The organism is Allobosea sp. AAP35, assembly GCF_001295925.1.
Lineage (GTDB): Bacteria > Pseudomonadota > Alphaproteobacteria > Rhizobiales > Beijerinckiaceae > Allobosea.
In genome coordinates this window covers 1-55701 of the sequence record NZ_LJHQ01000073.1, presented here as the reverse complement: position 1 = coordinate 55701, position 55701 = coordinate 1, and the positions used below count along the sequence as shown (strand labels likewise).

General features: G+C 66.2%; 56 protein-coding genes and 1 tRNA gene (1 of these 57 only partly in view). 26 read left to right on the top strand and 31 right to left on the bottom strand.

Annotation, left to right across the window (positions count from 1 at the left end; translation table 11 throughout):
- A protein-coding gene (locus tag IP69_RS20505; protein ID WP_054144675.1) for an NUDIX domain-containing protein crosses the window boundary here: on the bottom strand, window positions 1–380 show its 5' portion. Its footprint begins 133 nt before the window's first position; the window shows 380 of its 513 coding nt (coding positions 1–380); it begins with the start codon at window positions 378–380; its stop codon lies off the left edge, out of view.
- Window positions 381–712: 332 nt separating this feature from the next.
- Here IP69_RS20505 and IP69_RS20500 point away from each other — a divergent pair, with 332 nt between their 5' ends.
- Window positions 713–1606 carry a metallophosphoesterase gene (locus IP69_RS20500; protein ID WP_054144674.1) on the top strand — a complete coding sequence of 298 codons (894 nt, stop codon included), beginning with the start codon at window positions 713–715 and terminating at the stop codon, window positions 1604–1606.
- 137 nt (window positions 1607–1743) lie between these two features.
- Here the strand turns inward: IP69_RS20500 and IP69_RS20495 are convergent, their stop codons facing one another.
- Both IP69_RS20495 and IP69_RS20490 read right to left on the bottom strand, forming a co-directional pair.
- Entirely contained in the window at window positions 1744–2490 is a 747-nt protein-coding gene (locus IP69_RS20495) for an SDR family oxidoreductase (protein WP_054144673.1), read from the bottom strand.
- 36 nt (window positions 2491–2526) lie between these two features.
- Entirely contained in the window at window positions 2527–4335 is a 1809-nt protein-coding gene (locus IP69_RS20490) for an ATP-binding cassette domain-containing protein (RefSeq protein WP_054144688.1), read from the bottom strand.
- Between the two features lie 136 nt (window positions 4336–4471).
- On the opposite strand from IP69_RS20490, the gene IP69_RS20485 reads away from it, so the two are divergent.
- Window positions 4472–4810 carry a hypothetical protein gene (locus IP69_RS20485; RefSeq protein WP_054144672.1) on the top strand — a complete coding sequence of 113 codons (339 nt, stop codon included), beginning with the start codon at window positions 4472–4474 and terminating at the stop codon, window positions 4808–4810.
- 10 nt (window positions 4811–4820) lie between these two features.
- Here IP69_RS20485 and IP69_RS20480 read toward each other — a convergent pair whose 3' ends face one another.
- The 4 genes from IP69_RS20480 to IP69_RS20465 all read right to left on the bottom strand — a co-directional run bounded on the left by IP69_RS20480 (window position 4821) and on the right by IP69_RS20465 (window position 8796).
- Complete coding sequence (locus IP69_RS20480; RefSeq protein ID WP_282568252.1) at window positions 4821–5867, bottom strand: acyltransferase; 1047 nt, start codon at window positions 5865–5867, stop codon at window positions 4821–4823.
- Between the two features lie 48 nt (window positions 5868–5915).
- Complete coding sequence (locus tag IP69_RS20475; RefSeq protein WP_054144670.1) at window positions 5916–6914, bottom strand: glucokinase; 999 nt, start codon at window positions 6912–6914, stop codon at window positions 5916–5918.
- The gene (gene otnI, locus IP69_RS20470; protein WP_054144669.1) at window positions 6914–7723 is read right to left on the bottom strand and encodes a 2-oxo-tetronate isomerase; all 810 of its coding nucleotides are present in this window, start codon (window positions 7721–7723) and stop codon (window positions 6914–6916) included. The genes IP69_RS20475 and otnI overlap by 1 nt, the downstream gene beginning before the upstream one ends.
- A 107-nt stretch (window positions 7724–7830) precedes the next feature.
- Window positions 7831–8796, bottom strand: a complete 966-nt coding sequence (locus tag IP69_RS20465; RefSeq protein ID WP_054144668.1) for a hypothetical protein — start codon at window positions 8794–8796, stop codon at window positions 7831–7833.
- A gap of 426 nt (window positions 8797–9222) precedes the next feature.
- Between IP69_RS20465 and IP69_RS22450 the strand changes: the two genes are divergently transcribed.
- Entirely contained in the window at window positions 9223–9411 is a 189-nt protein-coding gene (locus tag IP69_RS22450) for a type II toxin-antitoxin system RelE/ParE family toxin (protein WP_349236311.1), read from the top strand.
- A 5-nt stretch (window positions 9412–9416) separates the two neighbouring features.
- Here the strand turns inward: IP69_RS22450 and IP69_RS20455 are convergent, their stop codons facing one another.
- Both IP69_RS20455 and mdoH read right to left on the bottom strand, forming a co-directional pair.
- Complete coding sequence (locus IP69_RS20455; RefSeq protein ID WP_054144666.1) at window positions 9417–10178, bottom strand: FkbM family methyltransferase; 762 nt, start codon at window positions 10176–10178, stop codon at window positions 9417–9419.
- On the bottom strand, window positions 10175–12025 hold the full coding sequence (gene mdoH / locus IP69_RS20450) for a glucans biosynthesis glucosyltransferase MdoH (RefSeq protein WP_248306918.1): 1851 nt from the start codon (window positions 12023–12025) through the stop codon (window positions 10175–10177). Before mdoH ends, IP69_RS20455 begins: the two co-directional genes overlap by 4 nt.
- Window positions 12026–12076: 51 nt before the next feature.
- Between mdoH and IP69_RS20445 the strand changes: the two genes are divergently transcribed.
- The 4 genes from IP69_RS20445 (at window position 12077) to IP69_RS20430 (ending at window position 15469) form a co-directional block, all read left to right on the top strand.
- Window positions 12077–13099 (top strand): zinc-binding alcohol dehydrogenase, encoded by a 1023-nt coding sequence (locus IP69_RS20445; protein ID WP_248306917.1) that lies wholly within the window; start codon window positions 12077–12079, stop codon window positions 13097–13099.
- 68 nt (window positions 13100–13167) lie between these two features.
- Window positions 13168–13569 carry a 6-carboxytetrahydropterin synthase gene (locus IP69_RS20440; RefSeq protein WP_054144665.1) on the top strand — a complete coding sequence of 134 codons (402 nt, stop codon included), beginning with the start codon at window positions 13168–13170 and terminating at the stop codon, window positions 13567–13569.
- The gene (locus IP69_RS20435) at window positions 13566–14630 is read left to right on the top strand and encodes a glycosyltransferase family 4 protein (RefSeq protein ID WP_054144664.1); all 1065 of its coding nucleotides are present in this window, start codon (window positions 13566–13568) and stop codon (window positions 14628–14630) included. Before IP69_RS20440 ends, IP69_RS20435 begins: the two co-directional genes overlap by 4 nt.
- Window positions 14630–15469, top strand: a complete 840-nt coding sequence (locus tag IP69_RS20430) for a class I SAM-dependent methyltransferase (RefSeq protein WP_054144663.1) — start codon at window positions 14630–14632, stop codon at window positions 15467–15469. The genes IP69_RS20435 and IP69_RS20430 overlap by 1 nt, the downstream gene beginning before the upstream one ends.
- On the opposite strand, the gene IP69_RS20425 is transcribed toward IP69_RS20430, so the two are convergent.
- Window positions 15466–16044 carry a cytochrome b/b6 domain-containing protein gene (locus tag IP69_RS20425; RefSeq protein ID WP_054144685.1) on the bottom strand — a complete coding sequence of 193 codons (579 nt, stop codon included), beginning with the start codon at window positions 16042–16044 and terminating at the stop codon, window positions 15466–15468. The two genes, IP69_RS20430 and IP69_RS20425, sit on opposite strands and share 4 nt — an antisense overlap.
- A 283-nt stretch (window positions 16045–16327) precedes the next feature.
- Between IP69_RS20425 and ribA the strand changes: the two genes are divergently transcribed.
- Both ribA and IP69_RS20415 read left to right on the top strand, forming a co-directional pair.
- Entirely contained in the window at window positions 16328–17455 is a 1128-nt protein-coding gene (ribA, locus tag IP69_RS20420; RefSeq protein WP_054144662.1) for a GTP cyclohydrolase II RibA, read from the top strand.
- Between the two features lie 71 nt (window positions 17456–17526).
- Entirely contained in the window at window positions 17527–19896 is a 2370-nt protein-coding gene (locus tag IP69_RS20415; RefSeq protein WP_248306916.1) for a YfhO family protein, read from the top strand.
- Window positions 19897–19914: 18 nt separating this feature from the next.
- Here IP69_RS20415 and IP69_RS20410 read toward each other — a convergent pair whose 3' ends face one another.
- The 6 genes from IP69_RS20410 to IP69_RS20385 form a co-directional block, all read right to left on the bottom strand.
- Window positions 19915–20196 carry an XRE family transcriptional regulator gene (locus IP69_RS20410; RefSeq protein WP_054144661.1) on the bottom strand — a complete coding sequence of 94 codons (282 nt, stop codon included), beginning with the start codon at window positions 20194–20196 and terminating at the stop codon, window positions 19915–19917.
- A complete protein-coding gene (locus IP69_RS20405) occupies window positions 20193–20516 on the bottom strand; it encodes a type II toxin-antitoxin system RelE/ParE family toxin (RefSeq protein ID WP_054144660.1) in 324 nt (107 codons plus the stop codon). The genes IP69_RS20410 and IP69_RS20405 overlap by 4 nt, the downstream gene beginning before the upstream one ends.
- Window positions 20517–20598: 82 nt before the next feature.
- Window positions 20599–21459 (bottom strand): TIGR01459 family HAD-type hydrolase, encoded by an 861-nt coding sequence (locus IP69_RS20400; protein WP_054144659.1) that lies wholly within the window; start codon window positions 21457–21459, stop codon window positions 20599–20601.
- On the bottom strand, window positions 21459–22403 hold the full coding sequence (locus IP69_RS20395) for a sugar kinase (protein ID WP_054144658.1): 945 nt from the start codon (window positions 22401–22403) through the stop codon (window positions 21459–21461). Before IP69_RS20395 ends, IP69_RS20400 begins: the two co-directional genes overlap by 1 nt.
- Window positions 22404–22508: 105 nt before the next feature.
- Entirely contained in the window at window positions 22509–23783 is a 1275-nt protein-coding gene (locus IP69_RS20390) for a hypothetical protein (protein WP_156323586.1), read from the bottom strand.
- A gap of 146 nt (window positions 23784–23929) precedes the next feature.
- The gene (locus tag IP69_RS20385; RefSeq protein ID WP_054144656.1) at window positions 23930–24520 is read right to left on the bottom strand and encodes a DUF1134 domain-containing protein; all 591 of its coding nucleotides are present in this window, start codon (window positions 24518–24520) and stop codon (window positions 23930–23932) included.
- A 215-nt stretch (window positions 24521–24735) separates the two neighbouring features.
- On the opposite strand from IP69_RS20385, the gene IP69_RS20380 reads away from it, so the two are divergent.
- The gene (locus IP69_RS20380; protein WP_156323585.1) at window positions 24736–25356 is read left to right on the top strand and encodes a YHS domain-containing (seleno)protein; all 621 of its coding nucleotides are present in this window, start codon (window positions 24736–24738) and stop codon (window positions 25354–25356) included.
- A gap of 18 nt (window positions 25357–25374) precedes the next feature.
- Here the strand turns inward: IP69_RS20380 and IP69_RS20375 are convergent, their stop codons facing one another.
- Window positions 25375–26238 carry a 3'(2'),5'-bisphosphate nucleotidase CysQ gene (locus IP69_RS20375; protein WP_082359503.1) on the bottom strand — a complete coding sequence of 288 codons (864 nt, stop codon included), beginning with the start codon at window positions 26236–26238 and terminating at the stop codon, window positions 25375–25377.
- Window positions 26239–26379: 141 nt separating this feature from the next.
- On the opposite strand from IP69_RS20375, the gene IP69_RS20370 reads away from it, so the two are divergent.
- The 6 genes from IP69_RS20370 (at window position 26380) to IP69_RS20345 (ending at window position 32773) form a co-directional block, all read left to right on the top strand.
- Complete coding sequence (locus tag IP69_RS20370; RefSeq protein ID WP_054144653.1) at window positions 26380–27021, top strand: histidine phosphotransferase ChpT; 642 nt, start codon at window positions 26380–26382, stop codon at window positions 27019–27021.
- A gap of 114 nt (window positions 27022–27135) precedes the next feature.
- On the top strand, window positions 27136–29769 hold the full coding sequence (locus IP69_RS20365) for a chemotaxis protein CheW (protein ID WP_054144652.1): 2634 nt from the start codon (window positions 27136–27138) through the stop codon (window positions 29767–29769).
- Between the two features lie 95 nt (window positions 29770–29864).
- Window positions 29865–30293 carry a chemotaxis protein CheW gene (locus IP69_RS20360; RefSeq protein ID WP_248306915.1) on the top strand — a complete coding sequence of 143 codons (429 nt, stop codon included), beginning with the start codon at window positions 29865–29867 and terminating at the stop codon, window positions 30291–30293.
- A gap of 26 nt (window positions 30294–30319) precedes the next feature.
- Window positions 30320–30685 (top strand): response regulator, encoded by a 366-nt coding sequence (locus IP69_RS20355; RefSeq protein WP_054144651.1) that lies wholly within the window; start codon window positions 30320–30322, stop codon window positions 30683–30685.
- A gap of 91 nt (window positions 30686–30776) precedes the next feature.
- Entirely contained in the window at window positions 30777–31892 is a 1116-nt protein-coding gene (gene cheB, locus IP69_RS20350; protein ID WP_054144650.1) for a chemotaxis-specific protein-glutamate methyltransferase CheB, read from the top strand.
- Window positions 31889–32773 carry a protein-glutamate O-methyltransferase CheR gene (locus IP69_RS20345; protein WP_054144649.1) on the top strand — a complete coding sequence of 295 codons (885 nt, stop codon included), beginning with the start codon at window positions 31889–31891 and terminating at the stop codon, window positions 32771–32773. The genes cheB and IP69_RS20345 overlap by 4 nt, the downstream gene beginning before the upstream one ends.
- Window positions 32774–32984: 211 nt before the next feature.
- Here IP69_RS20345 and ctrA read toward each other — a convergent pair whose 3' ends face one another.
- On the bottom strand, window positions 32985–33686 hold the full coding sequence (ctrA, locus tag IP69_RS20340) for a response regulator transcription factor CtrA (RefSeq protein WP_054144682.1): 702 nt from the start codon (window positions 33684–33686) through the stop codon (window positions 32985–32987).
- Between the two features lie 343 nt (window positions 33687–34029).
- Between ctrA and fliI the strand changes: the two genes are divergently transcribed.
- Entirely contained in the window at window positions 34030–35370 is a 1341-nt protein-coding gene (gene fliI / locus IP69_RS20335; protein ID WP_054144648.1) for a flagellar protein export ATPase FliI, read from the top strand.
- Window positions 35371–35374: 4 nt separating this feature from the next.
- Here the strand turns inward: fliI and IP69_RS20330 are convergent, their stop codons facing one another.
- On the bottom strand, window positions 35375–35638 hold the full coding sequence (locus IP69_RS20330) for a hypothetical protein (protein WP_156323584.1): 264 nt from the start codon (window positions 35636–35638) through the stop codon (window positions 35375–35377).
- A gap of 154 nt (window positions 35639–35792) precedes the next feature.
- On the opposite strand from IP69_RS20330, the gene fliJ reads away from it, so the two are divergent.
- Together fliJ and IP69_RS22570 are read left to right on the top strand one after the other, a co-directional pair.
- A complete protein-coding gene (fliJ, locus tag IP69_RS20325; protein ID WP_054144646.1) occupies window positions 35793–36197 on the top strand; it encodes a flagellar export protein FliJ in 405 nt (134 codons plus the stop codon).
- A 184-nt stretch (window positions 36198–36381) separates the two neighbouring features.
- Complete coding sequence (locus tag IP69_RS22570) at window positions 36382–36666, top strand: DUF6719 family protein (RefSeq protein WP_349236310.1); 285 nt, start codon at window positions 36382–36384, stop codon at window positions 36664–36666.
- 104 nt (window positions 36667–36770) lie between these two features.
- On the opposite strand, the gene IP69_RS20320 is transcribed toward IP69_RS22570, so the two are convergent.
- Window positions 36771–37385, bottom strand: a complete 615-nt coding sequence (locus IP69_RS20320; RefSeq protein ID WP_054144645.1) for a GNAT family N-acetyltransferase — start codon at window positions 37383–37385, stop codon at window positions 36771–36773.
- 192 nt (window positions 37386–37577) lie between these two features.
- Here IP69_RS20320 and IP69_RS20315 point away from each other — a divergent pair, with 192 nt between their 5' ends.
- Entirely contained in the window at window positions 37578–38615 is a 1038-nt protein-coding gene (locus IP69_RS20315) for a YbhN family protein (protein WP_054144644.1), read from the top strand.
- A gap of 7 nt (window positions 38616–38622) precedes the next feature.
- Here IP69_RS20315 and IP69_RS20310 read toward each other — a convergent pair whose 3' ends face one another.
- Both IP69_RS20310 and flhA read right to left on the bottom strand, forming a co-directional pair.
- Complete coding sequence (locus IP69_RS20310) at window positions 38623–39510, bottom strand: EamA family transporter (protein ID WP_054144643.1); 888 nt, start codon at window positions 39508–39510, stop codon at window positions 38623–38625.
- An 85-nt stretch (window positions 39511–39595) separates the two neighbouring features.
- Complete coding sequence (gene flhA, locus IP69_RS20305) at window positions 39596–41680, bottom strand: flagellar biosynthesis protein FlhA (protein ID WP_248306919.1); 2085 nt, start codon at window positions 41678–41680, stop codon at window positions 39596–39598.
- 276 nt (window positions 41681–41956) lie between these two features.
- Here flhA and IP69_RS20300 point away from each other — a divergent pair, with 276 nt between their 5' ends.
- The 3 genes from IP69_RS20300 to IP69_RS20290 all read left to right on the top strand — a co-directional run bounded on the left by IP69_RS20300 (window position 41957) and on the right by IP69_RS20290 (window position 44233).
- The gene (locus tag IP69_RS20300; protein WP_054144642.1) at window positions 41957–42241 is read left to right on the top strand and encodes a hypothetical protein; all 285 of its coding nucleotides are present in this window, start codon (window positions 41957–41959) and stop codon (window positions 42239–42241) included.
- A gap of 85 nt (window positions 42242–42326) precedes the next feature.
- Entirely contained in the window at window positions 42327–43772 is a 1446-nt protein-coding gene (locus IP69_RS20295; RefSeq protein WP_054144641.1) for an MFS transporter, read from the top strand.
- 125 nt (window positions 43773–43897) lie between these two features.
- Entirely contained in the window at window positions 43898–44233 is a 336-nt protein-coding gene (locus IP69_RS20290; protein ID WP_156323583.1) for a hypothetical protein, read from the top strand.
- A 12-nt stretch (window positions 44234–44245) separates the two neighbouring features.
- On the opposite strand, the gene IP69_RS20285 is transcribed toward IP69_RS20290, so the two are convergent.
- The 8 genes from IP69_RS20285 to IP69_RS20250 form a co-directional block, all read right to left on the bottom strand.
- Complete coding sequence (locus tag IP69_RS20285; protein ID WP_054144639.1) at window positions 44246–45610, bottom strand: sigma-54 dependent transcriptional regulator; 1365 nt, start codon at window positions 45608–45610, stop codon at window positions 44246–44248.
- 44 nt (window positions 45611–45654) lie between these two features.
- Entirely contained in the window at window positions 45655–46002 is a 348-nt protein-coding gene (gene fliN, locus IP69_RS20280; RefSeq protein WP_054144680.1) for a flagellar motor switch protein FliN, read from the bottom strand.
- A complete protein-coding gene (locus tag IP69_RS20275; protein WP_156323582.1) occupies window positions 46002–46610 on the bottom strand; it encodes a FliH/SctL family protein in 609 nt (202 codons plus the stop codon). The genes fliN and IP69_RS20275 overlap by 1 nt, the downstream gene beginning before the upstream one ends.
- Window positions 46610–47686 (bottom strand): flagellar motor switch protein FliG, encoded by a 1077-nt coding sequence (gene fliG, locus IP69_RS20270; protein WP_082359501.1) that lies wholly within the window; start codon window positions 47684–47686, stop codon window positions 46610–46612. Before fliG ends, IP69_RS20275 begins: the two co-directional genes overlap by 1 nt.
- Before the next feature lie 14 nt (window positions 47687–47700).
- Window positions 47701–49323 carry a flagellar basal-body MS-ring/collar protein FliF gene (gene fliF, locus IP69_RS20265; RefSeq protein ID WP_054144678.1) on the bottom strand — a complete coding sequence of 541 codons (1623 nt, stop codon included), beginning with the start codon at window positions 49321–49323 and terminating at the stop codon, window positions 47701–47703.
- 671 nt (window positions 49324–49994) lie between these two features.
- A complete protein-coding gene (locus tag IP69_RS20260; protein ID WP_054144637.1) occupies window positions 49995–50270 on the bottom strand; it encodes a DUF1153 domain-containing protein in 276 nt (91 codons plus the stop codon).
- A 106-nt stretch (window positions 50271–50376) separates the two neighbouring features.
- The gene (locus IP69_RS20255) at window positions 50377–51051 is read right to left on the bottom strand and encodes a flagellar hook capping FlgD N-terminal domain-containing protein (protein WP_054144636.1); all 675 of its coding nucleotides are present in this window, start codon (window positions 51049–51051) and stop codon (window positions 50377–50379) included.
- Between the two features lie 15 nt (window positions 51052–51066).
- On the bottom strand, window positions 51067–52221 hold the full coding sequence (locus tag IP69_RS20250; RefSeq protein ID WP_197279989.1) for a flagellar hook-length control protein FliK: 1155 nt from the start codon (window positions 52219–52221) through the stop codon (window positions 51067–51069).
- 573 nt (window positions 52222–52794) lie between these two features.
- Between IP69_RS20250 and mnmA the strand changes: the two genes are divergently transcribed.
- From mnmA to IP69_RS20235, 3 genes are all read left to right on the top strand, one after another.
- Window positions 52795–53979, top strand: a complete 1185-nt coding sequence (gene mnmA, locus IP69_RS20245; RefSeq protein ID WP_054144634.1) for a tRNA 2-thiouridine(34) synthase MnmA — start codon at window positions 52795–52797, stop codon at window positions 53977–53979.
- Window positions 53980–54024: 45 nt separating this feature from the next.
- A complete protein-coding gene (locus tag IP69_RS20240) occupies window positions 54025–54711 on the top strand; it encodes a class I SAM-dependent methyltransferase (RefSeq protein ID WP_054144633.1) in 687 nt (228 codons plus the stop codon).
- A gap of 64 nt (window positions 54712–54775) precedes the next feature.
- Window positions 54776–54852 (top strand) — tRNA-Met (locus tag IP69_RS20235).
- 437 nt (window positions 54853–55289) lie between these two features.
- On the opposite strand, the gene IP69_RS20230 is transcribed toward IP69_RS20235, so the two are convergent.
- Window positions 55290–55701 (bottom strand): integrase core domain-containing protein (locus IP69_RS20230; protein ID WP_156323581.1); only part of this gene is annotated, 412 nt, incomplete at its 5' end.

Here is a 55701-nt window from a genome sequence, read left to right as displayed (position 1 = left end):
ACCGCGTCGACGACAAACTCCCGGACGACATAGAGCGCGACATGGTCGCGACGCGAGACCTTCCGATTGAAATAGATGCCGTAAAGCTGAGCGAGGCCCGTCATCCGGATACAGCCCTCTTCGCGCAGCTCCTTGGCCAGCGCCTCGCTCAACGTTTCCCCCGTCTCGACACCGCCGCCCGGCAATTGCCAGCCCGGCGTATAGGTATGCCGGATCAGGAAGACCTCGTCGGCTCCGTTCAGGACGACCGCACGCACCCCCAGCGTCATGCCGCGCACGAGCCGAAAATAGGTATGAAGCACGCGGACCTGCAGCCGCTGAAGCCGCGTCAGCCCGGCTTCAGGCTCCCTGGTGCTGGTTTCCGACAGGCGCTCCGTCATGCCCCTCCCCTTATGGTTTATGATTTGTCTATGCAATTGGCGCATAGCAGATGGCCGCTGCAGGTTCCCATACGTCACAAACGCGCCGCAAACCAGGCAGATAGCACTGCTTCATCGCTGGGGACCCGCGTCATGTTGCTCTCATTCATCCTTGCCTGGTTTCGTGCCAAGCCTGCTTTCATCTGGCAGCCTGCCCTGACCTTGACCGATTCGCGTATCGTGTCCGAACTGACCGGCGCGGCCAACTGACGCCTTGTCGAGAGACGAACACGCGCAAGCGTGTCCGTTTCGGCGCTTGACGGGGGATGGGTCGCGGGGCAAGCGCTTAAGCCGTGTTCAAGCTCGCGCACCTGTCTGACCCGCACCTTGCCCCGATCGCAAGGTTTGCGCTGCATCAATTGCTCGGCAAGCGCGCGACCGGCTACGTCAACTGGCGTCGCAAGCGCCGCCACGCCCATGACATGGACATTCTGGCACTGATCGTCGCGGATATCCGCGCTCAGCTGCCCGACCACGTCGCCTGCACCGGCGACGTCTCCCATATCGGCCTGCCGCAGGAGTTCAGGACGGCCGTGACCTTCCTGGATACGCTGGGGCCGCGCGATGCGGTCAGCTTCGTGCCGGGCAACCATGACGCCTATACGCGCTCTTCGCTCAAGGCACTCGCCGGCATCCTGGCCCCCTGGGTTGTCGGAGACGATGGTGAGGTCGGCTATCCCTGGTATCGTCGAGCCGGCAATATCGCCCTGATCGGGCTCAACACCGGCGTCCCGACCCTGCCGCTGATGGCGACGGGCAAAGTCGGCCGCGAGCAGATCGCCAGGGCCGAAGTCCTGCTCGATCGCGCGCGCGAGGAGGGCCTGATCCGCGTCGTACTGATCCATCACCCGCCCTATGTCGGGGGTGCGAGGCGCTCCCGCGAACTGGTCGATGCCACCGCCTTCGAGGCCATGCTCGCCCGCAAAGGCGCCGATCTCGTCCTCCACGGCCATAACCACCGGTTTTCGCTCGCTTGGCGGCCCGGGCTCGGGCGCGATGTGCCCATCGTCGGCGTGCCCTCGGCCTCGATCGGGCCGCTCGGCCATGGCGAGATGGCGAGTTGGCACCTGTTCCGGATCGAGGGCGACGCGAAAGCGCCGCACATCACCCTGGAGCAACGCTGCTTCGAGCTCGACGGGACCGTCATGCGCCGCCAGGAGATCGCGCTGCACACCAAGCTGGTTTAAAGCTCCCGACAGCATCAGCCGTCATTCCGGGCAAGCGAAGCGCAGACCCGGAATCCATCGTAAGACACGATAGCGCTCAATGATGGATTCCGGATCGGCGCCGCTTCGCGGCTTGTCCGGAATGACGGCTGTGCTGCTCAGATGCAGCGGCCGCCATCGACGGCCAGCACCGTCCCCGTCACCATCTCCGCCTCGTCGGAGCACAAAAACAGCGCCGCATTGGCCATGTCCTGCGGCGTTGAGAGCCGGCCCCAAGGGATCGAGGCGCGGAACTGGGCGCGCTTCTCGGGCGTGTCCTCGCCCATGAAGGTCGCCAGCAGCGGCGTCTCGCCGGCCACCGGCGCGATCGCATTGACCCGGATGCGGTCCGGCGCCAGTTCGACCGCCATCGACTTCGAGAGCAGGTTCACCGCGCCTTTCGAGCCGTTGTACCAGGTCAGGCCGGGCCGCGGCCGGACGCCCGCCGTCGAGCCGATGTTCAGGATGACACCGCCGCCATGCTCGCGGAAATGCGGCACGGTCGCCTTCGCCATCAGATAGATCGACTTGACGTTGACCGCGAAGACCCGGTCGAACTCTGCTTCCGTCACCTCGGTCATCGGCATGTTGCGATGGGTCGTGCCGGCATTGTTGACGATGATGTCGAGCCGCCCGAAGGCGGCGATGACCTGTGCCACTGCCGTGTCGACGCTGCGGGCGCTTGCGACGTCGCAGGTCACGGCAAAGGCCCCGCCCCCGATCGCGCTGGCCGCCTCCTGCGCCTTCTCCCCGTTGAGATCGAGCAGCGCGACGCGGGCGCCTTCCCTAACGAAGGTCTCGGCGATGCCGAAGCCGAAGCCCTGCGCCGCGCCGGTGATCAGTGCCGTCTTGCCGCTCAGTCTCATGGTCTGCCTCCGCCCATTATCCCAGACTTCCAGGCCTTACGCCCCGATATCCTCGCGCAGCGTCTCCAGCTCCATCCAGCGCTCCTCGAAACCGGCGATCTCGCGGGAGATCTGTTCCAGGCGCGTCGTGGCCTTGGCGAAGAGCTTGGGATCGCGCGTGTAGAGATCGCCCGCGACCGCCGCATTGAGCTTCGCGGCTTCGGCCTGGAGGACCTCGATCTTGCCGGGCAGCGTCTCCAGCGCATGCTTTTCGTTGAAGGAGAGCTTTCGCTTCGCCATCGGCGCGGCTGCGGCGATGGTCGGCGCGTCCTCAGCAGACTGCGCCTTGCCGACCGGCGCCCTCACTTTCGCCCCGACGCCACGGCCACGCTGCGCCAGCATATCGGTGTAGCCGCCGGCAAACTCGGTCCAGACGCCATCGCCATCCGAGATCAGCGTCGCCGAGACGACGCGGTCGATGAAGTCGCGATCGTGGCTGACCAGCAGCACCGTGCCCTTGTAGTCGGCCAGAAGCTCCTGCAGCAGGTCGAGCGTCTCGAGATCGAGATCGTTGGTCGGCTCGTCCAGCACCAGCATGTTGGAGGGTTTTGCGAGCGCCCGCGCGATCATCAGCCGGCCGCGCTCGCCGCCCGACAGCGCGCCGATCGGCGTGCGCCGCTGCAGCGGCTGGAACAGGAAGTCCTTCATATAGGCGATGACGTGGCGCGGCGTGTCGCCGACCATGACCTGGTCGGACCCACCGCCCGTCAGCGCGTCTCCGAGCGGGATCGCCGGATCGAGGCTTTCGCGGCGCTGGTCGAGCGTAACCATCTCCAGCGAGACGCCGAGCTTCACCGTGCCGGAATCGGGCGCGAGCTGGCCCGTAAGCAGGTTGATCAGCGTCGTCTTGCCGGCGCCGTTGGGGCCGACGATGCCGATCCGGTCGCCGCGCGCCACACGCAGCGACAGATCCTTGATCACGACATTCGAGCCATAGGCCTTGGCGACATTGACCGCCTCGATCACCAGCTTGCCCGAGGTCTGCGCCTCGCTGGCCTCGAGCTTGACGCTGCCGACGGCAAAGCGCGCCGTGCGGCGCTGCTCGCGCAGACCGTGCAACTCGCCGAGCCGCCTCTGGTTGCGCGTGCGCCGCGCGCTGACGCCATAGCGCAGCCAGTCCTCCTCGCGGGCGATCTTGCGGTCGAGCTTGTGCCGGTCGACCTCCTCCTGCGCGAGAACCTCGTCGCGCCAGGCCTCGAACTCGCCAAACCCTTTGTCCATGCGCCGCGTCAGCCCGCGATCGAGCCAGATCGTGGCGCGCGACAGCGTCGTCAGGAAGCGACGGTCATGGCTGATCAGCACCATCGCCGAGCGCAGCGATTTGAGCTCCTGCTCGAGCCATTCGATCACGGGCAGATCGAGATGGTTGGTCGGCTCGTCGAGCAGCAGGATGTCGGGCTCCGGCGCCAGAACCCGCGCCAGCGCAGCCCGCCGCGCCTCTCCGCCTGACATCGTCGCCGGGTCTTCCTCGCCGGTGAGGCCGAGTTCGTCGATCAGATACTGCGCGCGATAGGCGTCGTCGCCCGGTCCCAGCCCCGCCTCGACATAGGCCAGCGAGGTCTTGTAGCCGGTGAAGTCAGGCTCCTGCGGCAGATAGCGCACGGTGCAGCCCGGCTGAACGAAGCGGACCGCCTTGTCGGGTTCGACCAGCCCGGCGGCGATCTTGAGCAGGGTCGATTTGCCCGAACCGTTGCGGCCGACGAGGCAGACGCGCTCTCCGGCCGAGACCGAGATCTCGGCGGCTTCCAGCAGCGGCTGTCCGCCGAAGGTGAGCGCGACGTCGCGCAGATGGAGCAAGGGGGCCATGGGGATGTCCGTGAAGGGGAAGCAGGCGAGATAGCCCGGCAGGGCCGCGATGTCACGCCCGCAGGCCGTGGCACAGCCCTTGCCAAAGCCAGTTCGACCCGTAGCATCGGGTCGCAGCCCTGCGAGTTGAAGAATCATGGCGCGCCTACGCAAGATCGGGATCGGCCATAATGGCGGCCCACCGCTGCAACCGCGCAAGCGCCGCGCGGCGACGGGTTCCGGCATGATCGGCACCACCTTCGACTGGCGCTTCGCCCATCGCAAGGCCTGGAAGAAGCCGCGCGACATCGCCTTGCGTCGCGAGGAGAACGCGCAGGCGCTCGGCCTGACCTATGAGGAATACGCTCTCGAGATCATGGAGCGCGGCTATCATCCGCAGCCCGAGCATGTCGAAGCGATCAAGGCCAGGCGCGCCGAGCGCCGCCGCAGCGGTGGCGTCGTCGGCCAGTCGCTGAAGGGCCGGCGCCTGCGATAGGCATGCCGCCTCAGGCGCCCGACAGCCGCCTCAGCCCGCGGGTCATGGGAACCTCGAACAGCTGGTGGACGACCAGTGCCGCAATCACCGCTACCGCCAGCGCGACCACGACGAACAGGGCGGGCTCGTGGATGCCGGCGAGCGTGAAGACCTCGCGCGAGCCGCGGATCGCGAATGGGTGGACGAGGTAGAGCGCGTAGGACGCATCGCCGACCCGCGCGAAAGCTGTCATCAGCCGCGGCGGCACGCCCGCCTGGAAGCCGGACACCGCAGCCAGGACCAGAAGCGTCGCGGCCGTGCCGTGCACAGCGAGATCGCGCCAAGGACCTGCCGGCAGCAAAAGATATTGACCGGACAGGAGCAGCAAGACGGCGCCCGCCACGAATGACCAGCGCAGCGCCGCGCCCAGCCGCAGGCCGCGCTGCCGCAGCAGGGCCAGGCCCATGCCGGCTGCGAATTCGAGCACGATCGGCTGTCCCCAGAAGCCGAACGGAAGTGGCAGCGGTCCGGCCAGCGCTTCGCTCGCCACAAGCGCCACCAGCGCGAAAGTAACCGCCGCCACCACGAAGCGCGCAGGCAGCACCAGCGCGGCGGCGAACAGCACGTAGAACAGCATCTCGTAATTGAGCGTCCAGCCCAGCGAATAGACCGGCTGGACGAGGCCCTGTGGCGAGACGGCAGGCCAGAACAGATAGGAGGCGGCGATCTGCCCCAGGCTGGGCGTGCCGGAGTTGAGCAGCGCCGGGACGATCAGACCCGTCAGCAGGAACAGTGTCGTCGCCGCCCAGTAGAGCGGCACGATCCGCGCGAGTCGGCGCTGCAGGAACAGGGTCGGCCCGTCAGGACGCCCAAACAGCGAGCCCGAGGCATGGACCATGATGAAGCCGGAGACGACGAAGAAGATGTCGACGCCCGCCATCCAGGGCAGCACGTCGCTGCGCGCGAAGCTCAGCCCCCCCTGCCGCGCCAGCACGGCGGCATCGGGCTGGACATGATGTACGGCGACCATGAAGGCCGCGAGCGCCCGAAGCGCCTGAATGGGGAGGATGGCAGACAAGGCAGCGCGTGACGGTCGGTTTGCAGCCCGCCGGCCGGCGCGCCGAAATCAGGCAAACCACAACCGGGAAGGATCGTCGAGGCCGAAACGCTGCGGCGCGGCCGCGATCGCGGCCAGTCCCCGCTCGGCGCCGTCGGGGGCGGTGATGGCATGCAGCGCAAAGCGCGCCGCCAGATCTTCCATCGGCGGCTTGCCCGCGAAGACCGCCCGGATCGCGCCGCGCTCAGCCAGCGGCAGCAGGCGCGGCACGATTCCGCCTGAAATATAGACCCCGCCCGTGGCCTTGAAGACGAGTGCGAGATCCCCCGCCACCCGCGCCAGCAGCCGCCAGAAACAGACCACGGCTTTCAGGGCGACGGGATCGCCGTCGAGCGCCAGCGTCGTGACATCGGCGGCGCTGACATCGGGCTCCAGCATCCCCGCCTGGCTGGCCACGGCACGGTGAAGGCGCACCAGCCCGTCGCCGCTCAGCAGCGCCTCGACCGTGACGCGCTCGATCCCCGCTGCCAGGGCAGGCCAGATCTTTTCCTCGGTGGGATCCTCGGGACCGATGCCGATATGCCCGCTCTCCGTCGGCACGATGACGCCGCGCCCGGCGCGGCTGAGCAGCGCCGCCGCTCCAAATCCCGTGCCTGGCCCGAGCACAAGCTGTACCCCGGCGGGATCAGGCTCGCCCGTCACCAGCGTGGTCATGTCGCCGGCGCCCAGCACGGACAGCGAGGCCGCCTGCGCCTCGAAATCATTCACGAGCAGGCCTTGTTCAAGGCCGAGCGCCTTCCCCAGGGAAGGCCCATCGAAATGCCATTGCGCATTCGTCAGCTGCGCCATGCGTCCTTCGAGCGGCCCGGCGACGGCCAGCACCGCCGAACGCGGGCGCTGTGACAGCGTGGTCAGGACCGCCTCGAACGCGGCTTCCGGCGTCGGGGCGCTGCCGGTGGCAATCCGGGCGAGATGGACAGGTGAAGCCCCGGCCCGTTCGACCAATCCCAGGCGGCAATTCGTCCCGCCAATATCGGCGACCAGAAGCGGATAGGCGAAATCCGGCATCACGCGACGTCCAGCGGGTCGGCCCGCGGATAATCATGGCGTCGATAGGGGGCAAACCAGGCCAGCCCTTCGAGCGTGCCGGCGCGGGGACGGTACTCGCAACCGACGAACCCCTTATAGCCAAGCTCGTCCAGCAGCGCGAACAGGGCGGGATAATCGGGGCCCTGGTCGTCAGGTTCGTGGCGGCCGGCGGCGCTGGCGATCTGGACATGGCCGACCAGGGGAAACAGGGCCTTCAGCTTGCCCGCGACATCGCCATGGATGAGTTCGCAATGATACATGTCGAACTGCAGCTTGACGTTGGGCCGCCCGGCCTCGCGGATGTAGGACGCTGCGCGGTCGAAGTCGTTGAGGAAGTAGCCCGGCATATCCTTGCCGTTGATCGGCTCCAGCAGCAGATCGATGCCATGGGGCGCGAGCGCATCGGCGGCGAAGGCAATCGAGGCGCGATAGGTCTCTTGCGCGGCCGCGTCCTCGGCGTCGGCCAGACCAGCCATCATGTGCAGGCGCTTGACGCCGGTCTCATGGGCGTAGGCCAGCGCGGTTTCGACACCCGCCCTGAATTCGTCCTCTCGGCCGACCAGCGCCGCGATCCCGCGCTCGCCCGCGGCGAAATCCCCAGGCGGCAGGTTGAACAGGGCCTGCTGAAGTTCGCCGCCCGAAAGCGCCAGCCCGATAGGCTCGGCCGGGTGCTCGTAAGGGAAAAGGAATTCCACCGCCGGGAAGCCGGCATCGGCGGCTGCCTTGAAGCGGTCGAGGAACGCCCATTCGGTAAACATCATCGACAGATTGGCGGCAAAGCGCGGCATGGCAGTCCCGGAGTAGGTGGCAATGCGCGAAGCTAGCGCGATGCGCGGCCCGCGTCATGCGGCAACGCATCAACGCCGGCAAGCGTTCCGGCGCCTGACGGAACGCCCTACTTCTTGGCCGGCGAGTTCGGGTCCTTCGCGAAGTTCCGGAACACCATGTCGGGAGAGGAGGTGTTGTGGCGCGAATGCGTGGTCCGGCCCATCCAGATGTCGGTCGCCTTGCCGCCGGTAAACGGCATCAGCTTCTCCTCACGCCAGCTCTTTGCACCTGGCTCGCGGATCGCGATCTGCGCGACATCGTTGTTGCCCTCGGTGACATACATCGAGCGCAGCGCGACGAAGGCCTTGCCGCCGGTCACGGGCTTGTCGAGCACGGCATCCAGCACCATGCGGTTCTCATCGACGCTGTCGAGCTTCAGCGTGCCGGTCGATCCGTCCTTGAAGCTCAGCGTGAACGAGGTCGTCTTGGGGTCGAACTCGATTTCCCTGATATTGACGACGGGCCGCGCCCCGTCCTGCTCGATCGGGCCGAAGAGGAAGGAGGAGCCATAGGCCGTGGCGGGCAGCTGCGAGGGCGGCATCGGCCGGGCGCGCCAGTAGCCGTCCTGCGGATAAACGACGAGCAGCTCATGCGAGCGGTCCTTGCCGAGCTTCCAGAGCTGGACGAGATGCAGGCCCTTCTCGACACGGTCCCCCACCTTGAAGGTGGTGTCGGAGGGGCGCCAGAAGGTCGGAAAGGTGTAGCCGACGAGCCAGTACTCGATGCTCTCATAGAAGGTGACGCGGCGCGGCGGCGTCTGCGCGGCGAAGACGGGGTCGCCCGTCATGTCGCAGGCGGTCCAGTCGGCCTCCCAATTGTCGCGCAAAAGCCCGGCGATATAGGCCGGGTGCGCCGCCTCGATCTGGAAGCGGCGGACCTCGGGCGAGATCGCCTTGATCGTGACATTGTCCTTCTCGGCGCAGAGCACCGGCTCGGATTCGTTTTTGACCTCCACCGCCACGTCGCTGGCGGCCAAGGCAGGCGAAGCGAACAGCGTCAGCGAGAGAAAAAGCGGGCGAAGCACAGAGATCATTGTCTATCCTTGAAGCCTTGAAGGCCGAGCTACGGAGCGCCTCTGTCAGGCGACGATGGAAGGCATAGCGTCTCCGGGCGAAATTCTGTAGAGTTACGCCATGACGGAGCTCTTCAAAATTGCGCTTGAAGCGGCACGCGCACTGCCACCGGACAGGCAGGACGAACTTGCTGGCTTGATTCTGGCGGCTGCCCGAAACGAGCCGGCATCTGTCGCGCTTTCACCTGAGCTGCGAGCCTCTCTTGCGACCTCGCTCGGCCAGGCCGGTCGGCGCGAGTTCGCGACGGACAGGGAGGTTGCGGCTGTCTGGCGGAAACACGACTTGTGAGGCTCCGCTACACGCCGGAGGCGTTGATCGAGCTCGCAGCGACGCTCGACTACATCACAGCCCATTCGCCGAATGGCGCCCGACGTATATAGCAACGCATCAAAGATCTGACAGAGCTGCTTTGCAGCCACCCCTTTGCAGGCCAATCGACAGAAGAACCGGGCCTGCGTCGCCTGTTCGCAACGCCCTATCCTTACGCGCTCTACTACCAGCTCTCGCCTGAAGATGTCGTGATCGTTGCTGTCCGCCATACGGCGCGCGATCCGGCATCGGACGCAGAGCGCTGAACGGGTCATCCCCGACTCAACACCGCATAGACATCGCCCGAATTCGCCTCATGCGGCAATGCGCGCAGATAGCCGCTCATCGCTTCGGCACTGACGGGCTCGTCGAGTTCCAGCCGCTGACTTTCGCCCAGCGCGACGTTGAAGCGATAGGGCCCCAGCCTCTCCAGCAAAGCGAGGCAGGCTTCCGCCACGTCGCGCTGGATCGTGGTGAACTCGAAGGAGATCGCCGGCACGGCCCGCGTCAGCCCGGCCAGAACATGTGCCTCGAAGCCCTCGACATCGATCTTGAGCAGGGCCGGGACGCCATGCTGCGCAATCAGCGCATCGAGCGTGGTGCCGGGCACCTCGATCTCATGATCCCAGACCTGCTCCTGCCAGCCCTCGGACCCATGCGCGGCCCCGATGAAGGCGGTCGACGCGGTCGAAACGGTCGGGTTGGCGCTGTTGATCCGCAGCGTCACCGGCCCCTCCTTGTCGCCACAGGCGGCCTCGACCAGCGTCACGAGAGGGTCGCGCCCATGGATCAGCCGCAGCACCCGCGCGGGGCCCGGCTGCGGCTCCAGCGCGACGACGCGCGCGCCGAGCCGGCGGAAGGAGGAGATCCGGTCGCCGACATGCGAACCGATGTCGAAGGCGAGATCGCCCGGGCGCAGGAAGCGGCCGTAGAGAGCATCCATCGCGGCATTGCGGCTGGGATCGCCATGATAGACCCGCAGCGATCGCGACAGCGCCCGGGCCGTCCCCGGGCGATAGATCGAAGGCTTCATGCGGGCTGGCCCTGGCGCAACGAGACGAGTTCGGCGGGGGGATCGAAATCCTCGGGAATGCCGCAGAGGCCGCGGCGCGAAAACCACGTCCCCAGCGACGGCAGCGCGGTCGCCATGGCGAAGGGGATCGCGAGCAGATACCCCGCAGTCAGCGGCAGCGACCAGAGCAGCACGGAAGGCGAAAGCCAGATCAAGGCGCCAAACAGATAGATGGCGAAGACAAGATGCGGCCATAGTCCCGAGAAGGCCGTCGCCAGGGACAAGGCATGGGCGTCGCGCGCCTGCCCGCCCCAGCCGATCTTGACGCGGCCAAACAGAAGCCCGCCCATGAACAGCGTCGTGCGGAAGCTAGACACCGCGCCCTGGAGGAAGGCGAAGCCGACCTCGATGACCGCAGAGACGACGAAGCGCAGCCCCCCGCCATATTGGCGCATACCATCCTTGCGCAGCAGGATGTCGGCGAAGCCGGCGAGCTTGGGCGACAGATACATGGCCAGGAACAGAATATAGAGCCCAGCTGCCAGGCTGGCCGGATAATCGGTAAGCCCGCGATCCTCGATCACCTTCAGCGGCAAAAGCCCGATCATCAGCGTCCAGGCCGGCAGGCCGAGGAACATCAGGATCGCCCAGACGAGCTGGAACCGGCTCATGGGTCGCAGGCCCGGGAGATCGAGCAGCTTGAGATATTGCAGATTGCCGAGGCACCAGCGCAGGTCGCGCTTGGCGAAATCCAGCATGGTCGGCGGGTTTTCCTCCCAGCTGCCCATCTCGACGGGCAGCACACGGACCTCGTATCCGGCGCGACGCATCAGGGTGGCCTCGACCTGGTCATGGCTCATCACGGCGCCGCCGAGCGGCGCGCCGCCCGGCAGCATCGGCAGATGGCAGCCATCGCGGAACGGGGCGATCCGAACCATGGCGTTATGCCCCCAGAACGGGCCGCAATCGCCGATCCACCAGGCCGACCCCATGGTGTAGGGCCGCATGCCCTGGCGCATGCCGAACTGGAAGACGCGGGCGAAGGCCGACTGGCTCGGCATGCCGACGACCAGGCTCTGCAGGATGCCGAGCTTCGGATAGGCCTGCATCATCCGCGTCAGCTTCACGATCGCCTCGCCCGCCATCACGCTGTCGGCGTCGAGCGGCAGCATGATCTCGTACTGGTCGCCCCAGCGCTCGCAGAAATCGCGAACATTGCCGGCCTTGAACCCGGCATTGTCGCTGCGGCGGCGATAGGTGATGCGTCCCTCTTCGCCCACATCGCGCTGCCATTGCGCGGCGAGTGCCTCCTCAGTGGCCGCAACCGCCGGATTGTCGCTGTCCGACAGCACGAAGAAATCGAACCAGCCGCCCTCGCCGGTGGCATCGAGGCTGTCCTTGACGACGCGCAGGCGGTGGAAGGCGCGCTCCGGATCCTCGTTGCGCAACGTCATCAGGACGGCGGTGCGGATCGCGATCGGCGTCGGGACGTCGCCTGCGGCGGCGAAGGGCGCAACGCGCTCCATCCCGTCATCGACGCCATGCAGCAGCCAGAACCCGAGCACCGCGTTCCAGAACCCGAGCACGGTCCAGGGCGCGCCGAACAGGAAGGCAATGAAGATCGCCCCGTCGGCAACCGTCCAGCCGCCTGCCCCCAGCACCCGCGAGAGCCCGTAGAGCAGCGCCGCCAACGTCGCCAGATTGACGGCCAGCACGAGCCAGCGCCGCCGCGCCAGAACCGCCTCGGATTGAAGCCCGGCCGGCGTCAGACCCGGTAGCGCGAACGCCGCCTGAGGCGCGCCGAGCCCTTGCTTCACCGGCTGGAACGTGGTCGGAGCGGGGCGCGGGTTCATGGTGGTCTCTGTCATGCGATCCATCGGGGCAAGGCAGGCGAGGCGAAACGAAAGAAGGATGCGGACATGACGCGAGATCTGGCGGCGCAAGACCTAAAGCCGGCATCTTCGTCCAGTGCAAGCGCATCCGTGACGGCGCTCTGGTATGTCGCGCCGCGTGAATGCGCCCTGAACGCCGAAGCGCTTCCGGAGCGCGCCGATGAGGACTGTCTGGTCCGCACTTTGTGGAGCGGTGTCAGCCGCGGCACCGAGCGCCTGGTCTGCGAGGGCCGAGTTCCAGTGGGCGAATATGAGCGTATGCGAGCCCCCTTCCAGAAGGGCGATTTTCCGTTTCCGGTGAAGTACGGCTACTGCGCGGTCGGTGTCGTGGAGGCAGGCCCACAAACGATGATGGGCGAGACCGTCTTCTGCCTTCACCCGCACCAGGACCGCTTCATCGCCTCGGTGGACCGGTTGACCCGCGTCCCAACGGAGGTCCCGGCACGTCGCGCCATCCTCGCTGCCAATATGGAAACCGCGCTCAATGCCCATTGGGATGCCGGCTCCGGCCCGGCGGACCGCATCGTCGTGGTCGGCGGGGGCGTGCTGGGGCTGCTGGTCGCCTGGCTGGCGGCAAGGCTTCCGGGCGCGCAGGTCACGCTGGTCGATGTCGAACCCGCCCGCGCCAATGTAGCGCAGGCGCTCGGCTTCGGCTTCGCCCTGCCGGCAGACGCGCCCGCCGAGGCTGATCTCGTCTTCCACGCCAGCGCCTCGGCGCCCGGCCTCGCCACCGCCATCGCCGCCGCCGGCCTTGAGGCCCGCATCGTCGAGCTGAGCTGGTATGGGGAGGGCACCATCGCAGCCCCGCTCGGCGGCGCCTTCCACGCCAAGCGCCTGCAGCTCGTCTCGACCCAGGTCGGCGGCATATCGCCCTCGCGCCGCCCGCGCTGGGATTATGCCCGACGTTCGGCCGCGGCCATGGCGCTGCTCGCCGACGACAGGCTCGATGCGCTGATCACGGAAGACATTCCCTTCGATGAGGCCGCCGCACGCCTGCCATCGGTACTCGCGCCCTCATGGCATGGCCTGACAGCCGCGCTGCGCTATTGACCGCAGCCGGCCGCATTGGCCAAGACATCACGCAGCCGCCGCTCCGTCGGCCAGCAGGAGCGTTGCCCATGTTCTCCGTCGAAGTTCGCGATCGCATCATGATCGGCCACTCCTTGCCCGATCCGTTTTTCGGCCCCGCGCAGAACATGCATGGCGCGACCTTCGTCGTCGACGTCGCCTTCTTCCGGCCGACGTTGACGAAGCAGAATGTCGTCGTCGATATCGGCGCGGCGCTGGATGTCCTCAACAAGACGCTGAAGCCCCTGAACTACCAGAATCTCGATGTCCTGCCGCAATTTGCCGGCGTGCTGACGACCACCGAGTTCCTCTGCAAATACATCTTCGATGCCATGGCGGACGCAGCCAGGTCGGGCGCGCTCGGCGAGGACGGGGCCGGCCTCGCCCGCATCCGCGTGACGCTGCACGAGACCGATCTGGCCCGGGCGAGCTTTGAGGGCGCGCTCGCGTGAGCACGATCGCCTTCGCCATCCCCGGCGACATCGACCTGCCGACCGGTGGCTACGGCTATGATCGCAGGCTGCTGGCGGAATGGCGCGATATGGGCATCGACGCCCGGCATGTGGCACTGCCGGGCTCTTTCCCGTTTCCGACGCAGGACCATCTCGCTCAGACAGGGCGCGTGATCTTGTCGCAACCCTATGACGACGTCCTGTTGATCGACGGGCTGGCCTATGGGGCGTTTCCCGAAGCCATCGCCGCCGGCTTGGCGGGCCGCGTCGTCGCGCTGGTCCATCATCCGCTGGCGCTAGAGACCGGACTCGATGTGGAGACGGCCACGGGGCTGCTCACCCGCGAAGCCGCGGCGTTGCGCTACGCCCGCGCCGTGGTGGCGACGAGCCCGGCAACGAAGCGGCTGCTGGTCGCGGAGTTTGGTGTCCCGGAAGCCCGCATCACGGTCGCGGTCCCCGGTGTAGATCCAGCCCCGCGAGCCAGCGGTGGGCCAGAAGATCGGCCTCTGCAAATTCTCGCCGTCGGGTCGATCGTTCCGCGGAAGGGCTATCACCTGCTCGTCGAGGCGCTTGCGGCGCTGCACGGCAGGGATTGGCACCTCACCATCATCGGCGCGGCTGACCGCTCGCCGGACACGGTGCGCGACCTGACCGCACAGATCGCCTCCGCCGGTCTCACCGACCGCATCAGCCTTGCAGGAGCCGTCGACCATGCGGCGCTGGCATCGGCCTATGGCGCGGCCGATCTCTTCGTCTTGCCCTCGCTGTTCGAAGGCTACGGCATGGTGCTGACCGAGGCCCTGGCACGCGGCCTGCCGATCGTCTGCACCACCGGCGGCGCTGCCGCCGAGACAGCACCCGACGCGGCCGCGCTGAAAGTCCCTCCCGGCGACGGGACCGCACTTGCCAAGGCCATAGCAAGCCTGATTGATGCGCCGGCACAGCGCCGGGCGATGGCCGATGCGGCCTGGCTGGCCGCTGGCACGCTGCCACGCTGGCGCGAGACGGCGGCGATCGTCGCCGAAGTATGTTTGCCCGAGACCGGGCGAAAGGTAGTCTGATGGCCGGTTTCTCCCCCGAATGGCTGGCTCTGCGCGAGCCCGCCGATCATGCGGCCCGCAACCCCCAGGTCCTCGGTGCTGTCGGCGCTCATTTCGCCGGCAGGAACTCGATGTCCGTGGTCGACCTCGGCTGCGGCGCCGGCTCGAACCTGCGCGGCACCTATGCCGCCCTGCCCTTGCACCAGCACTGGACGCTGGTCGATCTCGACGAACGCCTGCTCGCAGCCACCCGGCAGACACTGACCGGCTGGGCCGACGAGGCGCGCGAGCAGGGTGAGGAACTCGTCCTTACCAAGGGCGACCATCTGATCACGGTCGATACCCGCCAGGCAGATCTCAACAAGGATCTCGAATGGGTCCTCGGCTGGCAACCCGATCTGGTGACGGCCGCCGCTTTGTTCGATCTGACCTCGAAGCGCTGGCTCGAACGCTTCGTTGCGGCGCTGACAGGTCAAAGGCTGCCGCTTTACACCGTGCTGACCTATGATGGCCGCGAGGTCTGGCAGCCGCCTCACGCGGCCGATGCGCGGGTTCTGGCCGCGTTCAAGCATCACCAGCACGGCGACAAGGGCTTCGGCCCGGCAGCCGGCCCGGAGGCGACGGATGTCATGGCCGAGGCGTTCCGCAAATCGGGCTTCGCCGTCTCGATTGGTGACAGCGCCTGGCGCATCGACGAGCGGCGCGGCGAACTGGCCCGGATGCTCGCCACCGGCATCGCCGACGCCGTTCTCGAAACCGGCCAGGTCGACGCCGCCACCATCGCGGACTGGCTTGCGACCAAGAGCCACGCGGCGTCCGCCCTCGTCGGCCACCACGATCTCTGGGCGCGGCCGGTTTAGCGCTGCTTGAGCCCCGGCAGCATCCGGCGCAGCACCCCATCCTTGCGGATCAGATGGTGAAACAGCGCGGCGCCGATATGGGCGCAGGCGAGCAGCGCCATCACGATGGCCAGCGTGCCATGGATTTCGAGGATCGTTCCGGCGCGATCCTGGTTCGGCGAGGTGATCGCCGGCAGTTCGAACAGACCGAAAATCTTCAGTGACGGGTAAAGCGAAATGCCGATCCAGCCCAGCAGTGGCACGACCAGCAGCAGCCCATAGAGCAGCCAATGCAGCAGATGGGATGCGGCCTTATGCCACCAGAGCAGCGTCGGCTCATCGGGGGGGGCGCCGTTGATCAGCCGATAGGCAAGCCGTCCGACGACCAGCCAGAGCACGAGGAACCCGAGCAGCTTGTGGGCGCTGTACATCGCATCGGTCAGCCCATCCCAGATATTCAGCGTATTGCCGCGATACGTCATGGCCAGCCCGGCGGGTACCATGAGCAGAACCGCACCGGCGGTGATCCAGTGCAGATGGCGCGCGACGGCGGTGTAAATGGTTGCTGGGCCTGGATTGTCATGCGCTTGCGTCATGCGTAGCTCCCTCACGAGACCGAGCGACCCGCTGTCTCGTTCGACATTCATCCCGCGTTCAAATTCATTCTCTTATATGCGACCGGCCTAAACGGCATGTCACGTCCTCGCGTGATGGCCAAGCAGTGTGTGCGAAATCGATGCGCCATGGAACTGCCCTTCACTCAGGCACGTTTGATGTAAATCTGTGCAGCGCTGATCTAGGTTGGCGTGATGCCCGTAACTGCCTGACCCACCGCCGGGCCGACGCTTTTAAGCCACGCCCCATTTGACGGACAATCCGATGCTTCAGTCGCGTACGCTGTTCGGACGCCCACTCGAGACGAGCCTCGTGGCGGTCGATCGCGCCATTTCGGAATTTCGCTCCGGCCGCCCCGTGCTTTTGCGCGCGGGCGAGCGCCTGGCGCTGGCCCTGTCGGCTGAACTCGCCGATGGCGAACTGGTCGGCGCGCTCGACGCGCTGGGCGGCGGCAAGGCGCATCTGGTGCTCAGCGCGGCGCGGCTGCGTCGCCTCGGCGCCAAGGCCAGGGCCGAAACCGGCATCCTGGCAATGCCGTCGCTTGATCTGGCGCGCATCGAGATGCTGGCCCTCAAGATCGACGGCAAGGTCGATGCGCCGGTCGCCCCGGCGTCAGACATCGACGGTGCCGCGCTCGAACTCGCCCGGCTGTCGCTGGTGATGCCGGCTGCGATCATTGTCCCGGTTTCACCCGCGCAGATCGCGAGCGAGCCGCTGGTCGAAATCGACATCGATGCGGTGAATGGCTACCGCGCAGCTCAGGCCGCGACCCTGACCATCGTCGGTCGCGCGCCGGTGCCGCTCGAAGGTGCTTCGGAGACGGAATTCGTTGTCTTCCGCGGCGGCGAAGGCCTGCGCGATCAGGTCGCGATCATCGTCGGCAATCCCGATCTGACAGGCGCCGTGCCGGTGCGCCTGCATTCGGCCTGCCTGACAGGAGATCTGTTTGGTTCGCTGAAATGTGATTGCGGAGACCAGCTGCGCGAAACCGTGCAGTGGATGGCCGAGAATGAGGGCGGAATCCTGCTCTATCTCGACCAGGAGGGTCGCGGCAACGGCATCTCCAACAAGATGCGCGCCTACAAGCTGCAGAGCCAGGGCTGGGACACCTATGACGCCGACGAGGTGCTCGGCTTCGATCTCGACCAGCGCCAGTTCGACTTCGCCGCGACGATGCTGAAGCAGCTCGGCGTCAGCCGTGTCACCGCGCTGACCAACAACCCGCTGAAGGTCGGCGCGATCAAGGCCGCAGGTGTCGAGGTCGTGGGAACGCAGCGCGTGCTGGGGCGGCCGAATATCCACAACGTCCGGTATCTCGCCTCCAAGCGGGACCGGGCCGGCCATTCCATCGACATGGACGCGCTGATGGCGCGGGCCGCGCCGAAGGATTGAGCCAAGGCGGGGCAGCCCGCCATGGATCGCGAGGGCTTGATCGCCATGCCGACTTCGGGCACCGCAGCCTGATGTCGCAGCCGCCCGCCTCCCAACCCGCTTTGCCTGTCGCGCGCTGGCCCCTCGCCAGCGTGGTCGTCATCGTAGTCCTTTGCTGGATCGCGCTGTCCTGGCCCTGGCTCTCGGGCGTCGTTACGATCCCCTGGGACGCCAAGGCGCATTTTCAGCCGCAGCTCCAGTTCCTCGCGGAAGCCTGGCACAGCGGCCGTTCGCCCTTCTGGACGCCTTATGTTTTCGCGGGCTCGCCGCAGATCGCCGATCCGCAATCGCTGATCTTCTCACCGCCCTTCGCGCTGATCGCGGCGCTCGAACCCGTTCCGGGTTTCAGGCTCGGCGACGGCGCGGTTCTCGGAACCCTGCTGGCCGGCGCGCTCGCTTTCGTCGTGATCTTCCGCGACCGCGACTGGCACCCGGCCGGCGCGGTCGTCGCCGCACTCGCCTTCGCCTTCGGGGCAGCGGCCGCCTGGCGCATCCAGCATATCGGCCAGGTGCTGAGCCTCGGCTATTTCGCGATCGCGCTCGCCCTCATCTCGCGAGCGCTGGATCGTAGCTCAATAGCCTATGGCTTCGCTGCGGGTGTCGTCGCCGGATTCATGGTGCTGGGGCGCGATCAGGTCGCGCTGCTCGGGGTCTATGTCCTGGCCGGGCTGGTGATCGCCGCCATCGCCATGGCCCGCAACCCTTGGCAGGCCTTGCGTACGGCCTTCCTGCCGCTGCTGGCGGGCGGGCTCGGCGCGGTGCTGGTGGCGACTGTGCCGATCCTGCTCACCGCGATCCTCGCTGAAGGCTCCAACCGCCCGGCGATCGACCTGATCGGCGCCGGCAAGGGCTCGCTGCACCCCGCCGCCCTGCTCACCGGGCTCTTCGCCAATCTCTTTGGCGCCGCCGGCCCGCTGGAGAATTTCTGGGGCGCCCCGAGCCCCGCCTTCGAGGCGCGCTTCGGCCCGCAGGATCTCTACCTCGCCCGCAATATGAGCCAGCTCTATCTTGGCTTGATCCCGATGGGGCTGATCCTGACGATCGGCGTCGTCAGAGGCGCGCTGCTGCGGCGCGAAATCGTCGCGCTGAGCGTCGCCGCGCTGCTCGTGCTGATCTTCGCGCTCGGGCGTTTCACCCCGGGCTTTCGGTTGCTGTTCGAACTGCCGGGTGTGTCCTTCTACCGCCGCCCCGCTGACGCGCTCTTCATCCTCGGCGCGCTGCTGGCCCTGCTTGGCGGCTATCTCACCCATTTGGTCATGACCGACACGGCCCCCCGCGCCCGGCCCTCGCAGCGCGCGCTGGAAGTCGCGATCTTCGTCGGCGCCCTCGGGCTGGCGCTCTGGCTGGCCTGGACGGTCGGGCGACTGTCGGTGGCGGCCGTGCCGCTGGTCACCGCGCTTCTCTGCGGCGTGCTGGCCGTCGGCGCGCTCGTCGCCGCACGCGGCTTTGCGCAGCGTGGAGCGGGTGTGGCGGCGGCGATCGTGCTGGCGGCGACGCTGACCATCGACCTCTCGGTCAACAACGGCCCCAGTGAATCGACCGCCCTGCCCTCGCAGGACTATGACGTGCTGCGCGCGGACAGCACCAACGAGACGATCGCACTGCTGAAGCGCGAGACCGCCCGCACCGCGGGACCCGACCGGCGCGACCGCATCGAACTCGCCGGCATCGGCTTCCATTGGCCCAATGCCAGCCTGGTTCACCAGCTCGACAACACGCTCGGCTACAACCCGCTGCGGCTAGGCCTCTACAGCAAGGCGACCGGCGCCGGCGACCATGTCGCCCTACCCGACCAGCGCAGCTTCTCACCTCTGATGCCGGGTTACCGCTCGCTGCTCGCCGACATGCTCGGCCTGCGCTTCATCGCCACGGGCGTCCCCGTCGAGCAGATCGACAAGATCCTGAAGCCCGGCGATCTGACCCAAATCGCTCGCACGCCCGATGCCTATGTCTACGAAAATCCGCGCGCGCTTCCCCGCGTGCTGCTGGTGACGAAAGCCGAGACCGCCGATTTCGACGCGATCCTCGCCACCGGCCAGTGGCCCGCAGGCTTCGACCCGCGCCGGAGCGTGCTGCTGGACCGGGCCCTGCCACCCCTACCGCCGGGCGCGCGCCCCCCCGGCCAGAGCCCGGCCGGCAGCGTCCGCATCACCGATTACGGCACCACCGAAGTGACACTTCGGGTCGAGGCTCCGCAGGGTGGTTATGTCGTACTCAACGATGTCTGGCACCCCTGGTGGCAAGTCGAGATCGACGGCGCCCCCGCCGAAATCCTGCGCGCCAACGTCCTGTTCCGGGCCGTCGCCGTCCCCCCGGGCCGCTCGACGGTGCGCTTCGTATTCCGGCCATTCCGGGGGCTGTTTCAGGATGTCGGGAAGCGTTTGCGAGCTGAGCGGAGCTGACGGTGCAGGCTTTCGACGCTAAGCCGCGTCTTTCACCCGGATTTCAATCTCCAGATGCGCCGATGCGGCGATATTCACGAGCGCGTCGAGCGAGAATTTGGCGAGCTTCCCGCGCAGCAGGTCACTGGTTCGCGGCCGAGTCAGGCCGAGTCGCTTGGCAGCCTCTTCCTGAGGCAGCTCCCAACGCTGGACCGCCTGGCGGATGGCGTAGAGCAGTGCCGAACGGGCCTTCAGATTGGCCGCCTCCTGCTGGGTATCGGCCAGGGCGTCCCAGACGCTCTCAGAGATGTCCGCGTTCATCGCTCTGCCTTCCATCGTTTTAGCCGCAGGGCTGCCAGATCGAGGTCTTTCTTGGCTGTGGCCTGCGTCTTCTTTTGGAATGCGTGAAGCACCAGAACGCGGTCCTCGAACGTCGCCAGATAGATGACGCGGAAGGCGCCCGATGCCTCCCGAATCCGGATTTCCCTGACACCTGGCGCCACGCTCTGTATGGGCTTCCAGTCGTCAGGATCGTCGCCGCGCTGAACGAGTTCGAGCTGCCAACCGGCGTCGATCCGCGCATCCTCAGGAAACGCGCAGACATCCGCTCTGCTGCTTCCGAGCCACTCGATCGGCTTCATGATGCGAAATGTATCGATATCGATACATTTTGTCGAGATCGAAGTTGCTCGGTTACGGCATCGCCAGTAGTGGCCGCCGCCCCTACCCCAGCGCCGCCATCGCCGCGACCGGCTTCACCGGGTGCCCCGCCAGAACAGCCTCCACCCCAGCCGGATCGACCACCCCATCGCGCATCGTCTCGTCACGGTGGATGCCGCCGGCGATGAACAGGCTGTCGAAGCCCATCAGCCGGGCGCCGGCGAGGTCTGTGCGGACCGCGTCGCCGATCACCAGCACCTTGGCGGGATCGACCGGATGGCCGCCGCGCGCGCTGCGCGCTGCCTCCAGTGCGAGTTCATAGGCAGGGCGATAGGGCTTGCCGGCATAGGCGACGCTGCCGCCGAGTTCCTCATAGATCAGGGCGAGCGAACCGGCGCAGGGCAGAAGATCATGCCCGACATGGACGACGAGATCGGGATTGCCGCAGATGAAGGGCAGGCCTCGCGCCGCGAAGCGCTCCAGCAGCGGCCGGTACTGCTCCGGCTTTTCGGTGCGGTAGTCGTTCAACTCGGTCGCGACGACGAGATCGGCCTCACCTTCAGAGACCAGTTCGACATCGGCGCCCGCAAAGACAGCCCGGTCGCTCTGCCAGCCGATATGGAAGATCCTGCGGTGATGGCTCTCGGCGATCAGCGCGCGGGTGACGTCGCCCGAGGTGATCATCCGGTCCCAGGCGCTGCGCGGCACACGCTTCTTGTCGAGAAGGTCAGCGACCTGTTCGGAAGGGCTCGGCGCATTCGAGAGCAGCACCACCGCGCCGCCATGCTCGCGGAAATGCGTCAGCGCCGCGCAGGCCGGCGGCAGCGCCCAGACGCCGTCATGCACCACGCCCCAGACATCGCTGATCAGCACGTCGTAACGGGCGAGCAGCGCGCCCGCCGTTTCCAGAACCTTGACGGCCATCAGTTTGCTTTCTTCGCTTCAAGCGCCATCCGCGCCTCGACATCGGCGCGGCGCGGCAGGGGCGCCACCGCACCGAACCCCTGTGTCGAGAGGGCTGCTGCGACGTTGGCGTAGGCGCCGGCGGCAAAAGCATCACCGGTGCGGATATATTCGGCGAGGAAAGCCCCGTCATAACAGTCGCCGGCGCCGGTGGCGTCGATGGCGTCCACCTTGATCGGCACCAGCCGCTCGCGGCGCTCCGGCGTCGCCACCAGCGAGCCCTCATGGCCGAGCGTCAGCGCGACGATTTTCGCGCCCAGCCGCAGATAGAAATCGGCGATGGCGTCGGCATCGCTCAAGCCGGTAAGCTGGGTCGCATCGTCATAGCCCGGCAGCACGATGTCGGCCATGCCGCAGGCGGCGTTGATGATCGCCTTCGCCCGCGTCAGCGGCCAGAGCTTGAGGCGCAGATTGGTGTCGTAGGCGGTGGTCACGCCCGCCTCGCGCGCGATCGCAAAGGCCTCGAAGACCGCATCGCAGGCAGACGCGGAAATCGCCTGGCTGATGCCCGACGCCTGCACGATGCGCGCGGAGGCGATGAGGTCGCGGGGCATGTCGCGCGGGCCCATCAGGCTCGCGGCCGAGCCGGCGCGAAGATAGGAGAAGACATGGCCCGACGGGCCGTGATCGACGAAATAAAGCCCGGTCGGCGCGCTTTGATGGGTCGTGACATGGCTGTCGTCGACACCTTCGCAGCGCCAGAGATCGCGGATTGAGCGGCCCGCCATGTCGTCGCCGAGCGCACCGAGATAGGCCGTCTTCGCGCCCTGGCGCGAAGCTGCGATGGCGCAGTTCGAGGTGTCGCCGCCATGGCCGAACTGGAAGGCGCCGGTCTCGGCGCGAGTGGCGTTGAATTCGCAGAGCGGCTCGCCGATGCAGAGAAGGTCGAAGCGGGTGTCAGTCACGGGGGAAGACCATCTCGGGCTGGGCACAGGGCGGAACGTCTGTTCCGCGCGCTTTCCTAATGCATGATCGCGCCCGAATGAAAGCCGCTTTCGACGACAGCCGCGCTATTCAGCCGCTTCCTGCTGGGGCGGCAGGTTCATCAATCGCTCGGCAACCGCCATGATCTCCCGGCGCAAGGCGGCATTCGCTTGCGGGTCCGGCGTCGCTGCGGATGCCTCTGCGTTACGAGCACCAGCCTTTTGGCTCATCGCCAGTTCGCGCTTGAGCTTGGCCCGCTCGGCGCGCGACTGCTCCAGTGCGCCTTTCAGCGTCTGGACTTCGGCATGCACGGCTTCGAGCTGCGCGTCGCGCGCCCGCAGATCCTCGCGCAGCCCGGCCGTCTCCTGCTCGAAACGGCCCTTCTGCGTGTCGAGCGTCGCTTGCAGCCGGGCCAGTTCTTCCGCCATCGCCTGCCTCGTCTCGATCTCGGCGCCACGCGCCTGCTCTTCCTGCGCCAGCCGCGCCTGGATCCGCAAGGCCTCCGACCCTGCCGCCCCGGCGCGCGCATCGGCGGCGGCGAGCCCAGCTTCCGCCTGCTCGGCCCGCGCCGCCAGAGCATCGCCCCGCAGCCGTTCGCTGTCACGGTCCACGACCATCGCCGCCAGCGCCGCCTGACTTTCGGCAAAGCCCTGCTCGCTCGCGGCCAGTCGATCGGCGAGATCGCGGGCCTTGCCTTCGAGCACCATGATCTTTGTGCGGTCCTCGACCTGCGCCACGCGCAGCTGATCGTGATCCTGGCGCAGCCGCAGGAGTTCGCCCTCGCGCTCGGCGAGCAACGCCTGACTGCGGCCGAGTGTCTCGCGCTCGCCGGCCAGTTCCGTTTCGCGAGCCACAAGATCGGCGCCTGTGCCGGTCAGGGACGCCCGCGTCTCCGCGAGATCGCGTTCGACGCTGGCGAGATCGGCGATACGCTTGTCGAGGGTCGCGGTGGTCTCGACGAGTGTCGCGGTTTCGCTAGCGAGCGCGGCCAGTGTCTGCGCCAGCTCGCCACGGGTCGTTTCGAGATCCCCTCGCAGGCCGGCTATGCTGACGTCGCGCTCTCGGAGGACACCTTCGAGCTGGCCGATCTTCATGTCGCGCCGGCCGAGATCCTGCATCGCGCCGGCCTTGGCGGCAAAGCCCCTTTCGGCCTCCTGCTCGAGCGTGCGGGCGCGCAGGGCCAACTCGGCGCGCAGATGGTCGCGATCGGCTGCGATCTCGGCAAGCGACAGCGGAAAAGCCGCCTCCGCGCGCTTGCGCGCCAGCCGGTCGGCCCGCCGCGCGAGCGCCGGAACAGCCGCCAACGCCAGCAAGCTGGCGCTGAGGAAGCCGAGCGCGACGAGCATGACAGCTTCGATCAAGGCAAGCGGCTCCACATCAAAGGACACAGCAGGCTAATGCAAGCCGCCGCAAACCGGAAATCTGTTTCGCGAAGACGGTGTCCTGTCGCTTGCCTTGCGGCACGGCGACGGTGTTTCCGCTCCGTGCTTGCCAAAAGTCCAGAGGCTTAGAAAGGGTTCCACGTCGCCTGCGGGGTAAACTTGAGATAGCCAAGATTGACGCCCAGCCGCCAGCCCACGCCGGTCCGGATCGGGACGATGGTGACGCCTTCCCCCGCCAGCGCCGTGAAGCCGAAGCCGCCGATGAAATAGGCCGAGCCATCGACCCCGGCAAAGCGCTGATACAGCGACTCGACGGTCGGCAGGCCGTACACCAGCATCATCGTGCGCGAGCCTTCGCCGCCGAAATCGAACCCGACCGAAGGACCCTGCCAGAACACTTTCCGGTCTCCGGCATTGCGCGTGAACAGCGTGCCCTCGCCATAGCGCAGCCCGCCAACGAAGGCGCCGGCCGCCTCCTGCCCGAGCACATAGCCATTCGGCTCGCCCCAGCGACGCACCGCCTCCTCGACAGTCAGCGCCAATCCGCGCGAGACATTGCCGAAGAACTGATGTCCCGAGTTGACGAGTTCGTTCTGCGAGAACGAGCGGCTTTCGCTGTAGGTTTGCTGGGCGAGCGCGGGACTGGCCAGCGAGGCCAGGCCGGCACCGGCCAGCGCGAGGCTGCCCTTGATCAGGCTGCGGCGAGTATGGGTCATGAGATGCGATCTCCGGGTAGGGGCTTCGTCACGCTGTCGCTCGCCCCGGGCGCCCCGACCTCGAGAAAACGGCGGGCAGCAAGGGAGGGCGCCGACCGGCCGTCAAGACGAGGTGGGCGCCGGTTCATCGGTCAATTCCCAACGTCAGGCGTGATTCAGGGCAATGCGAACCATTTCCGTAAACAGTTTGATACCCTCGAAAGCGTATCCAACCTGTGAAGATCGCGGCTTGGGCAAAGCAGGCCCCGGTCGAAGCTCGTGAAAATCAGGATTTGCCCGCGATGAAGGTTGGATCAAGGCAGCATCGGAATTCCATGGCCGCTCGGGCGCTGAGCGTTGCCTGCCGCGTGAGCGTGCTGGCCGCCTTGGCATGGCCGATGGTGCAGGCGCCGGCTCTCGCTGGCACCGCCGGTCTGCCGGCCGGACTGCCGGAATTGCCTTCCGTGAACATGTTCAGCCAGCGCGACACGCGCTCGGGGCTGGCTTTGCACGGTTATGATCCGGTGGCATACCGGCTTCAACGGCGCGCCGTTGCCGGCGATCCTGCTTATGAGATCGTCCATGAGGGCGCGGTCTGGCGCTTCACCTCGGCCGCCAACCTGGAAGCGTTTCGCGATGCGCCCGAGATCTACGCGCCTGCTTTTGAGGGTTTCGATGCCTCCGGGGTTGCGCTGGGCCGTGCAGTCGAGACCGACCCGCGCCAGTTCGCTATCATCGGCACGCGCCTGTTCCTGTTCCGCACGCCCGAGAATCGGCTGAACTTCGTCGAGAATTCGGCCTTGCTGCAGATGGCCGACGGCAACTGGAACAAGGTCGCGCGAAGCATCGCCCGCTGAGCCGCGGCAGGACTGCCATCAGCCGCGCAGCATTCCGGCCGCCGCCACGGCTCGCCTGCACAAATCCTCGCTCGCAGCTGCGATGAAAGGGGGATTGCAAAAATGCCGGTCGATCCGGCCATAACGTGGCACGACGCCTTCGAGCGTCAGAATGATGCCGCCAGCCGCGCAGAGAATGGCGTCGCCGGCGGCAGTGTCCCACTCCATCGTCTGTCCACCCCGCACATGCAGATCGGCTTCGCCGGCTGCAATCAGGCCAAATTTGACGGCAGAGGACATCGGCAGCGTCGCGGTCGATCCCATCGCGGTTGCGACATGATCGCTCAAGGCATCGCCATGGAAGCGACTGACGAGTGTCGTCGCCCCCGCTGCCGGCATGGCGCGCACGCTGATCGCACGAGCTTCCCCCGACGTTGCCCCATCGGACCCCATCGCCTGCGCGAACGCCGTTTCGCCTGCAAACCATGACCGTCCGCTGGCCGGCGCGGCAATCGCTCCCGCCACAGGCCGGTCACCACAGATCACGGCGATGGCAACGCAGTAGCTGTCGCCGCCCGCCAGGAATTCGCGTGTGCCGTCCAGCGGATCGAGCAGGATGAAAACCGGCCCCGGCGCGACCTCCGCCGCGCTTTCCTCGCTGATGACCGGAATGCCTGGCAGCAGGCGCGCCAGCGCTTGTTTCGCGGTCCGGTCGGCAGCCATATCGGCTGAACAGACCGGTGAGCCGTCAGGCTTGATCTTGACATCGCGCGCAGAGCGCATCGCCAGCAGCACAGCGCCACTCAGCCTCGCCGCTTCGACCAGCCTGAGGGCCAGATCGTTTCGATCCGCCAGACGCGGATCGTCCAAACCAACCGGCGTCTCGGCTCTATGCGGGTCCATGGTCAACTCTCGCGCGCCCTTTGCTGCCCGCTGCCGTGAAAGGGCTTAACCACATGACAACCAGGATGGCACCATATCTCATGAAATCGGCGTCCCGTCCGCCCCCGGCGCCGCGCAGCAATGACCCCAGGACATATCCCCATGACCGCCATTTCACTCGAGCCGCTCGACCTGGCCGCGCTTCTTTGCAGCCGCGTCTGCCATGACGTGATCTCCCCGGTCGGCGCCATTGTCAACGCGCTGGAGGTTTTGGAGGAGGACGATCCCTCGATGCGCGATTTCGCGCTCGAACTGATCAAGAAGAGTGCCCGCAACGCCTCTGCGCGCCTGCAATTTGCCAGGCTTGCCTTCGGCGCATCCGGCTCGGCCGGCGCGATGATCGATCTCGGCGACGCCGGCAATGTCGCCAATGGCTTCCTCAACGACGAGAAACTCTCGCTTGACTGGGAGGCCCCGCGCGCGCTGCTGCCAAAAAACCAGGTCAAGCTGCTGCTGAACCTGCTGGTGCTGGCCGCGCAGGCGGTTCCGCGCGGCGGCAAGCTCGTGTCGCGCGCCACGATCGAAGGCGAACAGGGTTCTTTCGTGATCACTGCCACGGGTTCGCATGCGCGCATCCCGGCCCATGTCGAGGAATTGCTGGCTGGGCGTTCCGAGACGGGAACGATCGATGCCCACGCCGTGCAGCCGCTTTACACCGGGATGATCGCGCGCGCGGCGGGAATGGCCATCACCTTCGCGATCGAGGCCGACACCGTGACCATCACTGCCGGCAAGGCAGCGTAAAACAGTAAAGCCGTCAAAAACGTGGCAGCTTTCTTCGTAATCTCAACTCATCATAAACCCTTCTGATGCTTCAATGCAGGGAGTGTGGTGTCGCGTTGAGTGTTGGTCCCCTGCATGGACGACTTGCTGCAAGAGTTCCTGACCGAGACGGGCGAAAATCTCGACACCGTCGATCGGGAACTCGTGCGCTTCGAGCAGGAACCCAATAACCGCGATATCCTGGGCAATATTTTCAGACTGGTCCATACCGTCAAAGGCACCTGCGGATTTATCGGCCTGCCCCGCCTGGAGGCCCTGACCCATGCCGCGGAATCATTGATCGGGCAGTTTCGTGATGGTGCGACGGTCAGCGCGATTGCCGTGACCGCCGTGCTCGAGACGATCGATCGCGTGAAGGACATCCTCACCGAACTCTCCGAAAAGGGTGAAGAACCCCTCGGCAATGACGAAAACCTGATCCGGGAGCTCGCCAGCCTCGCCGAACACGCGAAGTCGGAGCTCGGGCAGAAGCAGCCGCGGCTTGTCGACGGCGCCGATCCCGTCGCGGCCTATCTTGCCCGTCATACAGCGCAAAGCGTCCAGGCGCCGATCGAGGATGGGCTCGACCTGGTGTTCCGCAGCGCCCCGGGGCCCCAGCGCGGCAAGGACGGGCGCATCCAGCCCCTTGAGGAAGCGCAGGCCGGCGACGAAGCTCCTTCACGCGAAAGCCGCGCCGCGGGCCCGGCGACGCTGCGTGTCAATGTCGATACCATCGAGCATCTGATGACGATGGTGTCCGAACTGGTGCTGACGCGAAACCAGCTGCTCGAAATCTCGCGCCAGCAGGACGACACCGGCCTGAAAGCACCGCTTCAGCGTCTCTCGCTGATCACGGCCGAGTTGCAGGACGGCATCATGAAGACGCGGATGCAGCCGATCGGCAACGCCTGGTCGAAGCTGCCCCGCATCGTGCGCGATCTCGGCGCCGAGCTTGGCAAGCGCATCGAACTGGTCACTGAAGGCGCCGACACCGAACTCGACCGGCAGATCCTCGATCTCGTCAAGGATCCGCTGATACACATGGTGCGCAATTGCGCCGACCATGGCATCGAACTGCCGGCGGAGCGCCGGGCCGCCGGCAAGACCGATCACGGCACGATCCGGCTCGCCGCCTACCATGAGGGCGGCTCCGTGACGATCGCCGTGGCCGATGACGGGCGCGGCCTCGACCTCGAACGAATCCGTCGCAAGGCCCTGCAGAGGGGCCTCGCCACCGAAGCCGAGATCGAGCGCATGACCGATGCGCAGGTCAATCGCTTCATCTTTCATCCGGGGTTCTCGACGGCCGACAACATCACCGCGATCTCCGGGCGCGGCGTCGGCATGGATGTGGTCAAGGTCAATGTCGATGCCATCGGCGGCCTCATCGACGTCGTCAGCAAGCCCGGCTTCGGCACCACCATCACCATCAAGATCCCGCTGACCCTGGCGATCGTCGCAGCCTTGATCGTCGTCGCGGGTGAACAACGCTACGCCATCCCCCAGATCGTCGTGCGCGAACTCGTCCGGGTGAAATCGGGAGCCGATCATCGTATCGAGGACATCAACGGCGCCCCGATCCTGCGGCTACGCGGCCGCCTTCTGCCGGTGATTGCGCTTTCCGGCTTGATGGGGACGGCAGAGCCTTCCTTCGACGACGGCTTCATCGTCGTGGCCCAGATCGGAGAACGGCTTTTCGGCATCCTCGTGGACAGCGTCTTTCACACCGAGGAAATCGTCGTCAAGCCGATGTCGAGCAAGCTTCGGCACATCCCGATCTTCTCCGGCAACACCATCCTCGGTGACGGCGCCGTCGTGCTCATCATCGATCCGAACGGCGTCGCCAGCCTGGTCGGCGCGGCCGGCACGGGCAACGCGTTCGATGGCGATGACAAGGCTGCCATCGTTGCGGCAGCTGCCGAGAAGACGACCATGCTTGTCTTCAAGACAGGCCAGGACGGGATTCGCGCGGTTCCGCTGTCGCTGGTGACCCGCCTCGAGGAAGTGGACGCCACAAAGTTCGAGCATGGCAGCGGCCGCACATTATTGCACTACCGCGACCGGCTTATTCCGGTCGTCTTGGTCGGCGAAACGCAGTTGCGCGCCGAAGGACTGCAGCCGCTGGTGATCGTCTCCGACGGCGCGATGACCATCGCGCTTGCCGTCGACGCGATCATCGACATCGTCGATGAGATTCTCGACATCCAGATGGCCAATGACGAGAACCGCGGCATCGTCGGCTCGGCCATGATCCGCGGCCGCGCGACCGATATCATCGACCTCGCCCATTACCTGCCGTTGCAGGAACGCGGCTGGCACCGAGCCGGATCGGCGCCAACCGAAACCTCCGCCACCGCGCGAATTCTGCTGGTCGAACCGTCCGCCTTCCTGCGCGATATGCTGACCCCAGTGCTCAAGGCATCCGGCCACAACGTCGCCGTCGCTTCCGGTTTCGAGGCAGCGCGCCAGCACCTATCCGACGCGGCGATCACGACCGTCCTTGTCGATCTCGACGGCGATATCCAAGGTGCCTTCGATTTTGTCACCGCCTTGCGGTCCGCCCCAGCCGGCGACCATCTGCGCGTGATCGGCATGACGACGCTGGTGACGCCAGACCTTCACATGCGCGCCGAGCGGGCTCGGCTCGACGGGGTCGTGGCGAAATTCGATCGGCGCGCCCTGCTTGGCGAACTGGCCGAGCGCCGCGCCGGCATCCGGGAGGCGGCATGAACTATCATCACAAAGACGCGCTGCATCAGACCGATCGACGCCTGACGGTCGAGGCCCCCGTCGCTACCTATGATTCGCTCGACTACGTCACTGTGATGATCGGCGACCAGATGCTGGGGCTGCCCATCGGACGCGTGCATGATGTGTTCATCACCAACCGCATCACTCTCGTGCCGCGCGCACCGAGCGAGATCATCGGCTTGATGAACCTGCGCGGCCGCATCGTGACCGCGATCTGCCTGCGCAGGCGGCTGGGACGAACAGCTATTCCCAGACAGGACCGCGAAGGCAAGACCGAGCTGGTGGCCGTCGGCATCGACCACCAAGGTGAAGCCTATGCCCTGATCGTCGACGCCGTCGGCGAAGTGATGCGGCTCGACCATTCGACCTTCGAACCCACACCCGTCCATCTGGACCGGAACTGGGCCGCGCTCGCCACGGGCGTGCATCGGCTTGAAGACCGGCTGCTCGTCGTCCTCGACGTCAACGCCATCCTTGCAATCGAGCTGGCTGCTGCGGCCTGAGGGGCGGCGCCAATCTGGAGACTGCCATGAAGTATTGTCTTGTCGTCGATGATTCCGCCGTGATCCGAAAGGTCGCGCGGCGCATTCTCGAAGGCCTCCAGTTCCGCATCGCGGAAGCCGAGGACGGCGCACGTGCCATCGACTCCTGCAAGGGCGAGATGCCCGATGCGGTTCTGCTCGACTGGAACATGCCGATCATGGACGGCTACGACTTCCTGCGCGCCTTGCGCCAGATGCCGGGCGGCAAGCGCCCCAAGGTCGTCTTTTGCACCACTGAAAACGATATCGCCCATATCGCGCGCGCGATGCATGCCGGCGCCGACGAGTACATCATGAAGCCCTTCGACAAGGAAATCGTGGCCTCGAAGTTTCATCAGGTCGGCTTGCTTTGAACCCGGCAGCGACGCGCCGCGACCCGAGGTTTTGGGGGCGGCCCGTCGCAGCGACCAAGCAGGACGGCCGGCGCAGCGGAACATGTGACGCATGAGCAGATCCACCCCGTCCGGCGCCTTCGGCGTCCCGAGGCACAAGACGGTCGTGATCGCCGACGATTCGGTTGTCGTGCGGGGCCTCTTCGCGCGTTGGCTTGGGGAAAGCGGACAGTTCCATCTGGTGGCCGTGGCGGGTGACGGCGAAACCGCGGTCGCCCATGCGGGGCGCTTCAAGCCGGATGTCATGGTGCTCGACCTCGACATGCCCGGCGTCGACGGCGCAACAGCGCTGCCCCAGATCCTCAAGGAGAGCCCCCATACCGGTGTCCTGCTGGCAACCACGCTGACCGAGCGCAACACCCGTATCGCGCTGGAGTGCATGACCAAAGGGGCGATGGATGTCGTCTCCAAGCCCGAAAGCCGCAACGGTCTGACCCTGTCGCTCGATTTCCGCAGCGAGTTCCTGCTTAAGCTTGGCAATATCGCGCAGACGCGGGCACGGACGGGCTCCTTGCCGCTCGACATGGATGTCGACTTCACCCCTGTCGGCCCCGCCAACCTGCGCCAGCTTGTTTCGGTCCTTCCGCGCTATCTCGTCATCGGCGCATCCACCGGCGGCCCGCGTGCGGTCGCCAAGGTTCTGTTCGACATCGGCGAAGGCCTGCGGGATCTGACGACGATCGTCGTCCAGCACATGCCGCCTCTCTTCACGGCCTCCTTCGCCGAACAGATCGCCGGCTATATCGGCATTCCGGCACGCGAGCCCTTTGACGGCGAACGGCTGGCGCGCGGCACGATCTACGTCGCGCCGGGCGGCCGCCATCTCGGCATCGACCGCAGGCTCGGCCATATCACGGCCAGCATCAGCGACAGTCCCCCGGTCCGCTTCTGCCGTCCAGCCGTCGATGTGCTGTTCAACGATGCGGCCCGCCATCTCGGGCCCGCCGCGCTCGGCCTGATCCTGACTGGCATGGGGGCGGATGGAACCGACGGTGCAGCCGCGCTTCGCCGGGCCGGCGCCGCCATCATCGCTCAGGACGAGCAAAGCAGCACGATCTGGGGCATGCCCGGCTCGGTCGTGCGCGCCCAGCAAGCCAGTGTCGTGATCCCGCTCGACGAGATCGGCCTGTCAATCCGCAATCTCATGCGTTCCGGTCAACCGTCGTGACCGAGGCCGATTTCAATTTTCTGCGGCTGCTGCTGCAACAGCGTTCGGGCCTCTCGCTGAGCCCGGAAAAGCGCTATCTCGCTGAGAGCAGGCTTGGCATTCTGTGCCGGCGGCGCGGCATCGACGGGCTGGCCACGCTGATCCAGCGTCTGCGCCCCGGAAGCGATAGCGCGCTCGAAAGCGCCGTCATCGAAGCGATGACGACCAACGAGACCCTGTTTTTCCGCGACCAGACGCCGTTCGATCTGTTCCGGAACGTCATTCTGCCCGAGAAGCTGGCAGCCAATGCCGCCACGCGTTCGCTGCGGATCTGGTGCGCCGCGGTCTCGACGGGCCAGGAAGCCTATTCCCTGGCGATGATTCTCGACGACATGGCCGGCCAGCTTGCCGGCTGGAAGATCGCCATCATCGGCACCGATATTTCCGGCGACGTAATCGAGCGTGCGCGCACCGGCATCTACAGCCAGTTCGAGGTCCAACGCGGACTGCCGATTCAGATGCTGCTGCGGCATTTCCAGCAGGATGGCGAGAAGTGGCAGGTCACGGAGCGGCTTCGGGCCATGGTCGAACTGAAGCAGCACAATCTGCTCGAACCGGCCGGCCATCTCGGCCACTTCGACGTGATCTTCTGCCGCAACGTCCTGATTTATTTCGATCTTCCCACCAAGGCGAGGGTCCTTGGCGCCGTGTCGGCGCGCCTGGCACCGGAAGGTGTCGTCATCCTCGGCGCAGCGGAGACCGTGATCGGCATCTCGACGGCGATCGTTCCCGACAGGCAGCATCGCGGGCTTTACCGCGACCAGCACTCCAAGCATGCCCAGGCTGCCTCGATCTGCCTGCCGATCGAGCCGGTTCGCGCGCGCGGCGTCGGCCGGTTCTGACGATCGCGGGGTCTTTTCGCACCAGCGATGCGGCTACGCCGCCTTGCCCATATCAAGGACGTTCCTGCCCACATCAAGGACGTAGCGCAAACAAAAACCCCGCCTCGCGGCGGGGTCCCCGTCGGCCTGTCGTGTACATCCGACGATCAAGCCATGCTGTTTGTGTCTTGAAAAGATGACCGCGCTGTGACGCCGCCATCCGATCCGGCAATCACGCCGGAATGCGTTCCTCGACTTCATGCGGCTCGCGCAGCACATAGCCGCGCCCCCAGACGGTCTCGATGTAGTTCTTGCCGTCCGAAGCGTTCGCCAGCTTCTTGCGCAGCTTGCAGATGAACACGTCGATGATCTTGAGTTCGGGCTCGTCCATGCCGCCATAGAGGTGGTTCAGGAACATTTCCTTGGTGAGCGTCGTGCCCTTGCGGAGCGAAAGCAGCTCCAGCATCTGGTATTCCTTGCCGGTGAGATGGACGCGGGCGGCATCCACTTCGACGGTCTTGGTGTCGAGATTGACGACAAGGTCGCCTGTCGTGATGACCGACTGGGCATGGCCCTTCGAGCGGCGCACGATCGCATGGATGCGGGCGACCAGTTCGTCCTTGTGGAACGGCTTGGTCAGATAGTCGTCGGCACCGAAGCCCAGGCCCTTGACCTTGTCCTCGATGCCGGCGAGGCCCGAAAGGATCAGGATCGGCGTCTTGACCTTGGCGACCCGCAAGCTGCGCAAAACCTCGTAGCCGGACATGTCGGGCAGGTTGAGGTCGAGCAGGATGATGTCGTAGTCGTAAAGCTTGCCCAGATCGACACCTTCCTCACCGAGATCGGTGGTGTAGACGTTGAAGCTTTCCGACTTGAGCATGAGTTCGATGCTCTGAGCGGTTGCGCTATCGTCCTCGATCAGCAGAACCCGCATGTCCACGTCCCCAATTTCGCCCGCAGGCAAGCTGACCGCTCATCTCGTCCGAACCCGCACGGCTCTGGACGACGACGTACTTGCCCGTTGAAACGCCACGCGACACGCTACGGAGAAATGGTTAACAAACCGTGATTCCGATGCGCAAGCGCTTCCTGGGAGAAAGCCGACGATCCTTGTCGAGGTGAGTCGAATTTGACACGGATCGTTTGACTGTTCGCCCGCGAAATCGCCTTTCGCGGAGTCTGGGTCGCGAACCGGGTCGATTTGACCCCGTGCCGCGACACAGCCTCGAAACACAGTGTTAATCACCCGGGTAAATGAAAGGTTTACGGCAACAGTTATGAACAGCGCCGCGCACGGCCATGATCGCCTTTCTCATCTGGCTGCCACGATCGCGGGGCTCGATCCCGTGACCGTCTATGGCCGCGTGATCGCGGTACGCGGACTGCTTGTCGAAATCGCCGGCCCGATCGGCGCGATGAGCCTGGGTAGCCGCATCGGCATCGAGATCGCGCCGGGCACCCGCGTGCCCTGCGAAGTCATCGGTTTTTCAGGCGAGAAGGCGCTGGTGATGCCCTATGGCGGTCTCGACGGCGTGCGTCGCGGCTGCCCGGCCTATGTCGACAAGGCCGCGCCGGGCCTCAAGCCGACCTCCGCCTGGCTCGGCCGCGTCGTCGATGCGCTCGGTCGCCCTGTGGATGGCGGGCCTCCCCTGCCCCAGGGCGAAAATCTCTACACCTTTCGCAACGATCCACCTCCCGCCCATTCGCGCCGACGCGTCGGCAAGCCGCTCGATCTCGGCGTGCGGGCCCTGAACGCCTTCCTGACCTGCTGCCTTGGCCAGCGCATGGGCGTCTTCGCCGGCTCTGGCGTCGGCAAATCCGTCCTGCTCTCTATGCTGGCGCGCTATGCGCGAGCCGACGTCAACGTTATCGGCCTCGTCGGCGAGCGCGGCCGCGAGGTCCAGGAGTTCCTGCAGGACGATCTCGGCCCCGAGGGGCTGGCGCGTTCGGTGGTGGTCGTCGCGACCTCCGACGAGCCGGCGCTGATGCGCAAGCAGGCGGCGATGACGACGCTGACCATCGCCGAATATTTCCGCGACCAGGGTCTGCAGGTGATGTGCCTGATGGATTCGGTGACACGCTTTGCCATGGCGATGCGTGAGATCGGCCTGGCCGCCGGCGAGCCGCCGACCACCAAGGGCTATACGCCGACGGTCTTCGCCGAGCTGCCGCGCCTGCTCGAACGCGCAGGGCCGGGCGTCGGCGACGGCGCCATTACGGGCCTGTTCACCGTGCTGGTCGATGGCGGCGACCATGACGAGCCCGTGGCCGACGCCGTGCGCGGCATTCTCGACGGCCATATCGTGATGGAGCGCTCGATCGCCGAGCGCGGCCGCTACCCGGCGATCAACATCCTCAAATCCGTCTCGCGTACCATGCCGCGCTCCTGTGACCCGGCCTTCTATCCGGTCGTCCAGAAGGCCCGCGCCACGCTGGCGACCTATGCCGACATGGAAGAACTGATCCGGCTTGGCGCCTATCGCCAGGGCGCATCAGTCGAGGTTGACGAGGCGATCAGGCTGAACCCCGCGCTCGAGGGCTTCCTGAAGCAGGCCAAGGACGATGCGACGCCCTTGGGCGAATGCTACGCCAGGCTCGCCACCATCATGAACGGCTGAAGCCTCAGCCCCGCGCCAGCAGGCGCAGCAGCGCCAGCATGGCCGCGACCGCGACGATCTGGATCGCGGCCGAAGCGATCAGCGCCCAGTCCCGCCCGACATGCTCGATCATCGCCGCAAACAGCAGCGGCGAGGCGGCGAAGGCGAGATTTTGCGGCACGGTCAACCGGCCCAGCAGGGTGCCGATCCCGCTGCGGCCAAACAGCGCCAGCGGCAAGGTCGCGCGCGCCACCGAGATCACGCCCATCGCCGCGCTGAAACAGATCACGGCGCGGTCGCGCCATGCAGCAAAAGCCGCGCTTTCCGGTAAGGAACGGTCAACCTCCTTGCGCCATTGTACTTTTTGTCTCGCGGTATCGGGTTCCGGTCGCGCGCCGAGGGGTCGGCGCATGACCATGCGTAATCAGGAGTTGGAAAACGTCATGAAGTCGCGAGACACGCTGCTGCGTCTCAAGCGCTTCCAGGTGGACGAAAAGCGTCGCCGGGTAAGCCAGATCGAGATGATGATCGCGGATTTTCACCGCATGGCGACCGATCTGGACCGCGAGATCCAGAGCGAGGAAGCCCGGGCCGGAATCTCCGACCCCGCCCATTTCGCCTATCCGACCTATGCCAAGGCGGCGCTGGGCCGCCGCGACAACCTGCGCCAGTCGGCCGACAATCTCAAAGGCCAGCTCGACGAGGCCAAGGCCGAATTGCAGGAGGCCTTCGAGGACATGAAGAAGGTCGAGATCCTCGACGACCGCGAGAAGGCCACCGAACGCGCCGCCGAAGCCGCCCGCGACCAGGCGATGATGGACTCGATCGGTTTGCGCCCAAGGGCCTGAACGGTCGCTGAGGCCATGTGAGCTTCAAGAGCCCGTCGGCAGTGTCCGGCGGGCTTTTTTGCTGGACGGAGCACTTGAAAGTGGCCGCGAGACGAAGATCGCTTCCTGTGACGAACTACGTTTGATCCCCGGCACCAAAGACCGTTTTGGGCCATGCGCAGGCGCTATTTTGCCGGAGCTGAGCATGCTACCACCATCGCTCCAGATGGGGGGAAGGCGAGTGACTGATTTTCGGATGTTGGGGCTCGCCATATCGCTGGCCCTCCTCATCGGTCCAGCGGCGGCCCAGCAGATCTACAGCCAGGAGCCTGCCAAGGGGCAGATCCGTTCGGGGCAAAAAGTGCTCGTCGATAATGGCAGATGCCCGCGAGGGCAGCTCCTCGAAGTGTCCGGCGGCACCAATCCGGGCCTCAGAGGACGACATGGGCAATCGACGGAGCGATCGCGGCGATGCGTTCCGCGAACGTAGCCATACGCGGCAACCGCCCAGGTCTGCCCGATGGGGGGATGGAGAGCTCAGCACCTACCGGGTTCGGCGCCGAACCTACAGGGCCCATTGTGACCCCAACTGCCCTACCCGATTACCGGATGATGCGGCGCGCAACCGCGCGGCATGTGCCCCGCCAGCCTCGGATCGTCATCGACCTCCACACCCCGCTTGAACACCGCAAATCCTGAACGCTGGTAGAACTCCGGCGCGGACGGGTGGTCGAGCGTGCAGGTGTGGACCCAGAAGCGCGCGATCGGCTTCGCCCAGGCCAGCGCCAGGGCCCGGTTCATCAGCCAGCGCCCGGCTCCTTTCCCGACAACAGCTTCGTCAAGTCCGAAGAAGGCGAGCTCGGCCTCGCCCGCCACCCGGAAATCCAGTTCGAGCAGGCCGATATCGGCCCCCTCCCGGCGCACCATGTAGGTCTCGACGCCCACATCGGCGAGGATCGCCGCGACCTCGGCCCTTGGCTTGACGAGCCGGCTGAACCACATCCAGCGCTCGCCCAGCCGCCGGTACATCGCAAGATAGCGGTCGAGCTGGTCTGAGCCGATCCGCTCCAGCGAGAACCCCTCCAGCCCCGGCGGATCGGGCCGCACCGGAGGTCGGGCCTTCATCTCCAGCGAGGTGACGATGGCCGCGATCTTGCCGGGCGGCAGGTCGGTGGTGCCGGTGAGGCTGATGGTCAGGGTCTGTGTCATGGGCAATCTGCGGAAAGCATGAGCCGTCTTAAAGGCGCAGTATGGGGATGCGAGACGATGACGGGAAGAGCCGGGCCGGCGGCGACGCCGCTTGCCCTTCCTTGGCCTCGCTGGCACAGAGACGGCAGCGGTGGCCATCGTATCCCGGCGGTCCCGCCCACTGTCCCAAGCTCCTCGCAGCCCGCGGATTCCATGAAACGCTATCTCGACTATCTCTGGCCGATCATCGGGCTCGTCGCGGTCATCTGGTCGGTCGATCTGCTGTGGGACAAGCTCAAGGCCGAGGCCGGCACGGACGCCGCCATCGAGGCACTGCTCGCGCAGGGCAGCCTCTGGGACAATCTGCGCATCGTCGCCAGCCGCATCGGCCAGAAGATCGCGGTCATTCCCGGCGACGCCTTCTTCCATGCCGGGCTGGCGACGCTGGTCGCCTATGCCGCGCTCGCCTGGTACGACCGCATCGCGCTGCTGCATCTCGGCAAGGAGAAGGGTATTTCCTGGCCCTATATCGCGGTCTGCTCCTTCGTCACCTATGCCCTGTCGCACAATATCGGTGCCTCGGTGTTTTCCGGCGGCATGGTGCGCTACCGCGCCTATACGGCCAAGGGTTTGACCGCGGCCGAAGTCGCCGTGCTGGTGGCGCTGTGCTCCTTCACCTTCGCCTTTGGCACCATCCTGCTGATGGGCCTCGTCCTGCTCTACGAGCCGGAGATCCTGCGCCCGCTGGGGCGGCTGTCGAGCTGGTTTGCGATCAGCGACGGCACGGCGCGGCTGATCGGCGCCGGCATGCTCGGCTTCGTCGCGCTCTACACGATCGGCTCCTGGCTCGGCTTCCGGGCGGTACGGATCGGCAAGTTCGAGCTGGTCTATCCGCGCCTGCCGATCGTCGCGCGGCAGTATCTCGCCGCACCGCTGGAGCTGGCGGGCGCCGCCGGCATCATTTATTTCGCGCTGCCCGAACAGGGCAATCCCGGCTTCATGATCGTGCTGGGCGCCTTCCTGCTCTCCTTCTCGGCCGGGCTGCTCAGCCAGGTGCCCGGCGGTGTCGGGGTGATGGAGGCGGTGTTTCTCGCGGTGATGCCGGGCATGCCGGCGCCGGCCGTCTTCGCAGCCCTGCTGATCTGGCGGCTGTTCTATCTGATCCTGCCGCTGGTGATGTCGCTGCCGGTGGTGCTCGCCTTCGAGCGCGCGCAGCTGAAGCGCAACAGCGCGGCGACGCCGCCGCCCTGAGCGGCCTTCAGCGCCGCAGCGCGATCGCGGCTGCGCCAAACATCAGCAGCGCGCCGAAGCCTTCCGCCCAGCCAAAGGGTTCCGCCAGCACGACGACCCCGGCGGCAACCGCGATGACCGGGCTGACGAAGGCGTAGAGCCCGGCGCGGAACGCGCCCCACTGGTGCAAAAGCCGGATATAGATCGTGAAGCCGATCAGCGATCCGCCGATCACCAGTGTCGCCATAGCCGGCCAGACCGGCCAGACCAGCAGAACGCGCAGATGCTCGATGCGCACCGACTCCAGCGCCAGCGAGATCGCGATCAGGCCAAGCGCACCGATGACCGTCTGCCAGCCGGCCAGCGCCAGGATCGGCATGGCCGGTGCGATCGCGCGGGTCAGCACCGCCCCGACACAGTAGAGCAGCGTGCCGAATGCAACCGCGGCCAGCCCCCAGAGTTCGAGCGTGTTGCCCGTCGCGGCAGCGGCACCGGCCTGCAGCCGGCTGGCGAAGAGCAAGCCGAGCCCGACAGCGCCGAGCAGGATCGCGACGATGCGCTGCCCGGTAATCGCGGTGCCCTCGATCACGCGGCTGGCCAGCATCGAGTAGATCGGGATCGTCGCCATGTTGACCACGGCCGCCAGCCCGCTCGGCGCCTGCGCAATTCCCCAGAAGAGGAAGGCGTAATTGCCCGTATTGACGAGCAGGCCGGTCGCGACGAGGCGCGGCAGCGCCGCGCGCGGAACCGTGAACGCATCGCGCCCCGCCCAGAGCAGCATCAAGGCGCCGGCGATCCCGAAGCGCACCGCCCCGAGGAAGATCGGCGGCGCATAGGCCGAGGCGATCTTGATCGGCAGGAAGGTCACGCCCCAGACCAGGCACATGAGAACGAAATAGAAGGCGTTGCGCGACATCGCACCGGCTTAGCGCTGGGCCCGCGCACTGACCATTGCGGCACGGACATCCCGCCCGCATGGAAATGCGCGGCAGGCGTTCGGCTCAGACCGTCCCGACCGTCTTCAGCCGCACACGGGGGTGGATTTCGGACTGGGAGAGCACCGGCGTCTCGCGCCGGAATCGCTCGATGATCTGGCGCACGAAGGGCCGCGCCAGCCCCGAGGTCACCAGCGCCGGCATCTCGCCGATCCGCGCGGCGTCCTCGAACTTGTTGCGAACCTGATGCACGAACTCCTGCAGCCGCGAGGGCTGCATGGCGAGATGGCGCTCCTCGCCGTTGCCGATGATCGATTCGGCGAAGACGCTTTCCCAGGCCGGCGACATCGTGATGATCGGCAGGTTGCCCTGCGCATTCGAGAACTGCGCGCAAATCTGGCGGGCCAGCCGCGTGCGGACATGCTCGGCGATGTCGCGGGGATTTTTAAGGCCGCCGGCCACCTCGGCGATGCCCTCGATGATGGTGGCGAGATCGCGGATCGAGATGCGCTCCGACAGCAGGAGCTGCAGCACGCGCTGGATTCCGGTGGTCGAGATCTGGCTCGGCACGATCTCCTTGACGAGATCGGCATGGTCCTTGGAGAGCTCGCGCAACAGCTTCTGCACCTCGCCATGCGACAGCAGCTCCGGCATGTTCGACTTCAGCACCTCCGTCAGATGCGTCGAGATCACGGTCGCCGCATCCACCACGGTGAAGCCGCGCAGCTGCGCCTCGTCCTGCAGGGCGCCGTCGATCCAGGTCGCGGGCAGACCGAAGGTCGGCTCCAGGACATTGTGGCCCGGCAGGTTCACGCTGCCGCCCATCGGGTCCATTGCCATGTACTGGCCGGCATAGACGATGCCGTGGCCCGCATCGATCTCCTTGATCTTGATGTAGTAGTGGTTTGCCTCGAGCTGGACGTTGTCGACGATGCGAACCGCCGGCATGACGAAGCCGAGTTCGGCGGCAAGCTGGCGGCGCAGCGCCCGGACCTGATCGGTCAGGCGATCCTGCCCTCCGGTCGAATTCACCAGCGGCAGCAGCCCGTAACCGATCTCGATCTTGAGTTCGTCGAGCTTAAGCAGATCGTTGAGTGTCTCTTCCTTGGGGGTGCCATCGGCGGCCAGCGGCGAGGCGGCGGCGAGCGCGGCATCGGCGATCTCTCCCTCCTTGGCCTTGGCGATCTGCCCGAAATGCCGCGCCAGCCAAGCCGCTCCGAACGCCAGCGCCAGGAAGGGGATCATCGGAATGCCGGGCAGGATGGCGATCAGCCCCATCACCGCCGCCGACATGCCCAGGGCCTTCGGATAGCCCGAAAGCTGCTTGCCGAGCGCCTTGTCGGCCGCGCCGCGCACGCCCGATTTCGAGACGAGCAGGCCCGCCGCCGTGGAGACGATCAGCGCCGGGATCTGGCTGACGAGGCCGTCGCCGACCGTGAGCTGGGTGTAATTGCGTGCGGCATCGCCGAAGCTCATGCCCTGCTGCGCGACGCCGATGATGATGCCGCCAAGCACGTTGATGAAGGTGATGAGCAGGCCCGCAATGGCGTCGCCGCGCACGAATTTCGAGGCGCCGTCCATCGAGCCGAAGAAGTTCGCCTCGTCTTCGAGCGCCTTTCGGCGGGTCTTGGCGACCTCCTGGTCGATCAGGCCGGCGCCGAGATCGGCGTCGATCGCCATCTGCTTGCCCGGCATGGCATCGAGCGCGAACCGCGCCGCCACCTCGGCGATGCGGCCCGAGCCCTTGGTGATGACGACGAAGTTGACGATGATCAGGATGGTGAAGACGATCACCCCGATCACGAAATTGCCGCCCATCACGAAATTGCCGAAGGCCTCGATGACATGGCCCGCGGCTGCGCCACCCTCGTGCCCATGCGCCAGGATCAGGCGCGTCGAAGCAAGGTTGAGCGCCAACCGCAACATCGTGACGATCAGGAGCACGGTCGGAAAGGCTGAGAACTCGAGCGGCTCCTCGATGAACAGCGCCGTCATCAGCACGAGCACCGACAGGATGATGGAGAGCGCCAGCAGCATGTCGAGCAGGACGCCCGGCAGCGGAAAGATGAGCACCACCAGGATGCCCATGACGCCGATCGCCAGGAACAGATCGGGGCGGTTGAGGAGTTTCCCCAGCCCGCTGCGGCTCATGTCGAAGCCGCCGGCTCCTGACGTCACATCGGTCATCGACCAGCCCGCTTCCTGCGCAGAAAAGCACCGCGCCACTCGGCAATTCTTGCCGGGCTTATGGTGAACGATTGGTTAAAGCCAACAATAAACCGGGTGTTGGAACCCTTTCCTGAACAGATCGTTAGGCAATGGCCGCGTTGTGGCCCCATTCCCCCCGTCCTCTTGGGCCGGGGTGGATGGACTGGTTCACTGAACCGCAGATACTGGAGAATGACTTTGAATAGACGTTCATTTGTGATGAGCCTTTTCGGCGGCCTGGCTGCTGCCAGCCTCGGCGGTGTCGCCCTGTCGCAGGCGGCGGAGCCGCAGCTTCCCGTCAAGGCCGGGGATCTCGACGCCGCTACCAAGGCCGGCCTCGACGAGGCCGATGCCGATTTCAACCAGGTCGTGATCCGCGAGCGCGTCATCCGCCGTGGTCCCTATCGGCGTCCCGTCGTTCGTCGGCGCGTGATCGTCCGTCGGCCGCGCCCGATCTACCGCCGTCGTCGCCCCATCGTGCGGCGTCGCGTGATCATCCGCTGATTTGAGACACGCTTGAGGGCGGTGGTGTGAAGCCGCCGCCCTTTTTGCAAAAGGCCATCTCCGGCCGAGAGGCAGAGCTTCCGGGATGACAACGCCGACCTCGCCTTCTTTACCCGCCACGATCGCCACCGAAATCCCGGCACGGCTTGATCGGCTGCCCTGGTCTCGCTTCCACACCCTCGTCGTCGTGGCGTTGGGCGTAACCTGGATCCTCGACGGGCTTGAGGTCACACTGGCCGGCTCGGTTTCGGGCGCGCTCAAGGAGAGCCCGGCGCTGCGTTTCACCAACACCGAAATCGGCATGGCGGGCGCCGCCTATATTGCCGGTGCCGTGCTGGGGGCCCTGTTCTTCGGCTGGCTGACGGACCGCCTCGGCCGCAAGAAACTCTTCACGATCACGGTCCTCGTCTATCTAGCCGCCACGGCCGCGACGGCCTTCTCCTGGAATTTCTGGAGCTTCATCGTCTTCCGCTTCCTGACCGGCATGGGCATCGGCGGCGAGTACACCGCGATCAATTCGACGATTCAGGAACTGGTGCCGGCGCGCGTGCGCGGCTGGGTCGATCTCGTCATCAACGGTTCGTTCTGGATCGGCGCCGCGCTTGGCGCGGTGGGCGCGATCGTGCTGCTGAACCCCGTCGTGATCGACCCCGAAATCGGCTGGCGGCTGGCTTTCTTCATCGGCTCGGCGCTAGGCCTGATCATCCTCTTCCTGCGGCAATGGATCCCCGAGAGTCCGCGCTGGCTGATCAGCCATGGCCGGACCGACGAGGCGGAGGCCATCGTGGCCTCGATCGAGGCACGCGCCGGCGTGATTTGGAGCCGCGACGAGAAGCTCCCCGTGACCCAGCTCAGGCCGCGCGTCGGCACGCCGTTGAGGGAGGTGTTCCACGTCCTGTTCGTTGTCCATCGCCAGCGCGCTCTCGTCGGCCTGGCCCTGATGGTGTCCCAGGCCTTTTTCTACAACGCGATCTTCTTCACCTACGCGCTGATCCTGACCGATTTCTACCAGGTCCCGTCCCAGGCCATCGGCTGGTTCATCCTGCCCTTCGCCGCCGGCAACTTCCTGGGCCCGCTGATCTTGGGCCGCCTGTTCGACACGGTGGGACGGCGCATCATGATCTCGGTGACCTACGCCCTCTCCGGCCTGCTCCTGACCGGCACCGGCTATCTGTTCTGGCGCGACGTCCTCACCGCCGAGCAGCTGACCCTGTGCTGGAGCGTGGTGTTCTTCTTCGCTTCGGCGGCGGCGAGTTCGGCCTATCTGACGGTGAGCGAAACCTTCCCGGTGGAAATGCGGGCGCTGGCGATCGCGGCCTTCTACGCGGTCGGAACGGGCGCGGGCGGCGTCGCCGGCCCCTGGCTGTTTGGCGCCCTGATCGACACAGGATCACGCGGCAGTGTCTTTGCCGGGTATCTGTTTGGCGCCGTGCTGATGCTCGCGGCCGCGCTGATTGCCGCTCGCTGGGCGATCAAGGCCGAGCGCCAGCCGCTCGAAAGCATCGCGCGGCCGTTGAACGCGGTCGATTGAGGAAAGAGCATCGCCGGGACGAAGGACGGTGGAACAAAGCATCATTCGAATGCATTATCCCAAACCGGCGCTTTATCCCTATCGTGGCGTCGAACGCTAACAGAACAAGAGTCCCGGAGGATGTCGTGGATAGACGCTCATTCATCATGACGCTGATCGGCGGTATGGCCGCTGCCAGCATCGGCGGCATCGCTGCCGTCGAAGCCGCCCAGCCCAAGGCTGCGCCGCCTGCCCCGAGCCCGGAGCCGCTGCCCGCCGCTCAGTCCGAAGCGGTATCCGCCGAGCTCCAGGATGGGCTCGACCGCTCCGAGGCGGAATTCAGCCAGTATTATTATTACAGGCGCCCGCGCTATGTCCGGCCCCGCTATTACGCCCGCCCGCGCTACTACGCCCGGCCGCGCTACTATGCGCGCCCCCGCTATTATGCGCGTCCGCGTCCCTATCGCCGCCGTTACTATTGAGCGGCAGCCTGGTCAGAGCGCGCTGATGCGCGCCTGACCGGGCTCGGCAACCGTGATGCCGGCGGAGGTGTATTCGCTCAGCTTGTTGCGCAAGGTGCGGATCGAAATTCCCAGAATCTTGGCTGCATGCGTGCGGTTGCCCAGGACGTGATCGAGCGTATCGAGGATCAGCTCGCGCTCGACATCGGCGACGGTATGGCCGACGAGCGAGCGCGTCACGGCCTCGGCCGTTTGCGCCGCACGCGCGGCACTGTCGCGCCCCGTCGCGGGGCCCAGCGTCTCGCCTTCCGGCGTCATGACCGCTTCTGCGCCGATCTCGGGCCCCTTGGCCAGGAGCACGGCCCGGTGGATGGTGTTTTCCAGTTCGCGGACATTGCCGCGCCAGGCGTTGGTCAAAAGCAGCTTGCGGGCATCGGCCGCGACAGGGCGCAGCGGTACACCATTGAGCTCGGCGTATTTGCGGGCGAAATGGTCGGCCAGCGCCAGGATGTCGCCGGGCCGCTCGCGCAGCGCAGGCAGGCGCAGATGGACGACGTTGAGTCGGTAGAACAGATCTTCGCGAAATGATCCCTCGCGGACGGCGTCGCCGAGATTGCGGTTCGAAGTGGCGATGATGCGCAGATCGACCTTGACGGGTTGCGTGCCGCCGACGCGGTCGATCATCCGCTCCTGGAGCGCGCGCAGCAGCTTGGCCTGCAGGCGGACATCCATCTCCGAGATTTCGTCGAGCAGCAGCGTGCCGCCATTGGCCTCCTCGAATTTGCCGATCCGCCGCGCGATGGCGCCGGTGAAGGCGCCCTTCTCATGGCCAAACAGCTCCGATTCGAGCAGATTGTCGGGGATGGCCGCGCAATTAACGGCCACGAAGGGCTTGTCCTTGCGCAGCGACTTCTGGTGGAGGTAGCGCGCGATCACCTCCTTGCCGGTGCCGCTTTCGCCAGTCACCAGCACGGGCGCGTCAGAGCGCGCGATCTGCGCGGCGAGTTGCACGACGCGCTCCATTGCCGGATCCTTCCAGATCAGGCTCGACTGATCGGCCGCAACCGCCTCCAGCACGGCAGCGATCAGTTCCGGATCGGGCGGCAGCGGGACATATTCGCGCGCGCCGGCCTGGATCGCCGCCACGGCCGCACGCGCATCGGTGGATGTGCCGCAGGCGACGATCGGCGTGCGGATGCGCTCGGCTTCGAGCGCAGCGACGAACTGCCCGACCGGCAGCGTGACCTCGACCATCAAGAGATCGGCGCCCTTGGCGCGCAGCACCGCCAGCGTCTGCTCCAGGCTCTCGGTATGGGTGACGTTGGCGCCATGGGCGATCGCGATCTTGGCGGCCGCGATGAGCTGTCCCTTGAGACCGCCGGCAATGATAAGGCGCATGGCTCAGGCCCTTCTGCGTCGAGAGATGGAGATCAGACCGATCATCACCGGTCGGCCTTGATGATTTCGGTCATCGTCACGCCAAGCCGGTCCTCGACCACCACGACCTCGCCGCGCGCCACCAGCCGCTCGTTGACGAAGATGTCGATCGCCTCGCCGACGCGCCGGTCGAGTTCCAGCACGGCGCCGGGCACGATCTGCAGCAGATCGCCGATCGCGATCTTGGACGAGCCAAGCACGGCCGACACGTTGACCGGGACGTCGAAGACCTGTTCGAGATCTTCGGCCGTCTTGACCGGGATCGGACCCGACCGAGCGACCGAACCGTCGCTTTGGTCGAATGACAGATCCGCCGGGTTGAGGGGTGGCAGCTTGAGATCGTTGTCCGCCATCATCTGTCGTCCTCACTTTGCAGAGGGTTAAAGGCGGGAAAGGCGGTCGCGACCGCCTGATCCACCAACCGCCCCAGCCGTTCCGACTCGATGACGAAACCACCATCGGCCCATTCGATACGCCCGTCGCCAGGCGCGATATCCGGCTCTCCCAGCACGACAAGCCGGCCGGCAAAGCCCGTCTCCTGCGCCAGTCGCTTGACCAGGGCCTCCGCGGCTTCCAGGGCACCGTCGTTGACGCGCATGACGAGATGCGGTGCCAGGCGGGCATGGGCGAGGCACTCGCGCAGGCCGTTCTCGAGCGCAGCCAGCGGGCGTTCGCTCAACGCCGCTCCCGCCAGCGCCCGGGCCGCGACGATGGCGACATAGGCTGCTTTGGCTTCGACCTCCTCCGCATGGGTGGCCTCTTGCGCGACCAGACGTTCGGCCGCGCGCGCCAACTGTGCGACCAACCCGTTGAGCTGGCTCTCGGCTTCGCGGCGGCCCTGCTCTCGGCCAATCGCAATACCATCCGCCCGCGCCGCCGCGACATCCGCCTCGCCGGCGGCACGTCGTCCGCCCTCGCGAAAATCGGTGCCGAACGTGAATTTCGTGGCGCTGCTCATCATCAATAAACCAGTTCGTCGTCCGAATTGCCTTTGGACAGGATAATCTCGCCCTTGTCGGCCAGGTCCTTGGTCAGCGTGACCAGCTTGGTCTGCGCCTCGTCGACTTCCTTCAGACGCAGCGGCCCGAGGCCCTGAATGTCGTCCTGCATGTTCTTGACCGCGCGCTGCGACATCGCACCGAAGAAGAAGTTCCGCATCGTCTCGCTGGCCCCCTTGAGCGCGCGCGCCAGCGTGTCCTTGTCGACCTGACGCATCAGGGTCTGCAATCCGGCGGGATCGAGCTTGCTCAGATCCTCGAAGGTGAACATCAGCGCCCGGATCCGCTCGGCCGATTCCTGATTGGACGCATCAAGCGCCGCCAGGAAGCGCATCTCGGTCTGGCGGTCGAACCCGTTGAAGATCTCGGCCATCATCTCATGCGGGTCGCGCCGGCGGGTCTGCGTCAGGGTCGCGACGAATTCGGTGCGCAGCGTGTTCTCGATATGGTCGAGCGCTTCCTTCTGCACCGACTCCAGCCGCAGCATCCGCCCCACGACTTCGATCGAGAGCTCGTTGGGCAGATTGCGCAAGACATTGGCCGAATGCTCGGGCCGGATCTTCGAGAGGATGACCGCGATCGTCTGGGGATATTCGTTCTTCAGGAAGTTGGCGAGAACCACGGCGTCGATATTGCCGAGCTTCTGCCACATGTTGCGGCCGGCCGGGCCACGGATCTCATCCATGATCATGGCGACCTGATCGGTCGGAAGGATCTTTTCGAGCAGCGAGATCGTCCGGTCGAAGGACCCGGTCACCGCACCGGCGCTCGACAGCTTGCCGACGAAATCCAGCATCAGCCGCTCGACATCATCGGCATCCACCGTGCCGAGCTCGGCCATGGCGCGCGTGATGATCCGGATTTCTTCGTCGTCGAATTCGGACCAGATTGTCCTGCCGTGGTCTTCGCCGAGAACGAGCAGGATGACAGCGGCCCGCTGCGGGCCTGTCATCTCGTCGATGTTCGTGACTCCGCCACCGCCGCCTTCGACCGCGCGGGTGCTCGTGGTTGGCGTGGCGATGGAACGTGCTTCCGCCATGGCTCAGAAACCCGTCATGCCGCGGCTCTTTCGTGGATCCAGCCCCGCAGGACCGCGACGCTGTCGGCCGGATTCTGCGCGACCATCTGCCCGATTTTCTCGACCGACTGGGCCTTGAGCTGACCCTTGATCTGCGCGACCGCCAGCATCCGCTCCGACGGCGCCTCGCTGGGCATGGGGAGCCCGTCGGATGGGGACGTCAGCGCCCGCTGGCCGGCTGGATCGCCGGTCAGTTCATCCCCCGCCACCATCACCCCATTGCGCATGAATGAGGGGATCATCCGCGCGGCTCCCTGTTCTGGTGCCAGCACCTGCTTGAGCAGCGGCCGCACGACCACCATGAGCACCATCAGCACCAGAAGTGAGATGACCCCGAGCTCGGCGAAGCGGACCAGATCCTCCTTGGTGAAGGAGAGGAGCTGCTGCATCAGGCTCTGCTCGACCAGATCGGTCACGGCCGGAGGCGCTTCGGCGAAGCGCAGATTGACGACTTCGATCTTGTCGCCGCGTGCATCGTCGAAGCCCACTGCGGTGCGCACGAGTTGGCCGATACGCTCCAGCTCCTCATTGCTGCGCGGCTGGTAGGCAATTTCCCCGGCGGGGTTGCGCGTATAGGTGCCGTCCACCAGCACGGCAACGGACAGCTTCTTGACGCGCCCGCCCTCCAGCACCTCGGTGCGGGTGGTGCGCGAGATCTCGTAATTGACGACTTCCTCGTTCTTCTGGGAGGAATCCTTGGGCGCGGCGTTGCCGCCCTGGCCCTGCTGCGCGCCCGGCAGCTCGTTGCCGACCGTGACCGCGCCACCGCCCTCGGTGGTGGTCGATGCCTCGGTGCGATTCTGGCTGGAGCGCACGACCCGGCTCTCGGGATCGAACGTCTCCGAGCGGCTTTCGATGCGATTGCTGTCGAGCGCCGCCGAAACCTGCACGCGCGCCCGACCATGGCCCACGATGCTGGCGACGATGTCCTCGATCTGCAGCTTCAGGCGCTTCTCGATGCCGACCTGCCGCTCTTCGATGCCCAGCCCGGCGATGCCATTTTCGCTCTGGGCGCCGTCGGCCAGAAGCCGGCCGCGCTCGTCGACGATCGAGACGCGCTCGGGCTTCAGCCCGTCCACGGCCGAAGAGACGAGATGGCGCACCGCGCGGACCTGCGCCGCATCGAGGTCGCCGGCGAGCTTGAGCGCGATCGAGGCGCGCGGCGGCTCGCGATCGCGCTCGAACAGGCGCTTTTCGGGAATGACGAGATGCACGCGCGCCGCCTGCACGCGGCTGATCGACCGGATGGTGCGCGAGAGTTCGCCCTCGAGCGCGCGCAGATGGTTGATGTTTTGCACGAAGCTGGTCGAGGAGAAGGCATCGCCCTTGTCGAAGATCTCGTAGCCGACGCCGCCGCCGGCCGGGATACCCTTGCTGGCGAGGTCGAGGCGCAGGCGCGGCACGACGGTCTTGTCCACCAGGATGGTCTGGCCGTCACCGCGTAGCTCGTATTTGACCCCGCGCGTGTCGAGATCCTTGAGAATCGCACTGACATCCTGCTGCGAGAGATCGGAGAACAGCACGCTCATGGCCGGCTGGGACATTCGCAGCATGACGAAGCCGAAGAAGCCGACAAGCGCGAGCGTGACCGCAAGCATGGCCGCCAGGCGCGCCGCGCCGAATCGCTGGAACTGTTGGACGATACCGCTCACGCCGCAATCCGTTTCACAAAGCCGCCATGGCCGCTCTGGGAACGGCTCACTAGGCAAGTTTTTCCCGGTGCGTGGTTAGCGCCCGGTTAATTTTGCCGGATGGGCCGAAAGATTGTCGTTCGCCTGCGGCTCGCGCAGCTGGGGCAAAGGCGTTCCGGCACGCCGTCGAACCGGGCGGGCGACCCCGTTTCGCATGAGCCGGTGTGGTCTTCGTTCGACCGTTCAATCAAATTTGAAGAGGCGGCTGTGGAAACGGGTTCATAATGTTAGCGTGTCAGTTGTGGGTTGCGTTGCGTGCGGCAACGACAAGAAGGATGCATCTGAGGAGGAATGGATGCTGATCTGGAGTGGCATTGTCTGGCTCGCCTGCGCGGCCATCTTTCTCGAACTGGTGGAGCGTGCACCGATACGGGATTGGGAATGATCGAGCGGTCGGCGGCTTTTGGCTAACACGGAAGAACACGAGGTGAGCCAGCCGATCGAACCAACCTGAACAGGCCCGCTTCGGCGGGCCTTTTGCTGGGCGGATCGGTGTCCTCGTGTTGACCTCATCAACGCGCAAGGCGCCGGTCCCGGGGGGACCGACGCCTCGTCTAACCCGTATGAATCCGACGCGGTTACTGGCGGTAATGCTGAATCCGGGTCGTCCGCAGGCCGGCGAGGCCATGCTGGTCGATCGACATCTGCCAACTCAGGAATTCATCGACGGTCAACGTATAGCGCTGGCAGGCCTCTTCGAGGCTGAGCAGACCGCCGCGCACGGCTGCCACGACCTCCGCCTTGCGCCGGATCACCCAGCGGCGGGTATTCATCGGTGGGAGATCGGCGATCGTCAGCGGACTGCCGTCCGGCCCGATCACATACTTCACCCGCGGTCGCAACGGCTCGCTCATGATACACTCACACAACTCAACAGAGCTACTTGTGCTGAGCATAGGCCTGCCGCTTTAAGAATTGCCTAAGGCGAAGCGACAGGGTTTCGACATTGGTGATTCGGCCTTACTGCTGACGCACGACGCTCTTGACCTGGTCGATCGGCACGCTGATCGCCCCGATCTTGAGCGTCGGGATCGAGCCGGTGAAATCGACGCCATCGACGACACCGCTGATCTTGGTCGTGGCCGTCATCGCCGCCCCCGCCGTATCCCTGGCGTCGACCGTGATCGTGTATTCGCCGGGCGCGGCCTTCTGCGTCGTCGAGGTCGTGCCGTCCCAGCTAAAGGTCTGATCGCCGGCGACGAGCGATCTCGTCTGCGTCTGCACGATGCTGCCCTTGGCATCCTTGATCGTGATCGTCGCTGTGCCGCCGCGCGGGACGTTGAGCTGCCACTCGGCCTTGTCGCCTTCGAGCCGTGTCGTTGCACCATCGGCGGTGATGGTCGAGCCGATGAAGCCAACCGCGCTCGTCGCCGTGCCCGCCGAGTTCAGGCTGAGCAGCGAGGTCAGCGTCTGGTTGGTCTTGAGCTGCTGCTCGACGCCGGCAAACTGGACCAGCTGAGAGGTGAACTGGTTGGTGTCGAGCGGGTCGAGCGGCGACTGGTTCTTCAGCTGCGTCGTCAGCAGCGTCAGGAACTGGTCGAAATTCTCGGCGATCGCGGCGCCACCCGAGACGGTGCTCGCGGTGGTCGTCGTGGCCGCAGTGCTGGTCGCGCTGGTGGTGTTGGAGACGGTCATGGCGCTCCTCCTCTGTCAGATGCTGAGATCCACGCCGCCGAGGCGGACATAGCGGACGACGGATGTGGGCGACACGGAAACGGGCATGTCCTCGCCCGCCTGGGAGCCGTCGGCACGCATGCGGGGACGCTGCGGCGGCTCGTCTTGCCGGCTTTGGCGGAAGCCTGACTGGTCGGCGGGATCGCGCAGGCTGATATCGACACCCGCATCCGACGGTTTCAGACCCGCCTGCTCGAAGGCGCGCTCCAGCATGCGGGAATCGCGCTGCAGCAGATGCAAGGTTTCGACGCGATCGACGACCATCTTCGCCGTGACCTCGCCATTGTCGGCAATCGAGAGATTGACATCGACCCGGCCAAGTTCGCCGGGGTCGAGCCTGATGTCGAACTGCCGGGCGCCTGCCAGCGCTCGCAGGCCGATCTCGATCGGCAGCACATGCAGCGGCGTCGGCTGACTTTCCGCATGGCCGCCCTGCCCTGGCAGGGCCACTTGCCCCGAGGCCGCGATCGGCTCGGGCATCGTCAGGAGGCGCGGCGATTCCGGTCGGGCCGCCTGCTGGTTGAGACCTGAAAGGTCGATCAGGCTGACGCCCTGCTGCAGAACGTCGCTTGGCTTGACCTCGGCTGAGGTGGTGGTCGGCACGCCCGGGGACGCGACGATATCGCTTGCCGGCGACGCCGACCCCGCTTCGGCGGTCGCGACGGCGCCGGGCTTGGTGCCTGCCGCCATCGCGGCGTTTGGCTCCTGGGCTGGCGACGTCTGGGGTTGGCCAAGGGTGCTGACCGGCGCAGCCGTTCCTGACGGCAGATTGCTCACGCTGGCGCCCTCCGCCGGGCCTGCCTCCATTGCAAACGCAATCGGAAGCGTCGCACCGGGAACGGCCGGGGTGTTCACCAGCATGGGCCCCACCGGCGCGGGGAGCTCGCCGACGCTCTCGGCTTTCGGCTCGGCGGCGCCGAGGATCTCGCTCGCTTCGCCAGCACCGCTGTCGTCCAAGACAGCTTCGGTCTCGCCGGGACCCGTCGGGCTCGGATTGGTCTGCTGGCCGTCGGCCTGAGCCGCATTGGCGATGCTGACCAGCGCAACGATGTCCAGGTTCGACAGCGCCGGCGGCACGGACGGCGCGATGCCGGCAGCCTGCTCGACGGCCCCGGCTGGTTCCGTCTTCACTGCGTCCGTCTTTGCGGCATCGGATGCTGCTGTCTTCGTGCCGGGCTCGGCGGCTTGGGGCGGCTGATTGTCCTGCGCGGATTCCGCTCGTGCCTCGGCTCCCGGCGACCGATCGGCGGAACGACGCGGTTCGGCAGGCTCGCGACGCGGCTCGGTGGTATCGCGGGTCTGGTCTTTCCCTGTCTCGCGGGCCGGCCTCGCGGGTTCCCGAGCGGACTCGTCCTGGGGCAGAACGAAGCTCTCCCGGCTGCCGCCCGCATCGCGCTCGGTCGGGCGCTGACGCTGAACCATGGGCTCGGCCACGGACGCTGAACGGGAGATTGGCTGTATCGACATCGTTTCGTCCGCACAGGGGGCACAAGGCCCGCAGCGCAATCCAGCAAAGCCCAAGCCAGAAGCCATATCCGTGTTTTCAATGGCTTAGCTTTGAGACAGGGGCTGACCGACGGCAAGAACAGCCACGCAGCGACCGCCGGCCGGCAGCTTTTGCCCATCGCGGCTGGCAGCTTCGCGCCAAAGCCGGTATAGAGCCGGGCTTGGCTCTGCTTCCACGCTGGAATTGGCAAGTTTTTGATGACGACGCCGCGCAACTCCCTCGACATCGCCAAGGCACCAGCGGCGACGCGCGTGGTCGCGGCCATGTCGGGCGGCGTCGATTCCTCCGTCGTCGCGGCCCTGCTGCAGCGCCAGGGCTTTGAGGTGATCGGCGTCACGCTCCAGCTCTACGACCACGGCGCGGCGGTCCACCGCGCCGGCTCCTGCTGTGCCGGGCAGGATATCCACGATGCCCGCCGCGTCGCCGAGCAGATCGGCATTCCTCATTACGTTCTCGACTATGAGAGCCGCTTCCGCGATGCGGTGATCGAGCGTTTCGCCGAGAGCTATCTTGCGGGCGAGACCCCGATCCCCTGCGTAGAGTGCAACCGGACGGTCAAGTTCCAGGATCTGCTCGGGCTCGCCCGTGAGCTCGGCGCGGACGCGCTGGCGACGGGCCATTACGTCGTCTCGCGCGAATTGCCCGACGGCCATCGCGGGCTCTTCCGCGCCGCCGACGCCAATCGCGACCAGAGCTATTTCCTCTACGCGACGACGCAGGAACAGCTCGACCTGCTGCGCTTCCCGCTCGGCCATATCGACAAGGCCCAGACCCGGGCGCTCGCGGCCGAACTCGGCCTCGGCATCGCCGACAAGCCCGACAGCCAGGACATCTGCTTCGTGCCCAATGGCCGCTATGCGGATGTCATCGAGAAGCTGAAGCCCGGCGCCGCGCGCCCCGGCGACATCGTCCATCTCGATGGCCGCGTGCTTGGCCGCCATGACGGCGTGCTGCGTTACACTGTCGGCCAGCGCAAGGGCCTTGGGCTGAGCACGCCCGAGCCGCTCTATGTGCTGCGTCTCGACGCCGACGACGCCCGTGTCATCGTCGGGCCGCGCGAAGCGCTCGCCATCCGCGAGGTCAGGCTGCGCGACCTGAACTGGCTCGGCGAAACCGCGCTCGACGCCATTCCGCCAGATGGGCTGGACGTCGCCGTGCGCGTGCGCTCGACCCGGGCGCCCCGGGCGGCGCGGCTGCTGCGCGACGCCGACGGCCTCAAGGTCGAGCTCGCCTCGGACGAGGAGGGTGTTTCGCCCGGCCAGGCCTGCGTGATCTATGCCGATGCCGGCCCCGGTGCGCGCGTGCTCGGCGGCGGCACCATCATCCGGCCACCGCTGCCGCTGCCCGCGGCGTGGCAAGGCGCGGCTTTGGCGGTGTCCTGAAAACCGCCGCAGGCCCCTGCAACGCCCCATCCCACGAGCCGCCCGATGCCGGTGTCCGACCATCTCGAAAGCCAAAAGCGCGTCTATGCCGTCTGGGCGCGCATCTATGACAAGATCTACCAGCGGTTGCTCGCCGGCCCGCAGCGCGAGGCGGTCGAGGCTGCCTGCGCCTGTGGACCCGATATCCTCGAGATCGGCGTCGGCACCGGGCTGACGCTGGCCTACTTCGCGCGCGGATCGCGCGTTGTCGGCGCGGATCTCTCGCTCGACATGCTGAAGGTCGCCAACAGCAAGGTCGCGGGCCAGCATCTGTCGCATGTCCGGGGGCTGATGGTGATGGATGCCTGCCGGCTCGGCTTCGCCGACCAGGCCTTCGACGCGGTGACCGCGCAATTCGTGATCACCCTCGTGCCGGATCCCGAGCAGGCGCTGACCGAGATGGACCGCGTGCTTAGGCCCGGCGGCGAGATCATCATCTCGAGCCGCCTGGTCGATGACGGCGCCCGCTTTGCCACGATCTGGAGCGCGCTCGCACCGCTCGCCCGCGCGGTGGGCTGGAGTTCGGATTTCAAGGTCAGCCGTCTGACCGGATGGGCCGCCGGGACGGGGCGCTACGAGACCGTCCATGTCGGCGCGGGCTACTTCAAGGTGGTGCGGCTGCGCAAGCTCGCTTCCGCTCCTCCCGTCTCGGGACAGCCAGCCATCGACGGCCTCTCCGCCACAGAGGGTTGACGACTCTACGCCTGCCCCCCTATATCGCGGCCTCCGATGAATCGCCGTTTGCGGCGATCCGTGGGGCGGGGTAGCTCAGCTGGTTAGAGCAGCGGAATCATAATCCGCGTGTCGGGGGTTCGAGTCCCTCTCCCGCTACCAACTATTTCTCAAGCAACATCATAGAGATAAGAGCCCCGCCTAGCGGGAACAGACCGTGATTTGGCGTTGCATCGGCCCGCAACACGGTTCGATTGATTTCAACGGCTTACGACATGATTCCGGCAGGTCCATGCAACACCGGCGCAACACGATCGCTGCCGATGCTCACAGTAATTTTCAGACGCCGATGCGCACCGTTGTAGCGAGCGCAGCTTGTCAAAAGCCGTCGTAAGCTGTGCAAATCCCGGCCAATTGCGGCCGTTGCCGGTCTCCGGCATGTCTGGGGGATGTGCCCCTCACGCGCTAGCTCACCCCTCGCCCTGGTCCTGCGTCGCCTCTCTTGCACGGTGACAGCGCCATGATCGCCAGCCCTATCGAACCCGGCTGGCATCGTGTCCGCGTCCGCGATTGGAGTGCGCCCCTGCGGGTAGACAGGATCAGGCTGCGGTTTTGACCGTGAGCCGGGCGTGTTGATCCTCGAACTGCTGCGGACGGAGATAGCCGAGCGCGGAGTACAGTCGGCTGGCGTTGTAGACTTGATCGATGAAGCGCGGAAGGTCGGCAGCAACATCGTCGAACGTCTCATAGGCCATCGGATAGACGGCCTCGACCTTGAGCGTTTTCATGAAGCTCTCGGCCTTGGCGTTATCATAGGGATTGCCGCGGCGCCCCGATCGATCCGACCAGGCCTTGTTCGGCGAGAGCTTGCCGGTAGCGCCCGGCCGCGTATTGCGAGCCGCGGTCCGTGTGGTGGATACAGCCGGGCGGCGGCCCTCGCTTTTCGATGGCTGTGCGCAGGGGGCAGCTAGAGTCAGCCTGACGTCGATCGATCGGCCGATCGCGTAGCCG

Coding starts and splice junctions, on each gene's coding strand:
- IP69_RS20260 (WP_054144637.1), bottom strand. CDS start 50,270: ATGAGCGAGCCGTTGCGACCGCGGGTGAAGTATGTGATCGGGCCGGAC.
- IP69_RS20485 (WP_054144672.1), top strand. CDS start 4,472: ATGGCGCGCCTACGCAAGATCGGGATCGGCCATAATGGCGGCCCACCG.
- IP69_RS20370 (WP_054144653.1), top strand. CDS start 26,380: ATGACCGCCATTTCACTCGAGCCGCTCGACCTGGCCGCGCTTCTTTGC.
- IP69_RS20310 (WP_054144643.1), bottom strand. CDS start 39,510: ATGTCGCGCAACGCCTTCTATTTCGTTCTCATGTGCCTGGTCTGGGGC.
- IP69_RS20275 (WP_156323582.1), bottom strand. CDS start 46,610: ATGATGAGCAGCGCCACGAAATTCACGTTCGGCACCGATTTTCGCGAG.
- flhA (WP_248306919.1), bottom strand. CDS start 41,680: ATGAGCCGCAGCGGGCTGGGGAAACTCCTCAACCGCCCCGATCTGTTC.
- IP69_RS20295 (WP_054144641.1), top strand. CDS start 42,327: ATGACAACGCCGACCTCGCCTTCTTTACCCGCCACGATCGCCACCGAA.
- IP69_RS20320 (WP_054144645.1), bottom strand. CDS start 37,385: ATGACACAGACCCTGACCATCAGCCTCACCGGCACCACCGACCTGCCG.
- IP69_RS20355 (WP_054144651.1), top strand. CDS start 30,320: ATGAAGTATTGTCTTGTCGTCGATGATTCCGCCGTGATCCGAAAGGTC.
- IP69_RS20430 (WP_054144663.1), top strand. CDS start 14,630: ATGGCCGGTTTCTCCCCCGAATGGCTGGCTCTGCGCGAGCCCGCCGAT.
- IP69_RS20360 (WP_248306915.1), top strand. CDS start 29,865: ATGATCGGCGACCAGATGCTGGGGCTGCCCATCGGACGCGTGCATGAT.
- IP69_RS20445 (WP_248306917.1), top strand. CDS start 12,077: ATGACGCGAGATCTGGCGGCGCAAGACCTAAAGCCGGCATCTTCGTCC.
- IP69_RS20255 (WP_054144636.1), bottom strand. CDS start 51,051: ATGACCGTCTCCAACACCACCAGCGCGACCAGCACTGCGGCCACGACG.
- IP69_RS20400 (WP_054144659.1), bottom strand. CDS start 21,459: ATGGCCGTCAAGGTTCTGGAAACGGCGGGCGCGCTGCTCGCCCGTTAC.
- IP69_RS20300 (WP_054144642.1), top strand. CDS start 41,957: ATGAGCCTTTTCGGCGGCCTGGCTGCTGCCAGCCTCGGCGGTGTCGCC.
- fliI (WP_054144648.1), top strand. CDS start 34,030: ATGAACAGCGCCGCGCACGGCCATGATCGCCTTTCTCATCTGGCTGCC.
- ctrA (WP_054144682.1), bottom strand. CDS start 33,686: ATGCGGGTTCTGCTGATCGAGGACGATAGCGCAACCGCTCAGAGCATC.
- IP69_RS20495 (WP_054144673.1), bottom strand. CDS start 2,490: ATGAGACTGAGCGGCAAGACGGCACTGATCACCGGCGCGGCGCAGGGC.
- otnI (WP_054144669.1), bottom strand. CDS start 7,723: ATGCCGCGCTTTGCCGCCAATCTGTCGATGATGTTTACCGAATGGGCG.
- IP69_RS20490 (WP_054144688.1), bottom strand. CDS start 4,335: ATGGCCCCCTTGCTCCATCTGCGCGACGTCGCGCTCACCTTCGGCGGA.
- cheB (WP_054144650.1), top strand. CDS start 30,777: ATGAGCAGATCCACCCCGTCCGGCGCCTTCGGCGTCCCGAGGCACAAG.
- IP69_RS20375 (WP_082359503.1), bottom strand. CDS start 26,238: ATGGACCCGCATAGAGCCGAGACGCCGGTTGGTTTGGACGATCCGCGT.
- IP69_RS20455 (WP_054144666.1), bottom strand. CDS start 10,178: ATGAAGCCTTCGATCTATCGCCCGGGGACGGCCCGGGCGCTGTCGCGA.
- IP69_RS20385 (WP_054144656.1), bottom strand. CDS start 24,520: ATGACCCATACTCGCCGCAGCCTGATCAAGGGCAGCCTCGCGCTGGCC.
- fliF (WP_054144678.1), bottom strand. CDS start 49,323: ATGCTTGCGGTCACGCTCGCGCTTGTCGGCTTCTTCGGCTTCGTCATG.
- IP69_RS20415 (WP_248306916.1), top strand. CDS start 17,527: ATGTCGCAGCCGCCCGCCTCCCAACCCGCTTTGCCTGTCGCGCGCTGG.
- IP69_RS20410 (WP_054144661.1), bottom strand. CDS start 20,196: ATGAACGCGGACATCTCTGAGAGCGTCTGGGACGCCCTGGCCGATACC.
- IP69_RS20440 (WP_054144665.1), top strand. CDS start 13,168: ATGTTCTCCGTCGAAGTTCGCGATCGCATCATGATCGGCCACTCCTTG.
- IP69_RS20405 (WP_054144660.1), bottom strand. CDS start 20,516: ATGAAGCCGATCGAGTGGCTCGGAAGCAGCAGAGCGGATGTCTGCGCG.
- fliJ (WP_054144646.1), top strand. CDS start 35,793: ATGAAGTCGCGAGACACGCTGCTGCGTCTCAAGCGCTTCCAGGTGGAC.
- IP69_RS20425 (WP_054144685.1), bottom strand. CDS start 16,044: ATGACGCAAGCGCATGACAATCCAGGCCCAGCAACCATTTACACCGCC.
- IP69_RS20315 (WP_054144644.1), top strand. CDS start 37,578: ATGAAACGCTATCTCGACTATCTCTGGCCGATCATCGGGCTCGTCGCG.
- IP69_RS20475 (WP_054144670.1), bottom strand. CDS start 6,914: ATGCCGGATTTCGCCTATCCGCTTCTGGTCGCCGATATTGGCGGGACG.
- fliG (WP_082359501.1), bottom strand. CDS start 47,686: ATGGCGGAAGCACGTTCCATCGCCACGCCAACCACGAGCACCCGCGCG.
- IP69_RS20240 (WP_054144633.1), top strand. CDS start 54,025: ATGCCGGTGTCCGACCATCTCGAAAGCCAAAAGCGCGTCTATGCCGTC.
- ribA (WP_054144662.1), top strand. CDS start 16,328: ATGCTTCAGTCGCGTACGCTGTTCGGACGCCCACTCGAGACGAGCCTC.
- IP69_RS20365 (WP_054144652.1), top strand. CDS start 27,136: ATGGACGACTTGCTGCAAGAGTTCCTGACCGAGACGGGCGAAAATCTC.
- mdoH (WP_248306918.1), bottom strand. CDS start 12,025: ATGACAGAGACCACCATGAACCCGCGCCCCGCTCCGACCACGTTCCAG.
- IP69_RS22570 (WP_349236310.1), top strand. CDS start 36,382: ATGCTACCACCATCGCTCCAGATGGGGGGAAGGCGAGTGACTGATTTT.
- mnmA (WP_054144634.1), top strand. CDS start 52,795: ATGACGACGCCGCGCAACTCCCTCGACATCGCCAAGGCACCAGCGGCG.
- fliN (WP_054144680.1), bottom strand. CDS start 46,002: ATGGCGGACAACGATCTCAAGCTGCCACCCCTCAACCCGGCGGATCTG.
- IP69_RS20285 (WP_054144639.1), bottom strand. CDS start 45,610: ATGCGCCTTATCATTGCCGGCGGTCTCAAGGGACAGCTCATCGCGGCC.
- IP69_RS20465 (WP_054144668.1), bottom strand. CDS start 8,796: ATGATCTCTGTGCTTCGCCCGCTTTTTCTCTCGCTGACGCTGTTCGCT.